Origin of the sequence: Caldimonas mangrovi, assembly GCF_023721835.1 — a bacterium.
Classification (GTDB): Bacteria; Pseudomonadota; Gammaproteobacteria; order Burkholderiales; family Burkholderiaceae_C; genus Caldimonas; species Caldimonas mangrovi.
The window spans coordinates 1-57,671 of sequence record NZ_JAMKFE010000008.1 but is presented as its reverse complement, the minus strand read 5'-3'; the positions used below and the strand labels follow the sequence as shown (position 1 = coordinate 57,671).

The following is a 57,671-nucleotide window of genomic DNA, read 5'->3' as shown; positions in this document are numbered from 1 at the left end:
TTTCACGGTGGCGTCGATGTTGATGCCGGTCAGCATGCCGTCGCGGCCGATGTCGGTGTAGATCACCGCCTCCACGCCGTAGTCCTCGAATTTTTTCGCCAGGTCGATCACTTCGTGCCCGGACAGCTTGGACCAGCCGTCGGTGGCGACCTTGCCGTCCTTCGCGTCGAGGCCGACGATGATGTGCCCGCCGAAAGCGCTGCAGGCGTCTTTCAGGAAGCCCGGGTTTTTGACCGCCGCAGTGCCGATGATGACGTAGCTCAAGCCGTCGTCGAGGTAGCGCTCGATGGTGTCGAGGTCGCGGATGCCGCCGCCCAGTTGCACCGGGATCTCGTCGCCGACCTCGGCGAGGATGGCCTTGATGGCCGGTTCGTTGATCGGCTTGCCGGCGAAGGCGCCGTTCAAGTCCACCAGATGCAGGCGGCGGGCACCGGCTTCGAGCCACCGACGCGCAATCGCGGCCGGATCCTCGCCGAAGGTGGTGGAGTCGTTCATGTCACCTTGTTTGAGGCGCACGCACTTGCCGTCTTTCAGGTCGATGGCAGGAATCAGCAACATAGCCGAGGCAATGGTGGTGGTGGGAAAGCGGGTGGGGTGGAGAAGAGGAACGACTGCGCAGCGCTCAGGGCTTCCAGGTCAGGAAGTTGCGGTACAGGGCCAAACCGTGGTCTGCGCTCTTCTCCGGGTGGAACTGGGTCGCAAAAATGTTATCCCGTGCCACCGCGCAGGTAAAGCGTGTGCCGTACTCGGTTTCCCCGGTGCTGTGGTGCGGATGCTGCGTTTGCGCGTAGTAGCTGTGCACGAAATAGAAGTACGCGCCGTCGGGAACACCTTCCCAGATCGCGTGCGGCCGCGCCTGGAACACCTGGTTCCAGCCCATCTGAGGCACTTTGTAGCGGCTGCCGTCGGCCTGCAACTGCCCGTCGAGCCGGAAACGCCGCACCTGCCCGGGGATCAGCCCCAAACCGTCGGTCGGCCCTTCTTCGCTGCGTTGGAGCAGCATCTGCATGCCGACGCACACGCCCATCAGCGGCTTGTGGGCGGCGGCGTGCAGCACGGCCTCCTGCAGCCCGGACTCGTGCAGCTCGCGCATGCAGTCGGGCATCGCGCCCTGGCCCGGCAGCACGATGCGCTCGGCGGCGTAGACCTCGTCGGGGCGCGACGTGACGATCACGTGGACACCCGAGCCCTGTGCCACGTGCATCACCGCCTGCGACACCGAGCGCAGGTTGCCCATGCCGTAGTCGACCACCGCGACAGTGCCCATGGTCAGAGCGTCCCCTTGGTGGAAGGGATCACGCCGGCCATGCGCGGGTCGAGTTCGAGCGCCATGCGCAGCGCCCGGGCATACGCCTTGAACACCGTCTCGCACTGGTGATGCGCGTTCTCGCCACGCAGGTTGTCGATGTGCAGCGTCACCAGCGCATGGTTCGCGAAGCCCTGGAAGAACTCGTAGGCCAGCTGGGTGTCGAACCCGCCGATCATTCCGGACTTGAACGGCACGTGCATGGTCAGGCCCGGGCGGCCGGAGAAGTCGACTACCACGCGCGACAGGGCCTCGTCCAGCGGCACGTAGGCATGGCCGTAGCGGCGCAGGCCCTTCTTGTCGCCCACGGCCTTGGCCACGGCCTGGCCCAGCGTGATGCCGACGTCTTCCACGGTGTGGTGCCCGTCGATGTGCAAGTCGCCCTTGGCGTCGATCTCCAGGTCGATCAGGCCGTGGCGGGCGATCTGGTCGAGCATGTGGTCGAAGAAGCCGATGCCGGTGGACAGCTGCGCCTGGCCGGTGCCGTCCAGGTTGACGCGCACGCGGATCTGCGTTTCGGTGGTGTTGCGTGTGACTTCTGCCACACGTTCGGATGAAGTTGCTGTATTCATCGGGCTCTTTATGACGCTTTCGGGGACACCGCATACGTGAGGCGACGCAACCCAGCGGCCACCGCGGAGCCGGCTTCGCCGGGCCGCCAGTGGCGCCCCCTCGAGGAGGCACGCAAAGCGCGTAGGGGGTGGGCCAATTCCATCACAGGCTCTCACGCAGCGCGGCGATCATCAGGTCGTTCTCTTCGGGCGAGCCTACCGTCAGGCGCACACAGTTGGCAAGCAGCGGCGACGTGCTGCGGCCGACGCTCTTGATCAGCACCTTGCGCTGCTTCATGCCCTCGAAGGTGCGCTGCGCGTCGGGCACCCGCACCAGGATCATGTTGGCCTCGCTCGGATACGGGTGGACGCCGGGCATGGTTCCCAGTGCATCGAACAGGCGCTGGCGTTCGGCACGCAAGACCCGGGCCTGCCGCGCAAACTCGTCCTCGTGCTCGAGCGCGAACAGCGCGGCCTCGCAGTTGAGCACGCTGACGTTGTACGGCGGGCGCACCTTTTCGATCTGCTCGATCAGCTCGCGGCGCCCCATCATGTAGCCCAGCCGCACGCCGGCCAGGCCGAACTTGCTCAGCGTGCGCATCAGCAGCACATGGTCGTGGCGTGCGTAGCGGTCGACGTAGCTCTTGCTCGCGAACGGCTGGTAGGCCTCGTCGATGACCACCAGGCCGGGCGCCGCGGCAATGATGCGCTCGATGATGGCGTCGTCGAACAGGTTGCCGGTCGGGTTGTTCGGGTAGGCGATGTAGATCAGCGCGGGCCGGTGCTGCTCGATCGCCGCCAGCATCGCCGGCTCGTCGAGTTCCAGCGTGCCGGGCTGCAGCGGCACGCCGACGAAGTTCATCGCCTGCAGCTCGGCCGACATCTCGTACATCACGAAGCCGGGAGTGGGTGCCAGGATCGCCGCGCCCGGCAGCTTGCAGGCCATGGCCAGCAGCGAGATCAGTTCGTCCGAGCCGTTGCCCAGCATCAACGCCTGGCCATCCGGCATGCGGCTGTGCTTCGCCAGCGCCGCGCGCAGCACCTCGATGCGCTCGCCGGGGTAGCGGTTGATCGCGACCGCGCCCAGGCGCTCGCCCAGTTCGCGCTGCAGCTCGAGCGGCAGGCGGAACGGGTTTTCCATCGCGTCGAGCTTGACCATGCCGGCGCTCGGCTGCACGGCATAGGGGCGCAGCTCGCGCACGTCCTCGCGAATGTATTGCTCGATGCGTTGCGTCAGATTGAGCATTTCAGGTCTCCACAGCACTGTTTGTCGCGCGCACCCTGGCGCACGAACCGACCCAAGCCAAGTGACGCCGTGGAACCGGCTCCGCCGGGCCACCGGCGTCGCCCGCTTGAGGGGCGCGCGAAGCGCGTAGGAGGTAGTCCCTCATTTCAGGCTCCCCGGGGTCGTGTCGTTCAAGCGGAACTCGGCCGCCTGCGCGTGCGCCTGCAGGCCCTCGCCGTAGGCCAGTTCCGCGGCGATCTTGCCGAGCACCTGCGCGCCCTGCTCGCTTACCTCGATCAGGCTGGAGCGCTTCTGGAAGTCGTACACGCCCAGCGGCGACGAGAAGCGCGCGGTGCCCGAGGTCGGCAGCACGTGATTGGGGCCGGCGCAGTAGTCGCCGAGCGATTCGCTGGTGTAGGCGCCGAGAAAGATCGCACCGGCGTGGCGCAGCAGCGGCTCCCAGCGCTGCGGGTCGCGCGAGCTCACTTCCAGGTGCTCGGGGGCGATGCGGTTGCTGATCTCGCAGGCCTCTTCCATGCTGCGCGTGTGGATCAGCGCGCCGCGGCCTTCGAGCGAGGCACGGATCACGTCGCGGCGCGGCATGCCGGGCAGCAGCCGGTCGATCGCGGCCTTCACCTGCGCGATGTAGCCGGCATCGGGGCACAGCAGAATGCTTTGAGCCAACTCGTCGTGCTCGGCCTGGCTGAACAGATCCATCGCGACCCAATCGGCCGGCGTTGTGCCGTCGGCCAGCACCAGGATCTCGCTGGGACCGGCGATCATGTCGATCCCGACGACACCGAAGACGTGCTTCTTCGCACTTGCGACATATGCGTTGCCGGGGCCGGTGATCTTGTCGACCTTTGGAATGGTGGCCGTGCCGTAGGCCAGCGCAGCGACAGCCTGCGCACCGCCCACCGTGAACACGCGGTCCACTCCGGCCACCGCTGCTGCGGCCAGCACCAGCGTGTTGCGCTCGCCCTTGCCGCCGGCCGCTCCAGTGCCGCCGGTCGCAATGCTGCCCTTCGCCGGCGTGGGCACCACCATGATGATCTCGCCCACACCCGCCACCTTGGCGGGGATTGCATTCATCAGCAGGCTCGACGGGTAGGCCGCCTTGCCGCCGGGCACGTAGATGCCCACGCGGTCGAGCGGCGTGACTTTCTGGCCGAGCAGCGTTCCGTCGACATCGCGGTAGGTCCAAGAGCGGCCGCAGGCATCGAGCTGGCGCTGGTGATAGTCGCGCACGCGGTCGGCGGCGGCTTGCAAGGCCTCGCGTTGCCTGGGCGTGATCGCCTCGAGCGCAGCCTGCAGTTCGCCGCGAGGGATCTCCAGCGCGGCCACCGTCTCGGAGGTCAACCCGTCGAAACGCCGTGTGTATTCCAGCACCGCCTCGTCACCACGGGCGCGCACGTCGGCCAGGATCTCGGCCACGCGCTGCTCGATCGCATGATCCGTCTCTGCCGCCCAATGCAGCACGCGCCGGAACTCGGTGTCGAAGTCCTGCGTGGTGGTGGCGAGTTGACGGATCTGCACGGTCATGGCGTTCACCCTTTTTCGATGGCGTTGGAAAAGATGTCGATGAGTTGACGGATCGGCTCGCGCTTGATCTTCAGCGCGGCCTGGTTGACGACGAGGCGCGAGGAGATCTCCATGATCTGCTCGACCTCGACGAGGTGGTTGGCCTTCAGCGTGCTGCCGGTCGACACCAGGTCGACGATGGCGTCGGCCAGGCCGGTGAGCGGCGCCAGCTCCATCGAGCCATAGAGCTTGATCAGGTCGACGTGCACGCCCTTGTCGGCGAAGTGGTCGCGGGCGACGGTGGTGTATTTGGTGGCGACGCGTACGCGCGACCCCTGCTTCACCGCCGCGGCATAGTCGAAGTCGGCCCGCGCGGCCACGCTCATGCGGCACTTCGCGATGCGCAGGTCCAGCGGCTGGTACAGCCCCTGGCCGCCGTGTTCGAGCAGCACGTCCCTGCCGGCCACGCCCAGGTCGGCACCGCCGTACTGCACGTAGGTCGGCACGTCGGTCGCGCGCACCAGCACGACGCGCACGTCGGGCCGGCTGGTCGCAAGAATCAGCTTGCGCGACGTCTCGGGGTCTTCGGCGACCTCGATGCCCGCCGCCTTCAGCAGCGGCAGCGTCTCGTCGAAGATCCGTCCCTTGGACAGAGCCAGTGTGATCATGGTTGAACTTTGGTTCATCTGAGCAATTCCCTCACCGGACGAAACGCGCCCGGCCGATCGCGGACCTCCATCCAGCGGACACCGCGGAGCCGGCTCCGCCGGGCCGCTGGTGTCGCCCCCTCGAAGGGGGCTGAGCCCGGACACGAACAGTCCCTGCGGACTGTGCGTGCCTGGCAAAGAGGCTGACCGTCCCTGGTCAGGCGCGGGCTGCAAGCCCGCGAAGCGCATAGGGGGTGGGCCATCACTTCACGCGCTCGATGTCGGCGCCGATGCCGCGAAGCTTCGCTTCCATCTGGTCATAGCCGCGGTCCAGGTGGTAGATGCGGTCGACGATGGTTTCGCCGTCGGCAACGAGCCCTGCGATCACCAGGCTCGCGGAGGCCCGCAGATCGGTTGCCATCACGGTTGCGCCGGACAGTTGCTCGACGCCTTGCACCATGGCGGTGTGCCCGTCCACCTCGATGCGGGCACCCAGGCGCACCAGCTCGTTCACGTGCATGAAGCGGTTCTCGAAGATCGTCTCGGTGACCCTGGAGGCGCCCTCGGCCACGCAGTTGAGCGCCATGAACTGCGCCTGCATGTCGGTCGGGAAGGCGGGGTATTCGCTGGTGCGGAAGGACACCGCCTTCAGGCGGGCGTCGGATGTCACGCGGATGTGGTTCTCGCCGGCCTCGATGGCCACCCCCGCTTCGCGCAGCTTCTCGATCACCGCTTCCAGGTGGCTGGCGCAGGCGTTCTTCAGCACCACGTCGCCGCCGGTGGCCGCGACCGCGCACAGAAAGGTGCCGGCCTCGATGCGGTCCGGGACGATACGGTGGCCCACGGGGCCTGCCAGCCCGTGCAGCCGCTCGACGCCCTGCACGCGGATCTTGCTGGTGCCATGGCCTTCGATCTTCGCACCCATCGCGATCAGCATCTCGGCCAGGTCCGGAATCTCGGGCTCCTGGGCGGCGTTCTCCAGCACCGTCTCGCCGTCGGCCAGCGTCGCCGCCATCAGCAGGTTCTCGGTGCCGGTGACGGTGACCATGTCGGTCGTGATGCGCACACCCTTGAGCTTCCTGGCCTTGGCGATGATGTAGCCGTGCTCGACGGTGATCTCGGCGCCCATCGCCTGCAGGCCCTTGATGTGCTGGTCCACCGGCCGCGAGCCGATTGCGCAGCCGCCGGGCAGCGACACGGTCGCCTCGCCGAAGCGCGCCAGCAGCGGGCCCAGCACCAGGATGGACGCACGCATGGTCTTCACCAGGTCGTACGGGGCTTCGGGCGAGGTGACGCTGCCGGCGTCGATCAGCACCTGGTCGGGCTGCGACTCGCTGCGCTCGGCACGTGCGCCCATGTTGCGCAGCAGCTTCAAGGTCGTGTTGACGTCCTGCAGGCGCGGCACGTTGGTCAGCGTGACCGGCTCGGCGGTCAGCAGCGCCGCGCACAGCTCGGGCAGCGCGGCGTTCTTGGCCCCGGAGATCGTGACGTCACCGTTGAGCCGGCGGCCACCGTGTATGAGGAGTTTGTCCATGGTGTGTGCTGTGTGGGGCACACCACCCGCGCCACGCTGCTTGGGGACCCACCATCGCGCACCAGGCACGGCACGCGCGTCGAGTCCGCAACCGCGCCGCCGGGCGGTTGCCGGTCAATGGTGGTGGTGGGTGGCCGAGCGGGTGGCCGATGTGTCGGCCCACTCGGCAGGGGTCAGCGTCTTCATCGACAGGGCGTGGATTTGCTCGCGCATTCTATCGCCCAGTGCCCGATAAACGCACTGGTGGCGCGCCACGCGGTTCTTGCCCTCGAATTCGGGCGACACGATGGTGGCAAAGAAATGACGGCCGTCGCCTTCCACCTCCAGGTGCTCGCAAGGGAGCCCCTGGGCGATGTAGTCGCGCACTTCCTGGGGGGTGGGGTCGGCCATAAGGCTCGGATTATGGCGCACGGCGGGAAAACCCGGGCGCGACGTTAGGGTCTGTTGACATATGAATCACCCCTGCGTGGCGCTCCACAGAGGGCGCAATCTAGGCGCAAAGCGGAACCGGGGTCGGGCCCCGGTGAGCATTTGCAACGACGAGTGCGCCCTCTGTGGAGCGCCACCCGAAGGGCCGGGGCTGCAAGGGTGATTCATATGTCAACAGACCCTGGTCAATGACGCAGCTTGTAGCCCGAACGCAGCAGTTGCAACGCGATGGCCGCCACGACGACGAAGCTGGTGCCGACCACGCCCAGGCTGACCCAGGGCGAGACGTCGCTGATGCCGAAGAAGCCGCGCCGGAAGCCGTCGATCATGTAGAAGAACGGGTTCAGGTGGCTCACCGCCTGCCAGAAGGCCGGCAGCGACTGCACCGAATAGAACACGCCAGACAGAAAGGTCATCGGCATGATGATGAAGTTCTGGAAGGCCGCCATCTGGTCGAACTTCTCGGCCCACAGCCCGGCGATCAGGCCCAGCGAGCCCAGCATGCCGGCGCCCAGCACCGCGAACACCACGATCCACCACGGCTCGGCGAAGCTGGGCGGCGCGAACCAGACGGTGACGAGGAACACCCCGCCGCCGACCGCCAGCCCGCGCACCATCGACGCGCCGACATAGGCCGCGAACCAGGCCCAGTGCGACAGCGGCGTGACCAGCAGGAACACCAAGTTGCCGGTGATCTTGCTCTGGATCAAGGAAGACGAGCTGTTCGCGAACGCGTTCTGCAGCACGCTCATCATCACCAGGCCGGGGATCAGGAAGCTGGTGTAGCCGACCGAGTCGAACACCTTGACATGGTCTTCGAGCACGTGGCCGAAGATCAGCAGGTAGAGCACGGCCGTCAATACTGGGGCCGCAACCGTCTGGAAGCTGACCTTCCAGAAGCGCAGCACCTCCTTGTAGAGCAGCGTGCGCACACCGGCGAAACGGTCGAGCACGGCGTTCATGCCACCTGCTCCAGCCCGGCCGGGCGGGTGACGAAAGCGCTGGGCGAGGTATCGGCCTGCATGATCTCGAGAAACACGTCCTCCAGGTCGGCGCGGCCGATTTCGAGGTCTTCGATCTTGCAGCCGGCGATGCGCAGCGTCGCCAGGATGTCCTCGACCTCTTGCGCGTCGTGCGCCGTGATCTGCACGATGCGGCCGGTGACGCGGGCATGGTCGAGCGAGGCCGGCAGTTCGCCGTCCATCTTGAAGCTGAGCATGGTGCTGGCGGTGCCGGCCAGCAGCGCCGACGTGCGGTCCAGCGCCACCACCTGCCCGGCTTTCAGCATCGCGATGCGGTGGCACAGCGCCTCGGCTTCCTCGAGGTAATGGGTGGTCAGCAGCACCGTGTGGCCCTGGCGGTTCAGCCGCGCGATGAACTGCCACAGCGTCTGGCGCAACTCGACGTCGACACCCGCCGTCGGCTCGTCGAGCACGATCACCGGTGGTCGGTGCACCAGTGCCTGTGCGACCAGCACGCGACGTTTCATGCCGCCCGAGAGCTGCCGCATGTTGGCATTCGCCTTGTCGGCCAGCCCCAGGTTGGCGAGGAGCTCGTCGATCCAGTCGTCGTTGCACTTGACGCCGAAATAGCCGGATTGGATGCGCAATGCTTCGCGCACCGTGAAGAACGGGTCGAACACCAGCTCCTGGGGCACGACGCCCAGCTGTCGGCGGGCTCGTGCGTAGTCCGAGACCACATCGTGACCATGCACCCGCACCTGGCCCTCGGTGGCCCGCGACAGGCCGGCCAGGATGCTGATCAAGGTGGTCTTGCCTGCGCCGTTCGGCCCCAGCAGCCCGAAGAACTCACCGGGCTCGATGTCGAAGCTGACGTCCTTGAGCGCCTGGAACGGGCCGCGCGGACCTTTGTAGGACTTGCTGACGTGTTGAAAGCTGACGGCGGACATGAGGCGCAAATTGTAGGCAGCGCTCACCAATCGTGCTGGCGGCGGGTTGATCGCGGTTCCTGGCGCTGCCGGTTTTTGCTAGATTGGGCCCGGCTGGAGACAAGCACCGATGCCACCACAACAGAAGAAGCCCCGCCGCACGGCAGAACGCATCCTCGAGGTCACGCTGGATCTCTTCAACCGCTTCGGCGAACCCAACGTCTCGACGACGCTGATCTCCGCCGAGCTCAACATCAGCCCCGGCAATCTCTACTACCACTACCCGGCCAAGGACGAGCTGATCAACTCGCTGTTCGACCGCTACGAACGCACGCTGAACGACCTGCTGCACGCCGCCGACAACGTGAAGAACGTCGAGGACGCCTGGCTGTTCTTCCACATGCTGTTCGAGCTGATCTGGCAGTACCGCTTCCTGTACCGTGACCTGAACGACCTGCTGAGCAAGAACCGCCGACTCGAGACCCACTTCCAGTTCGTGCTGAAGAACAAGTCGCGCGCCGTGCAGGCGGTGCTCGACGGGCTGACCCGGCACAGCGCGATCCGCATCGACGCGCGCGAGGCCGAGCCGGTCGCGACCTCGATGGTGGTGGTGCTCACCTACTGGCTGAGTTACGAATACGTGCGCGACCCGCGCCGCGCGCTGGAGCCCGAAAGCGCCGGGGCCGCGATGATGCGCGGTGCCTACCACGTGCTCAGCCTGCTGATGCCCTACCTCGAGCCCGCGCAGAAGGAACACCTGCACGGGCTGGTCGGCAGCTACAACAAACCCTGACCCCCGCCACCCGGAGACAAGCACCATGGCCAAGTGGACCGCGTTCCCGTACGACAACACCGACTACATGTATGACGCCGCCGCGCTGAAAAAACACTGGGCGCGGCTGCATGCCGGCGACGCCGAGCCCTACCCGAAGGACAAGATCGTGGCCGAAGCCTGGGCGCTGTTCCATGCGGGCGAATTCCAGAAGGCGACAGAGGCCGGCCTGAAGGCGGGCGGCGCCGGCGTCACGGTGGCCAACAAGGCGCAATGCATCTACGCGACATACCTGGAGAAAAACGAGAAGAAGAAGCTGGAATTGTTTCTCGAGGCGGCCGAGCGCGCCGAGGCCCAGCAGGCCGAGGAGCCGAAAAACGCCAACGCCTACTACTGGCAGGCCTATGCGATCGGCCGCTACGGGCAAGGCATCAGCGTCGCGAAAGCGCTGGCGCAGGGGCTGGGCACCAAGGTCAAGAACGCCCTGGAGACGACCATCAAGCTGGCGCCGAAACATGCCGATGCGCACGTCGCGCTCGGCGCCTTCCATGCCGAGGTGATCGACAAGGTCGGCTCGCTGCTCGGCAAGACGCAGGGAGCGAGCAAGGACACCGGCCTGAAGATGTTCAAGGAAGCGCTGAACATCAACCCGGCCTCCGCGATCGCGCGCGTCGAATATGCCAACGGACTGGTGATGCTGGAAGGCGAGAAGAAGATGAAGGAGGCCGAGGCGCTGTACCAGGAAGCGGCCGAGAGCGAACCGATGGACGCGATGGAGCGGCTGGACGTCGAGATGGCGCGCACCGAGCTGGAGGAATGAGCACGCCTTGACGCTCGCCAAGTGCCGACCTCGGGGGCCCGCATGGACTGCGGGCCTTTGCTTGTCCAGGACGAGCAGTCGCGATGTTCGAGTCCACCGTCGACCGCCATTCCTTCTTCGAGGATGCGCAGGCCCTGGTCACCGGCACCCTGTTCATCTCGCTCGGCGTGGCGATGTACAACACCGCCGGGCTGGCCTTTCTGCTGCACTACGCCAGCGGTATGAGCTTCGACAAGGCCTGGCGCTGTATCTGCAGGAGACCCGCGGATGGCGGGCCGGCAAGGTGCAGATGGTGGTGGACGGCCTGATCGTCGCGGGGGCGCTTTTTTTTCGTCGCGCCGATGCAAGTGATGTATTCGCTGCTCGGCGTCGTGACGCTGAATCTGATCCTGGCGGTGAACCACCGGCCCGGGCGGTATGTCGCCATGTGAGGCGCCGCCCGGGCACTCATTTTCGACTCAGCACGGGCTTCAACGCCACGCCCGTGTGCGATCCGGCCGCAACCACCCTCTCCGGCGTGCCGGCCACCACCACCTCGCCGCCGCGCACGCCGCCTTCGGGTCCGAGGTCGATCACCCAGTCCGCCTCGGCCACCACGTCGAGGTCGTGCTCGATGACCACCACGCTGTGGCCGCCATCCACCAATCGGTGCAGCACGCGGATCAGCTTTTCCACGTCCGCCATGTGCAGGCCCACCGTGGGCTCATCGAGCACGTACAGCGTGTGCGGCGCCTTCTGCCCGCGGCGCGCGACATCGTCGCGCACTTTGCTCAGCTCGGTCACCAGCTTGATGCGTTGAGCTTCGCCGCCGGACAAGGTCGGTGACGGCTGGCCCAGCGTCAGGTAGCCGAGGCCCACGTCCTTCAGCAACTGCAGCGGATGCGCGATGTTCGGCATCGACGCGAAGAACTCGACCGCCTCGTCGATCTCCATGCTCAGCACGTCGCCGATGCTCTTGCCGCGCCATGTCACGGCCAGCGTCTCGGCGTTGAAACGCTGGCCATGGCACACGTCGCACGGCACCTTCACGTCGGGCAGGAAGCTCATCTCGATGGTGCGCATGCCCTGCCCCTCGCAGGCATGGCAGCGGCCGTCGCCGGTGTTGAACGAGAACCGGGCCGGTGCATACCCGCGCGCCTTGGCCTCCAGCGTCTCGGCGAACAGCTTGCGGATCGTGTCCCAGAAACCGACGTAAGTGGCCGGGCACGAGCGCGGCGTCTTGCCGATCGGCGTCTGGTCGACCTCCAGCACCCGGTCGACGCGTTCCCAGCCTTCGATGCCGCGGCAGCCGCTCCAGGCCGGCAGGCCCTTGCCGCGGTTGGCGACGATGGCCTGCACGTTGGCGAGCAGCACGTCGCGCGCGAGCGTCGACTTGCCCGAGCCGCTGACGCCGGTCACGGCCACCAGCCGGTGCAGCGGCACCTGCACGTCGATGCCGTGCAGGTTGTGCAGCGTCGCGCTGCGCACCGTCAGCATCGGTGCGGCCTTGTCGACCGCGCGTCGCGGCTGCAGCGGGTGCACCAGCGGCTTGGCGAGGAAGCGGCCGGTCAGCGAGTCTTCGTGCACCGCCAGCTCGGCCGCCGAGCCCTGCGCGACCAGCCGGCCGCCGCGCTTGCCGGCGCCGGGGCCGATGTCGATGATGTGGTCTGCGCGCCGGATGGTGTCTTCGTCGTGCTCGACCACCACCAGCGTGTTGCCCTGCGCGCCCAGCTTGTGCAGCGCGTCGAGCAGGATGTGGTTGTCGCGCGGGTGCAGGCCGATGGTCGGTTCGTCGAGCACGTAGCACACGCCTTGCAGGCTGGAGCCGAGCTGTGCGGCCAGACGGATGCGCTGGGCCTCGCCACCGGACAGGGTCGGCGCCGCGCGGTCCAGCGTCAGGTAGCCCAGGCCGACTTCTTCCAGGAACTGCAGGCGGCTGCGGATCTCGGCAATCAGGTCGCGGGCGATGGCGCCTTCGCGGCCGTCGAGCCGCAAGCCTTCGATCCAGCCGCGCGCATCGCCGACCGAGCGCGCCGCGATCTGCGCGATCGATTCACCGCGGAAGCGGATCGCCAGCGACACCGGGTTCAGCCGTGCCCCATGACAGGTGCCGCACGGCTGGTCGGCGACGTCCTCGACGTCGGGCTCGGCGAAGGTCTGCTCGCGGCCTTTGTCGTCATCGCGCTGGGTGTCGTCGAACGCGCGGCGCTGCTCGCGCGTCAGTTGCACGCCGGTGCCGACGCAGTCGACGCACCAGCCGTGCTTGGAGTTGTACGAGAACATGCGCGGGTCCAGCTCGGGGTAGCTGGTGCCGCAGACCGGGCAGGCGCGCTTGGTCGAGAAGACCTTGACGACGCCGATGCCGTCGGTTGGCGTGCCGGCGACCATCGCGGCCTTCAGGCCGTCGAGCGGCGCCAGCAGGTGCATCACGCCCTTGCCGTGCTCCAGCGTCTTCGCCAGCAGCGCGCGCAGCTCGGACTCGTTGGCGGCGCTGACGGTGACGTCGCCGACCGGCAGCTCGATCGTGTGCTCCTTGAAGCGATCGAGCTTGGGCCACGGCGCCACCGGCACGAAGTGGCCGTCGACACGCAGGTGTGTGTGCCCCCTGCCCTTGGCCCATTTGGCCAGGTCGGTGTACAGGCCCTTGCGGTTGACCACCAGCGGTGCCAGCAGGCCCACGTGCTGGCCCTTGTGGTCGCGCAGGATCTGCGCGGCGATCGACTCGGGCGTCTGCGGGCGCACCTCGGCGCCGTCGTGCACGCAGTGCTGGATGCCGAGCTTCACGTACAGCAGGCGCAGGAAGTGGTAGGCCTCGGTGGTGGTCGCCACCGTGCTCTTGCGCCCGCCGCGAGACAAACGCTGCTCGATCGCCACCGTGGGCGGGATGCCGTACACGGCATCGACCTCGGGCCGGCCGGCGGGTTGCACGATGCTGCGCGCATACGCATTCAGCGACTCGAGATAGCGGCGCTGACCTTCGTTGAACAGGATGTCGAATGCCAGCGTCGACTTGCCCGAGCCGGACACGCCGGTCACCACGCTGAACTTGCCGCGCGGGATGTCGACGTTCATCGACTTGAGGTTGTGTTCCTTGGCGTTGACGATGCGGATCAGGTCGTCGGTGAGGCGCCGGGCCTCGTCGCGCCGCGCCTTGGCGACCGACTGCAGCGGGCGACCTTCCTCGACCTTGTGCCCGTCCAGGCCGAGCGCCACCTCGTACTCGCGCAGCGCCTGGCCGGTGTGCGAGGTGGGATGGGCCTTCACGTCTTCCGGCGTGCCGGCGCAGACCAGCTCGCCGCCGGCCTCGCCGCCTTCCGGGCCGAGGTCGACGATCCAGTCCGACGCGCGGATCACGTCGAGGTTGTGCTCGATCACGATCAGCGAATGGCCGGCGTCGAGCAGCTTGCGGAAGGCCCGCATCAGCTTCGCGATGTCGTCGAAGTGCAGGCCGGTGGTCGGCTCGTCGAACAGGAACAGCGAGCCCTTCTTGGCGACCGACTGGCGGCTCGCGGTGGCGCTCTTCGCGGCTTCGGCCAGGAAGCCGGCCAGTTTGAGCCGCTGCGCCTCGCCGCCCGACAGCGTGGGCACCGGTTGGCCCAGCTTCACGTATTCGAGGCCCACGTCGACCAGCGGCTGCAGCACGCGCAGCACCTCGCGGTCGTCCTTGAACAGCTGCGCGGCTTCGCTGACGGTGAGTTCGAGCACGTCGGCCACGCTCAGCACGCGCCAGCCCTCGGGGCCTTCGCGCTCGATGTGCACTTCCAGGATCTCGGGCCGGTAGCGGCGGCCGTCGCAGTCGGGGCAGCGCAGGTAGACGTCGGACAGGAACTGCATCTCGACGTGCTCGAAGCCCGAGCCGCCACAGGTCGGGCACCGGCCGTCACCGGCGTTGAAGCTGAAGGTGCCGGCGGTGTAGCCGCGCTGGCGCGCCAACGATGCCGCAGCGAACAGGGCCCGGATCTCGTCGAACGCGCCGACGTAGCTGGCCGGGTTGGAGCGCGCGGTCTTGCCGATCGGCGACTGATCCACGAACACCGCGTCGGTGACCCAGTCGGCGTTCAGCAGCCGGTCGTGCTCGCCCGGCGTTTCGGTGGCTTTGCCGAAATGGCGCGACAGCGCAGGGAACAGCACGTCCTGCATCAGCGTCGACTTGCCCGAGCCGCTGACACCGGTCACCGTGACCAGGCGCTGCAGCGGGAACTCGACCGTCACCTGCTTCAGGTTGTGCTCACGCACGCCTTCGAGGATCAGCCGCGGCGTGCTGTCGTTGACATGGCGCCGCATGCCGACGCCGATGCGCTTGCGCGCGCCGAGGTAGGCCCCCGTGAGCGTGTCGGCGCCGCGCAGCGCGTCGGGAGTGCCGTCGAACACCACGGAGCCGCCGCGCTCGCCGGGGCCGGGGCCCATGTCGAGCACGCGGTCGGCGGCCAGCATGACCGCCGGGTCATGCTCCACCACCACGAGCGTGTTGCCGGCATCGCGCAACCGCTGCATCGCCTGCACGATGCGGTTCATGTCGCGCGGATGCAGGCCGATGCTCGGCTCGTCCAGCACGAACAGCGTGTTGACCAGCGACGTGCCGAGCGCCGTGGTCAGGTTGATGCGCTGCACCTCGCCGCCGGAGAGCGTGCGGCTCTGCCGGTCCAATGTCAGGTAGCCGAGGCCGACGTCGCACAGGTATTTGAGCCGGGTGCGGATCTCGTCGAGCAGCAGCTTCAGCGCCTCGTCCAGCATCGAACTGGGCAGCGTGAGGTGGTCGAAGAAGCGGCGCAGGCGCTCGATCGACAGCATCATCAGGTCGTGCAGGCTGAGGCCCGGCAGCGCTTCGAGCTGCTCGCGCGACCAGCCGACACCGACCGGCATGAACCTCTTTCCGGGCGGCAGCACCGCATCCGCATTCGCGTGTGCATTCGCGCCGGTCTCGGCCCCCAGCCGCCACAGCAGCGACTCGGTCTTCAGACGGGCGCCGCCACAGGTCTCGCACGGCGTGTAGCTGCGGTACTTCGACAGCAGCACGCGGATGTGCATCTTGTAGGCCTTGCTCTCGAGGTACTCGAAGAAGCGCTTGATGCCGTACCACTGCTTGTTCCAGTTGCCGTTCCAGTGCGGCGACCCGTTGACGACCCAGTCGCGCTGGGCCTGGGACAACTGGTTCCACGCGGTGTCGCGCGGGATGCCGGCCTCGCCGGCGTACTTCAACAGGTCGTCCTGGCATTCCTTCCAGGCCGGTGTCTGCAGCGGCTTGATCACGCCGGAGCGCAGCGTCTTGCGATGGTCCGGCATCACCAGGCCCCAGTCGACGCCGATCACGCGGCCGAAGCCGCGGCACGCTTCGCAGGCGCCGAAGGCCGAGTTGAACGAGAACATCGCCGGCGTCGGCGCGCTGTAGCGCAGGTCGCTGTCGGGGCTGTGCAGGCCGGACGAAAAACGCCACAGGTCGGGCTCGCCTTCGTCCTTCAGCACGTACACGTTGACCCGGCCGCTGCCGCGCTTGAGCGCGAGCTCGATCGCCTCGGCCACCCGCACTTTTTCGGTGCCCTGCAACCGGAAGCGGTCGGCCACCACGTCGAGCACCTTGCGCGGCCCGGTCGGCGTGGCCACCTCGCGCTCGCCCTGCACGCGCGTGAAGCCACTGGCCGACAACCACTGCTCGATCTCCTGTGTCGTGGTGTTCGCCGGCAGCTCGACCGGGAAAGTCACCACCACCCGCGGATCGCCGTCACGGGTGCGCTCCAGCAACTCGGCGTAGATGGATTCCGGGTTGTCCTCGCGCACCGGCCGGGCGGTCTGCCGGTCGAACAGCCGCGCGGCGCGTGCGAACAGCAGCTTCAGGTGGTCGTTCAGCTCGGTCATGGTGCCGACCGTCGAACGCGACGTGCGCACCGGGTTGGTCTGGTCGATGGCGATGGCCGGCGGCACGCCTTCGACGTGATCGACCGCGGGACGGTCCATGCGGTCGAGGAACTGGCGCGCATAGGCACTGAACGTCTCGACGTAGCGGCGCTGCCCTTCCGCATACAAGGTGTCGAACACCAGGCTGGACTTGCCCGAGCCCGACGGCCCGGTCACCACCGTCAGCTCGCCGGTGTGGAAGTCGAGGTCCAGGTTCTTCAGGTTGTGCTGGCGGGCGCCGCGGATGCGGATGACACCGGAGGTCATGGAGGAAGTCTTTCTGAAGGGAGGCGAAGCATTCTAGGGAAGCCTTCCCGCCATCCTCCTGCCGTGGGCGTGATGCCCCTGCGACACACGATTTCTCGTAGATCGGGCCGGGAAACGCGCATCAGTTCACGGCCTGCACTCAGTGATTTCCCGACCGTGTGGTTTTCCACACCACACTGTCTGGCTCAGCACCGAAACTGAACACTCACTGAACGTCTGAAGGACGGAAAACATGAAACAGTTGTTGATGGGCCTCGCCGTGGCGGGGCTGATCGCGTGCGGCCCGGCCGCAGCGCAGATTCGCATCGGTCAGCCTTCAGGCTTCACGGGGCCCGTGGCCTCGGGCGTGAAGGAGAACACCGACGGCGCCCGGCTCTACATCGACGCCATCAATGCACGCGGCGGTGTTCACGGCCAGAAGATCGAGCTGATCTCGGTCGACGACAAGTTCGACCCCAAGCTGACGGCCGAACTGGGCCGCAAACTGATCGAGGAGCAGCAGGTCATCGCGCTGTTCCTGAACCGCGGCACGCCGCACTCGCAGGCCCTGATGCCTGTCATCAAGGAACACAAGGTGCCGCTGGTGGCGCCCAGCACCGGCGCGATGCTGCTGCACGACCCGGTCCACCCCTACATCTTCAACGTGCGGGCAACGTACCAGCGCGAGGCGGAACGGGCCATCCACCATCTGGCGACGATCGGCATCTCCCGCATCGGCATCATGCAGGTCGACGACACCTTCGGGGCCGACGTCGCCACCGGCGCGCTGAAGGGCTTCGCCGGCGGCAAGCTGACGCCGGTGTTCCACCAGAAGTTCGACCGCACCAAGCCCGACATCGCCCAGATCGCCGCCGTGGCGAAGCAGCACGAGCCACAGGCCATCCTGTTCATCGGCTCAGCCGGAGCCGTCTCGGACGGCACGAAGGCGATACGCGGGCAAGGGGTGCGTGCCCAGATCGTCACGGTCTCCAACAACGCATCCGGGGGCTTCATCAAGCAGCTCGGTGAACATGCGCGCGGCACCATCGTCTCGCAGATCTTTCCTTATGAGCGCTCGTTGTCGGCGCCGATCGTGAAGGAAGCTGCCGACTTCGCCAAGGCCAAGGGCGTCGAGGAAGTGACCCCGGCCATGCTCGAGGGCTATGCCGCGGCGAAGGTGCTGGTCGAAGGCCTGCGCCGTGCAGGGCCCAACCCCACCTCGGCGAAACTGATCCAGGGACTGGAGAGCATGCGCAAGGTCGACATCGGCGGGCTGGAGATCAGCTACAGCCCGACCGACCACTCCGGCCTGGACTACGCCGACCTGTCCATCATCGGGCCGAACGGCAAGTTCCGGCGGTGATGAGGCCACCCCTACGGCCTGCGGCCGCCCCTCAAGGGGCGACACCGATGGACCGGCGCAGCCGGATCCGCGGTGTCCGCGCGGATCGCCGGCGGTGCGGCTCCCCTGGGTGCGTCGTTGGCGGCCCTGAAACAACGTCCGCCAGTTCGGTTTGATAGGGCACGTCGAGGCTCGTACTGAACACCGAGGGCCCGGAAGGGCTGTATCAACGACCACCGCTCGGGTGCGGTCTCGCGGCAGCGCTGAGCCGGTCAGTCGGCGGCGGTGAAGAACCGTTCGACCAGGTCGATCTGGTCCGGCACATTGAGGGCCGGCGCATGCCCGCAGCCGGGGATGGTGACCACCACGGCGCGGGGGCCGCGGCGGCGCATCTCGTCGGCGGTCTCGGGCAGCAGCAGGTCGGAGGTTTCGCCGCGCAGGCACAGCACCGGGATGTCGAGACTGTCGTAGGCGTCCCAGAGGTCGTAGTCGTTCGGGTGGTGCGTGAACTGGCCGGCCATGGCCGGGTCGTAGTGTGTCGTCACCAGGCCGTTGGGCAGCCGGCGTGTCGATGTTTCCGTCATGCGGCGCCACTGTGCGTCCGACAGCCAGCCATACGGCTGGTAGACCGTGCGCAGGAACTGCTCCAGCTCGCTGACCCGCTCGAAAGCCGGCGGGTTGCCGGCGTACGTGCGGATGCGGTCCAGCGCCGCGTCGGCGAGCCGGGGACCGTTGTCGTTGAGGATCAGCCGGCGGATGCGCCCACGCAGCGTGGTGGCCGCGGCCAGCGTGCCGATCGCGCCGCCCATCGATGTGCCGAGCCAATGGAAGCGGTCGAGGTCGAGCTGGTCCGCCAATGCGGTCGCAAGCTTCACGTAGAACGACAACCGGTACTCGTTGACCGGGTCCGGGCTCCATTGCGACAGCCCGCGGCCGAGGGTGTCCGGGCAGATCACGCGGTAGCGCGACGCGAGGTGCTCGGCCACCTCGTCCATGTCGCGCCCGGTGCGTGCCAGTCCGTGCCAGGCGATGACCGTCTCGCCGTGCTGCGAACCCCACTCGGTGTAGTGGATCTCGCGGCCGGCACAGCTGACGTAGTTCGACGTGAAGCTCATGGAGCACCTTCCTGCTAATCGGGCACCTGGACGGTAGTGCCGCTCATCGTGATGCGGTCGCCGGCCGCCGGTGCCGCGGAGGGCGGCGGGACGTTCGCCGCCGTGATCGCCGGTGCGGCGCCCGGCGTGCCGCCTCGCGGCGTCGTGCGCACCACCTGGCTGGGCGGCAGCGCCGTACCGTCGCGCAGGTGGGCATAGACCGCGTCGAGCGCGCGATTCAGGTAGACGTGCAGCGGCACGTAGCGCGTGTCGTAGCCGGGCAGCACCGCCGGCAGGCCGATGAAGCCGTCGAAGTGCTGCGCGTTCTCGACTTCCAGATAGCTCAGCCGGCTCGCGTTGCCTTCCACCGTCTTGTTGAGCGCGTAGTACGGACGCGAGGTATGGTTCACCGGCAGCAGCGCGTCGTTGCGGCCATGCACGATCACGGCCGGTTTGCCGCGCAGGTTGCCGTTGCGCCGTGTCTCGTCGAGACCTGCCTGCAGTGCACGCGCTGCCGCGTCGGTGCCGGCAAGCAGGTTGCGCAGGCACAGCGCACCGTCGACGTTCCAGTCCATCGCGCTGGTCGACGGCGAGAACGACAGCAGGTCACGCACCGGGCCGGCCGGGTTCAGGTTGTTGATCAGTTGCACGTTGGGTGCGGCTTGCGGCGGCACGCCATTGCCGGTGGCGAACATCTGTGCCAGCTGGGTTGTGTCCATCGCCGTGACGGCGCCGGCACCGGTAGCCGCCGCGTAGCTGTAGCCGCACAGGTGGTCCTTCACGCTGGCGCGTGCCAAGGCATTGGCGAAGGTGATGCTGACGGCCGGCGCGATCTCGAACGCGATGTGCGAAGCCTGCAGCGCATCGGAGTCTGCCTCCCAACCGTAGTCGCGCAGCTTCTGCAACGCCTCGTCGGCCTGCGCCACGGTGGTGTCGGCGCTCAGCAGCCCCTTGGCCCTCAGCGAGGCGCAGCGGTTGCCGGCGACGAAGCCGAAGCCCGCCGCGTAAGCCGCCTGGAACGGCGTGCCGGCGAGCTGCGTCGACAACGCTGCACAGGGCTGGAACAGGTTGGCGTACGTCGTGAAGTCGATCAACGGCTTGCCGGCCGTCGGTACCACCGCGGCGCCGCGCTGCACCTGGACGCCCGGCGTGGTCGGCAGCTCCACCGCCGGCTCGGCCACCGCGACGCCGTCGATCAGGCCGCGTGTGTCCTGCTCGGCTGCAGCGATCGCGGCCCCGCCGCCGTTGGAGATGCTCGAGGCGATGACCAGCGTGTTGCTCGCCTTGAAACTGCGCTCGCGCCGGCCACGCTCGTCCACCTCACCGTGGCGTTCGTTGATCACGTACAGCGCGAACTCCACCGCCTGCAGCGTGTAACGGCCCCAGTCCTTCTCGGGGTTGCGCTGCGAGTGGGCATGCTTGAAGGCCAACCGGTTTGGCGTGGCGGTGTTGAACGCCGCGAGTTCCGCATCGCTGAGGCCGGCATTGAACGCCGCGTCGTCGCCGGCGTCGGCGGCGCTGGCGCGCGTGCCGTCGATCAGCGGCACGGTGTCGGCCGCCAGGTCGTGCGGCGCGCCGCCCGTGCCCTTGTCGGTGTAGGCAACGGCGCAGCCTCGCTTGAGCCCCCACTCGCCGGTCGAGATGGCGCCATAGATCCCCCGGGAGCCGGACGACGTGGCGGTCACGATGCAGGGATGCTCCGGGTCGAAGCTGGCCGGCAGTTGCACCATCAGCGTGACGTTCTCGCGCCCGGTGCCGTCGTCGCTGTAGGCGATGAACTCGCTGCCGGCGATCCGGCCCTCACCGCCGGTGTCGTTGCCCTGCGCATCGAGGCGGGGACCGTACAGGCTGCCGTAGCCGCCGGCTGCCGTCATGTCGAGCATCGCCCGATAGTTGTTGTAGATGGCGGCACGGCGCAGCTCGGCAGGCGTCGGGCTGGCGGGGTCCGCAGGGTCGGGCAGCACGCCGGCCAGGCCGCTCTGGCCGAGCCCGGCCGTCAACAAGTCGTCGGTCGTACCGTCGTACTCGGTGATGCCGACGTCGCCGACGTACGACGGCTTGGCGTTCAGGCCGTCGCCGTTGCTGCCGCCGCCGCAGCCTGCCGCCAGCACGGCAAGCGCTGCCGCCGTCGATGCGCCAACCAAGCGCAGGGGGTGTTTCATCGTTGTCTCCTGGTCCTCTGGATGGATCTTTGGTGTTGTGTTCCGGGCCCGTCCGCGCTGGCCGCGCCTCTCGTGCCTGTCTTCGATGGGACCTTCGGCTCAGCGCGCCAATGCGAGCGCCTTTTGCCTCAACCGGCCGACGATGCCGCTCGGGAAGTGATAGACACACAGCACGAACAGCACACCCAGCCAGAGCAGCCAGCGGTCGGGGGAGATGAGCTCCGAAGCCACCGGCACGCCCTCGACGGCGCCGGCGCCCAGACGCATCAGGTCCTGCAGGTAGTTCTGGGCCAGCACGAACAGCACGCTGCCGATGACCGCGCCGTAGATCGTTCCCATGCCGCCGATCACGACGATCAGCAGGATGTCGAGCATGATCTCGAAGGACAGCGAGGTGTCCGGTCCGTTGTATCGCAGCCAGACCGCCAGCAGGCAGCCGGCCAGCGTGGCGAACAGCGCCGACAGCACGTTGGACAGCGTGCGGTAGACCACCGTGCGGTAGCCGATCGCCTCGGCCCTGAAGTCGTTCTCGCGGATGGCCTGCAGCACGCGCCCGAACGGCGAGTTGACGATGCGCAGCATCAGCAGCACCAGCACCAACGCCACCACGAACAGCAGGTAGTAGCTGATGAGGCGGCCGTCGATCAGCACGCCGAAGAATTCGTTCTCGAACGGCTCGAAGCTCGGGCTCAGCCATTCCGGCACGCGGAACGTGAGGCCGTCTTCGCCGCCGGTGAACTCCGACAGCTGCGACGCCAGCGTCTGGAAGGCCGACGCCACGGCCAGCGTGATCATCGCGTAGAAGATCGCCTTGACCCGCAGGCTGAACAGCCCGATGACGAAGGACAGCACCAGCGACAGCAGCAGCGCGAGCACGACGCCGACGGCCAGCGCGGCCCAGCCCTCGCCCATGCGGGTCGATGCGACGGCGACGCCGTAGGCCCCGATGCCGAAGAACATCGTGTGCGCGAAGCTGACGATGCCGGTGTAGCCCAGCAGCAAGTCGTAGCTGGCCACCAGCACGACGAAGATCAGGATCTTCGCCGCGACGTTGAGCGACTTGCTGCCCGGGAAGATGAAGGGCACCAGCAGCAGGCAGGCGACGATGAGCACCAGCGCCACCGCCAGCGCACGGCTCTTGGGCAGGTCGTGCGAGAGCAGACGTTTCAGCATGGCATGCACCTCTTCAGCGACTGGTCACGGGGTACAGGCCCTGCGGGCGCCACAGCAGGATGGCGACCATCAACCCGATGTTGGAGAACAGCGCGACCTTGGGCGCCAGGAAGCCGGTGTAGTTGGCCATCAGCCCGACCAGCAGCGCGCCGACGAAGCAGCCCAGCGTCGAGCCCAGCCCGCCGATGATGATCACGATGAACAGCAGCACGTTGACCTGCGTGCCCATCTGGGGGATGACCATCTGCTGGTACAGGCCCCACAGCACGCCGCCCAGGCCCGCGAGGCCGGAGCCGACGACAAACACGCCGATGAACAGCCGCTTGATGCGGTAGCCCAGGCTCTCGACCATCTCTCGGTCCTGCACGCCGGCGCGGATCAGCAGGCCGATCTTGGTGCGGTTGAGCACGAACAGCATCGCCGCCAGCACCGCTGCGCCGATCACGACGGCCAGCACGCGGTACTTCTCGATGGCTGCGTCGGCGATGAAGAAAGAGCCGCGCAGCGCCTCCGGCAGCGGCAGCGGAATCTGCTGAGGCCCCCAGATCACCTTGATGATCTCTTCGCCGATGATCATGCCGCCCATCGTGATGAGAATCTGCTTCAGGTGCTGGCCGTAGACCGGCCGCACGACCACACGCTCGAACGCATAGCCGACCGCACCGGCCATCGCCATCGCAACCAGCATGGCCGAGAACACCGCGACGAGGTTGCGCGAGATCGAGGCCGTGGCCGTCCAGTCGCCCATCAGCCCGAACACGCTGGTGGCGACGAAGGCGCCGAGCGCGATGAACACGCCGTGGCCGAAATTGAGCACGTCCATCAGGCCGAACACCAGGGTCAGGCCCGACGCGATGATGAAGACAATCATGCCCATCGCCAGGCCCGCCATGGTCAGCGTCAGCCAGGTCGGCACCGAGCCGATCATCGGCAACGCCAGCGCGACGAGCCCGAGCACCAGCAGCAGCGGGACGACGTCGAACTTGGCACGCGGCACCTGGGCCGGCGTGGGCGCCGGCGGCGGCATGCCGGCGGCGGGCTCGGAAACGGCGGCAGTGGTCATGGGCCTACCCTCTTTCTTGCTCATTGATGCGCGGCGAGCGACAAGCCCAGCAGCCGCTGCTGCAGGTCCTCGTCCGCTGCCAGCTCGTCCATGCGGCCCCGGTGCACCACGCGGCCGTCGTCCATCACCGCCACCGAGTCGCCCAGCGCGCGGGCCATCGCGAAGTTCTGCTCCACCAGCAGGATGGTGGTCTGCGTGGTCTTCAGCTCGCGCAGGGCGCTGATGAGGTTCTGGATGATCGCGGGGGCCAGGCCCTTGCTCGGCTCGTCGATCAGCAGCAGCCGGCGCGGCTCGACGATGGCCCGCGCCACGGACAGCATCTGCTTCTGCCCGCCCGACAGCTTGCCGGCCGGGTAGAGCCAGAACTTCTTCAGCGCCGGAAACAGCCCGAAGATCCATTCGAGGCGTTGCGTGTCGAGGTCGTCGGCGGTGCGGGCACCGCGGGCGGCCAGCAGCAGGTTCTCCTTGACCGACAGGTCGGAGAAGATGCCCATGCTCTCGGGAACGTAGGCGATGCCCTTCTGCGCAATCTCGGGCGTGGCCAGGCGCCTGCCTTCACCGCCGATGGGCTGGCCATCGAAAGTGATGTGGCCCTGCGTGGCCTGCCACAAGCCCATGACGGTGCGCAGCGTGGTGGTCTTGCCGGCGCCGTTGCGGCCGAGGAGCATCGTCACCTCGCCCTGGGGGACGGTGAAGTCGACGCCATGGAGGATGTGATAGGCGCCGATGTGCGTGTGGACGCCTCGCAGTTCGAGAACAGGTGTGCTCATGGGGCACCTTCGGAAAGTTGCGTTTGCATGTGCGTGCGCCGCCACCCCTGCACGGCGATGCGGGCCCCGCCCTTCGCGTGAAGCACAATCGTCATGCCTCCTCCACTGCGGCCGTGCCCATGTAGGCGCTCTGCACCACCGGCAACCCCATCACCACGGAGGGTTCGCCGTCGGCCAGCAACTGCCCGTTGTGCAGGACGATGATCCGATCCGCCAGCTCGCGCACCACGTCCATCTTGTGCTCGACCAGCAGGATGGTCTTGTCGCGCCGCTGCTTCAGCTCGCGGATCAGGTCCAGCACCACCGGCACTTCGTCGACGCTCATCCCTGCCGTGGGCTCGTCGAACATGTAGACCTTCGGGTCGAGCGCCATCATCAGCGCCACCTCCAGCTTGCGCTGGTCGCCGTGCGGCAGGCTGGACGCCGGCGCCTGCGCCTTGTCGCCCAGGTGCACGGCCTCCAGCACCGCGTGCGCTTCCTCGATCCATCGCTTGTGGTCCAGCCACACGCTGAACAGCTGCAGGGCGCCTCCGTGGCGCGCCTGCACCGCCAGGCGCACGTTCTCGAGCACGGAAAGATTCGGGAACAGCTGGGTCAGCTGGAACGCTCGCCCGAGCCCGCGTCGGGTGCGCAACGGCGCAGGCAAGCCGGTGACGTCTTCCCCCTCGAGGCGCACGCTGCCGCTTGTCGCCTTGAGCTGCCCCGAAATGAGGTTGAAGTACGTGGTCTTGCCTGCGCCGTTGGGCCCGACGATGGCCGTCAGCGTGCCGGCAGAAAAGGCACAGCTGACGCGGTCCACGGCCACGTGCCCGCCGAAGCGGATCGTGAGGTCCAGGGTTTCAAGCACAGGGGGCATCGCTGTTCACCGCATCTTTCTCGAGGAGGCCGGCGACGACGTCACGGGCAGGTGCCGATGACGTAGTGGTTCGGCCCCGTCTGTTTCAAGGTCGTCGTCACGAAGACGTTCCACAGGCCCATGTTCTGGTGGGACCCGTTCGCATGGGCATATCCGCCGCTCTGGTACGCGCGGCCTGCAGTGGTGTGGGCGTAGTTGCTCGACGTGTGACAGGTCGCGGTGGGCGGCGGCGAGCCGGTCGTGGTGCCGGTGGCCGGCGATGACGGTGGGCTCTCGGCGCCGTTGCCGTCGACGCTGCGCACGGTCCAGCTGTACGTCGTGCCGGCCGCGAGTCCGGTGTCGGTATAGCTCGTGCCGGCCACCAGCTGCGCATTCACCTTGCTGCCGCCGCGGTAGACGTTGTAGCCCGCGGCACCCTGCACGCCGGCCCAGCTGACGACCATGCTGCTGCTCGTGGCACCCGAAGTGCTGACGCCGGTCGGCGGCGGCAGCGACGCACCCGGCGCGCCGCCGGCAACGTGGTCCACCATCGCCTTGATCGCGGTGATCTGGCTGCCGGCCTTCTGCGCGAAGTTGCCGCCGTACCAGCCCACCCAGTCCCAGCATGCATTGGGGTTGGGCAGCGAGCCGCTGGCAGCGGTGCTGCGGTTGGTGCTGTCGACCTTGGCCTGCGGGAACAGCACGATGATGCTGTTGGTGTCGGCCCAGCGGGTGTAGCCGGTGTTCCTGACGAAGCGGTCGCCGATGTGCGTGAGGCTTTGCGCGCAGCCATGCAATGCCACGTGAAGCCTGCATTGCGCGCCCGCGGCACAGTTGGCCGGCACGTAGACCCAGCCGGTCGACGCCATGCCGGGGTTGCTGGTGAAGGCGCCCTGGTTGAACTGCAGGTAGTTGCCCGCCGCCGGTGCGTTGTTGCGCGCGTTGAGCGTGCCGTAGATTTTCGTCAGCACGGCCTTGGCGCCGTCGTAGCCGCAGTTGCTGATGTACGGCGACGCGGTGCTGCCGCACGCGTTGTTGCCGCTGCTGTCGAAGTCGGTCGGGAAGGTGTGTGCGGTGCCGCTGCGCTTGACGTATTCGAGGTTGCCGGCGGGCACGCCGTTGTTCGCGTATTGCGCGTTCAGCGCGTCCATCGGGTTGGGCCCGACGGTGTAGTCGCTGGTGCCGACGAACAGGAAGATCTTCTGGGCAGCCACGTTGGCCTTCGCGTCGATCGAGCTGCCGCTCCAGTTGTTGATGTTGGCCTGCATGCCGCTTTGCATGCTGCTGCTGACCGGCGCGTTGTACATGCACGACGTGTAGTTGCTCTGTCGCGCGCAGGTGTAGGGCCCGCCGGCGAACACGCCGACGCCCATGAAGGTGGACGAATGCGCCCAGCCGAGCTGGTTGGCCATGAAGCCGCCTGCCGACAAGCCCGACACGCTGATCCGGCTCTTGTCGACATTGAGCTGGGGGAGCGCCTGGGCCTGCGCGGAGCAGGCCGCCATCAGGGCCGCCGCGGCAGCCACGCGTCGCATCGTATGCATCATCGATCTGTCTCCTCTTTTGGTGGTGAAGGGAAAAAGCGACCCTCGCCCCCATGTGCCCGGGGGTTGCTCGATGTGAAGAGGAAGGGGCTGCGGAGCCTGTCTCGTGCGTCGCAGCCCGGACGGATCAGCGCTTGTTGCGGATCGGCACCTGCATCTCGATGGGGCGGATCTCGCGCACCAGCTCAGGCACGCCCCAGGCGAAGGCCGGGTCGTTCTTGATCTTGAAGTGGTACATCGACTGCATGGCCTGGTGGTCCTCGGCGCGGAAAGTCATCTCGCCCTTCGGCGTCTGGAAGCGCATGCCCTCCATCGTCTTGATGAGCTTGTTGGTGCCGGTGTCGCCGTTGGTCTTCGTAAGGGCTTCGACCACGGCCATGCCCGCCGCCATGCCGCCGGCGGTGAAGAAGTCCGGCGGCGTCTGGAACTTCTTGTAGTGGTTGGCCACCAGCCACTCGTTGACCGGGTTCTTCGGGATGCCGAAGTAGTAGTAGGTCGCGCCTTCCATGCCGGGGAACTGCTTGTAGTTCACCATCGCCGGCAGGATGTTGCCGCCGGTGGCGATCTCGATGCCGTAGCGCTTGGGGTCGAGGTCGGCGATCTTGAACGGGTTGCCGGCACCGGCCCAGATGATGAAGATGACCTTGCGCCCAGGCTGGTCCTTCAGCGCGTCGAACAGCCGTTGCGCGCCGGCGGTGAAGTCGGTCGTGTTGGTCGGCAGGTATTCCTCGTGCACCAGCTTGGCCTTGCGCAGGGCCCCCTTGAACGCGGCCACGCCGTCGCGCCCGAAGGCGTAGTCCTGCGCCAGCGTGGCGACCACGGTGCCTTCCTTGTCGAGCGCCACTGCGTTCGAGATCGCATCCTGCGAGCTGTTGCGGCCGGTGCGGAAGATGTATTTGTTCCACTTGTCGCCGGTGATGGAGTCGGCCACGGCCGGCTCGACCAGCAGGATCTTCTTGTATTCCTCGGCCACCGGCAGCATCGCCAGCGCAACGCCGGACGAGGTCGGACCCACCGCCAGATCGACCTTGTCGTCGCCATACGCAGCGGCGAGCAGCGACTTGCCCACGTCGGGCTTGCCCTGGTCGTCGCGCTCCAGAACCACCAGCTTCTTGCCGGCGACCGTCATCGTGCCCTGCGTCGCGTATTCGAGGCCCATCATGAAACCGGTGGCGGTCTGCTTGCCATACGCTTCGAGCGGGCCGGTCTTGCTGTAGATGTGAGCGATGCGGATCTCATTGCCCTGCGCAGTGGCGAGACCGGCGGCAGCAGCAAGAGCGGTGGCGGCGAGCCCGAGTACGGCTCGGCGTGCAAAAAGGGCGGTCATGGTGTCTCCTTGTCCTGGGCGGCTGAATCGCCGTGGTGCGACCGCCCCTCTCGGCGGCCGCACCCCGGGAATGCAAGACCGGGACCACCACAGGGCCCAAACCGCAAGCATTTGAAATCAAACGGTTTTCTGAACCGGACACGGGTTAACCCGCACGTCTCGGAAACGAGCGGGTGTCCGGAAAGTTTTCAGCGTTTTCCCGCGCCATGTGTCCTGAATACGGACACATGCCCAGTCATTGGACAGTGCGCTTGCTGCCTTCGACGATCACCGCATGGTGGGTGCGGTTCTCGAGCTCGACCTGCTCGAGCCCGTCGATCCCACTGTCGAAGGGCTGCCGCGGCGCGGCGTCGAAGCCGATCTCGCCGAGGATCTCGACCAGCCGCCCGGTGTCGTACATGCACTTGTGCGGGAATTGCACGAAGGGCGCCAGCTTGCGCTTGAGCGGGCTGCCGCCGGGAATGTAGAGCACGCCGAGCTGCTCGACGAAGTCGTCGGCCTTCACCCGGCCCTCCAGATAATCGTTGACCGCCTCGCGCAAGTCGGGCACGACGATACGCACCAAGCCGCCTGCGCGCAGTACGCGATGGCACTCGCGCAGGAAGCGCCGGCCGTCTTCACGCGACAGGTGCTCCAGCGTGTGCGAGCTGTAGATGGCGTCGGCGCTGTCGGACGGCCACGGGAAGGGCTTGGTCAGGTCGTGCAGGTAGATCCGGTCGTCCCAGTCGAACTTGAACATTTTCAGTCGACTGTTCAGCGGCCTGAACAACGGCAGCTTCGCCATGCGCGCACCGAGCGCGTAGTCGACGTTGACCCACCCGTCGCCGAGCTGCGAGCCGCAGCCGAGGTTCAGCACCAATCCCATTGCACGCTCCTTCGGCGCGAAGCGCCGCTTGTTGCACGAAAGATTCACTCGAATCCAAGGCGAGGGGTGGACGTGCCCAGACTGCCGGCCTTCCCGCCGATCGCGCTCACGTTCGAACCTGCACTGCTGCCGCGCAGCTTATGGGGGGCCAGACGGCGCGTCCATTGCACACCCCCTTCAACTGAGGGAGATCGCGCGCAGCCGGAAGGTTCGTCGATTGCTCCGTTTCGGGGGCGACCGGCGCCTGGTCCCCCTTGGACGGCCGGCTGCACTCGACACAAGGAGATTCAAAATGGAAAGCCGTGCCAAGCTGCTGGGCCACCCGGCCCACCAGATGCTGATCGTGTTCCCGCTGGGCCTGCTGGCGACCGCCGTGATCTTCGACGTGGTCTTCCTCGCTTCCGGCATGCCGGAGATGTCGATCGTCGCCTATTGGCTCATCGCGGCCGGCTTGATCGGCGCGCTGGTGGCCGCGCCGTTCGGCACGATCGACTGGACCAACATTCCGCCCGGCACGCGGGCCAAGCGCATCGGCGCGATGCACGGTGTCGGCAATGTCATCGTGTCGCTGCTGTTCCTGGCGAGCTGGATGCTGCGCCCCGATCCGCCGGCTGAGCCGGGCGCGCTGGCGCTGGTGCTGTCGTTCGCCGGCGCTGGCTTGGCGATGGTGACCGGCTGGCTCGGCGGCGAGCTGGTGGACCGGCTGGGCGTGGGCGTGCACGAGGGAGCGAACCTCGACGCGCCCAACTCGTTGCTCGAACCTGAAGTGCGCCCCGACACGCGCCGCCCGGTGCGCGCGCCGCGCTGATCCGGCGTGTCGACCAGGAGCCGCAGCGCCTGCGTCGGCACTGCGGCGCCCGTCGCCCCTGGGATCAACGGCGGCGGAAGATCATCCCCCCGTGGTGGAGCGTGTTCTGGTCGACGAACACCCCGTCGGCCGTGAAGCCGGTGTCGTCCCAGTACTCGACGCGATTTCCCTGCACTTCATAGCGGCCTTGGTAGGCACTCTGCCGGCTGCCGCGTGCCTCGTCGTACCGGCCGTTGGGCAGCAGCTCGTGTCGGATCTGGCCGTCGTCGGTCACCCACATGCCGGTGTAAGGGTGGGGGTTCATCTGTGCATCTCCGCGGGTGGGGGCTGGCACGCGCCGGATGACGTCGTCGTACGGTGCCAGGTCGAGAAAAGCGATCACCTCCGTCGCACGCAGGTTGTTCATCCTGAAAATCCACACGTAACTGTTGCGATAAGGCATGCCATCGGCCGCGACCCCGGCGCCGTCCCAATGCACGATGACGTCGCTGCCCTCGGCCCACAGGTCTCTGACGGTGGGGCGTATGGGGGTGGACAGGCGTGACGCGAAGGGCACCACCGCGCGTTTCATGAAGTCATCGAAACCTTGGTAGGTGCCGGCGGCGGGGCTGGTGCCTTTGACGGTCCAGCGCACGTCGGGCGCGAGCACGTCCCGGAAGAACGTCGTTCCTCCGGCCGCCCACTTCTCGAAGGCCTGCCGGATGAACTGCCGGTTGCGCTCGGTGGGCGCATCACCGGCCCGCGCCAGCGCCTGGCCGCTCATGGGCGTGGCGAGCGCCAGGGGTGCCGCAGCAATGAAATGTCGTCGCAAGGTCATGTTGTCTCTCCGGTTCAATGGCGCGGCAGGAGAACCTGCGGCGCCGGAGTGGATGAGGTCGGCGCGGTGTGGCACGTGTGCCGTCATCGCGGCCGTGCGGCTCACACGCGCCGCTGCACCTGGGCTCCGCCAAAGATCAGCGTCTGCACCATCGGGCGCGACACGAAGCGGGCCGGGAAGATCGGCGCCGGCGCGCTGGCATCGTTCAAGCGGACCACGTGTTCGTCGGCGAGCTGGATGTCGAGGGCGCCCAGGTTGTCCTGCACCTGCGCCAACGTGCGTGCGCCGATGACGGGCGCGGCAACCGCGGGGTTCAACAGCGTCCATGCCAGCGCCACCTGCGAAGGCGTGGCGCCGATCGCGCGAGCCACGTCGCCGACGACGCCGGCGATCTCCAGCGATTGCTCGGTCATGTGCCCCGACGACGCGATGACGCCTTTGCGCGTGGACGACACGCCGGCCTCGCTGGCCTGCCGCAGGTCATCACGGCTGTACTTGCCGGTCAGGATGCCGCCGGCCAGCGGCGACCACGGCATCACGCCCAGGCCCATCTCGCGGGCCATCGGCATCAGCTCGTGCTCGACGCTGCGCTCGACCAGGCTGTATTCGATCTGCAGTGCCACCAGCGGCGACCATCCGCGCAGCTCGGCGAGGGTCTGCAGTTGCGCCACCTTCCAGGCCGGCGTGTTGCAGATGCCGAGGTACAGCACCTTGCCGGAGCGCACGAGGTCGTCCAGCGCGCGCATCACCTCGTCGGCCGAGGTCGTGAAGTCCCACGCATGCACGTGCAGCAGCTCGATGCGGTCGGTGCCGAGCTGCTTCAGGCTCGCCTCCACCGAACGCACCAGGTTCATCCGGTGGTTGCCGCCGGAGTTGGGGTCGCCCGGGTCGCGCGACATCGTGAACTTGGTGGAGATGACCACCCGGTCGCGCTTGCCCTTGAGCAACTGACCGAGGATGCGCTCGGAGGCGCCGTTGGTGTAGTTGATGGCCGTGTCGATGATGTTGCCGCCGCGGTCGACGTAGGCATCGAAGATGCGGCGCGCCTCGGCATCGTCGGCACCCCAGCCCCAGTCAGAGCCGAAGGTCATCGTGCCCAGGGCGAGCGGCGAAACGCGCATGCCTGATCGTCCAAGCAACCTGTATTGATCGAGTGAAGAAGGGAATGGCATCATGAGTTCCTGACGAAGTTGATCTGCAGGAGAAAGTTTGTCCCCACCTCCGCAGATCGCTGTAGAAGCATCGTCCGGAGTTCTTGCACGATCATCCCGGCGAGTGGCCGCAGCGCTGCTCACCTGTCTTTTCGGAGCCCTGATGGAATCACTCGAACGACTCGCCGGCCTGCTGCGTCGCCACGCCACGGTCGAGGGCCTGCAACGCACCGCGATCCCGGGCGTCAGCGTGGTGCGCTCGGGCGCGCTCACGATGCCGATGCCGGTGGTGTACGAGCCCACGCTGTGCCTCATCGCGCAAGGCCGCAAGCAGGTGATGCTCGGCACCACGGCGTACGTCTATCACCCCGCGAAGTACCTGATCGCTTCGGTGGACCTGCCGGTGACGGGATCAGTCATCGAAGCGAGCGAAGAGGCCCCCTACCTGAGCCTGGTGCTCGACCTGGACATGGCCGAGCTGAGCGACCTCGCATTGAGGCATCCGCTGGCTGACGAAGCCGATGCCGCGCCGTCCTCCGGCATCGTGCTCAACGACACCACGCCCGCACTGCTGGATGCCGCGGTGCGGCTCGTCGGGCTGCTCGACACGCCCGACGACATCGAGGCCCTGTCGCCGCTGGTGGTGCGCGAGATCCTCTACCGGCTGCTGACCTGCCCCGGCAACGGCCTGGTGCGGCAGATGGCGAAGGCGAACAGCCGACTGAACCAGATCGCCCGGGCCATCGCCTGGCTGCGCGAGCACTACAACGAGCCCTTCCGCATCGACGACCTGGCCGACATCGCCGGGATGGGGCGCTCCACGTTCCATGCCCATTTCAAGGCCGTCACGTCGATGAGCCCGCTGGAATTTCGCACCCAGCTGAGGCTGCAGGAGGCGCGCCGCCTGATGGTGGCCGAAGCGATGGATGCGGCGGGCGCGGGCTACCGCGTGGGTTATGAAAGCCCTTCGCAGTTCAGCCGCGACTACGCGCGCATGTTCGGCATGCCGCCGGCCAAGGATGCGGGTCGCCTGCGCGGCTCGGCCGAGACGGCCGCACGATGATCCGGCGGCCCGCTGCGCTCAGAGCAGCGGGCCGTACTGAGCGAGCTTTTCGTAGAGCGTGGCGCGCGAGATCTTCAGCAGGCGCGCTGCGGCCTGCTTGTTTCCGCCCGTTGCGGCGAGGGCCGCCTGGATCGACCGACGCTCCAGTTCGGCGACCGCTTCATTGAGCGGCCGCACGGCGGCCGGATCGGGCACCGCCGGGGCGAGCGACGAGCCCGCTTCACGGGTGCCCGGCACATCTGCCTGCGAGCCCACATGCGGCGGCACCGACGGCAGCGCATGCCTGAAATGCCGCGCCTCCAGCCGCAGGTCGTCGGTCAGCATCGTCACCTGCTCGAGCACGTTGCGCAGCTCGCGGATGTTGCCGCGCCACGGGTAGGCACGCAGCACCGCGAAGGCATCGGGTGCCACTTCGCGGTGCGGCATGCCGCTGCGGCGCGAGATGTCGTCTTCCAGCGACTCGACCAGCGCTTCCAGGTCGCTCAGCCGCTCGCGCAACGACGGCAGCCGGATCGGCACGACGTTGAGGCGGTAGTACAGGTCTTCGCGGAAACCGCCCTCGGCCACCAGTTGCGACAGGTCGCGGCTGGTCGCAGCGATCACGCGCACGTCCACCTTCTGCACGTCGTTGGAGCCGAGCGGCTCGATCTCCTGCTCTTGCAGCGCCCGCAGCAGCTTGGCCTGCAGCGAGGCCGGCATGTCGCCGATCTCGTCGAGGAACAGCGTGCCGCCGTCGGCCAGCTTGAACTTGCCTTCGCGCCCCTTGCGGTCGGCGCCGGTGTATGCGCCGGGCGCGACACCGAAGAACTCGGCCTCGAGCAGCGTCTCCGGCACCGCGGCGATGTTGACGCCGATGAAGGGCCGGCTCGCGCGCGACGACGCAGCGTGGATCGCATGCGCCAGCAGCTCCTTGCCGGTGCCGGTTTCGCCGAGCAGCAGCACCGTGCTGTCGGTCTGGGCAACGCGGCGTGCCTGCCGCTTGACCTCGATGACCGGCGGGCTGGAGCCGATGAAGCTGGCGAAGGTGTACTTGGGACGCCGCTGCTCGGCCAATTGCTTGCGCGCGTCGTCGAGCTCGCGCTGCAGCCGCGAGAATTTCTTCATCAACGGCTGCATCGTGCTCTCGGGGTGCGCCATCAGCACCAGGCCGAGCGCGCCGATCACGTCGCCGCGTTCGTCGCGCAGCGGGATGCGGCTGACGAGGAAGGTACCGGCCTTGTTGGTCAGCAGGTCCACCAGGATCGGCCGTCCGGTGGCGATCACCTCGCGCATCAGCGTGTTCGGCACCACCTCGTCGACCGAATGGCCGACGAAGTCAGACTCGTGCTTGAGGCCGAGCGCCGGCAGGAACTGCTTGTAGCCCTCGCTGATCCAGACCACCCGGCCTTTGCGGTCGACCAGCATCATGCCCTCGGCCGTCTCGGCGAAGAGCTGGAACATCGAGTGGGCCGCCAGTTCGAGGACGCTGCGCGCGTCGCGGGGCAGGTCGGTCGCGTGGACGAGGTCGTCCATCGTGGACAACGTGGTGGAATTCACCGCGCGATGGTACTGCCGCGGGCCCCGACACCGACTACGCACTTCCCTGGGGGCGCCCGATTCTTGCTGCAACGCGACGGTGAGCGCACACCCACGACGAGGTGCCCGGCAAGCCGACGGCCGCCCGCCCCGCGTTCCGTGCCCGTCCTGGCTTGTAAGCGCTGGAAACCGTGCCTGAAATATTCACGTTCACGGCCGGCACGCCTCCAGCCGGCCGTCCCGCCGCGCCCGCGCCCCCGTATAGTCGCGCGACCCGGAACCCGGCGGCGCACGCGCACACCGTGCCGCACCGCCGCTGCGTCACATGCACCAGCCCGTCTCCCTGTCACGGCCCCTCCTGCAGCGTCTGGCCACACTGGCCGCCCTGCTGGCGTTCGCATGGCTGGCCGGGGGCTGCACCACCACGCTGGTGCTGATGTACGTGCACGAGAAGATCACCGAAGGCATGCCCCCCGCCTGCCACAAGCTCGACACCGTCGAGCGGGCGCTGAGCCCCCGATGCGGCAACTTCGTCCCCGGCAGCCTCGACCCGCAGCACGTCGCTCACTCCCGCTTGCCGCTGTGCCCGGTCACCGAAGCCACCCGCGACCCGCGCTTGTGGCCGGTGCTGCCCGAACTGCTCGCCAAGGGCGCGACGCTCGACGGCTGCGCCGTGCCGCCGCTGGTCGCGCTTGCGCAGGCCGCCCCCTGCCCCGACTTCACACAGGCGTCTGCCGAGGTACTGGTCGCGCTGCGCCGCGTCGCCGAAGACCGGCAGTCGGTGCACCACGACGCGATGCGGGTGCTGAGCTGCCCGCACGCCCGCACCGCCGGGCTGCACACCGCGCTCGACCGTTGGTTGACCGCGGGCTGGCTGCCGCCGCGCACGCTGCCTTTCGGCCCCTTGAGCGCCTTGCACCCGGAGCATCTGCAGTCGCCCTTCGCCCGGGCGCTCGAAGCGCAGGGCCACACGGCACGCGCGGGCCTCGGCGGCTACCAGGGCCACCTGAACACCGGCTTCGAGGAAGCCTTGCGCACCGGCCACTGGGCCGCGCTCGACTGGTGGCTGACCCGCGTGCCCGAACTGGCCAACAAGGTGCCGCCGCGCGACGGCCGGCAACTGCCCTGGGTGCCGCTGGCCCGTGTGGTCGGGCCGCGCTTCATCGACGACCCCTCTCAACAGGAAGCCGCTGTGCGTTTCCTGCTGGCTCGCGGCGCGCGGCCTGCGCAGAAGCTGCCGCACGACCCGGGCCTGACCGTGGCCGCCTATGCCAGACGCCTGCAGAGCCCGCTGGCGGCACTGCTCGAAGGCGATGAAGCGGTGAAGGTCGCCGGGCGGCATCCCGAAGCAGAGGCGATGCTCGCGCCTGCCGTCAAGTAGCAGCGTTCGCTGCCTTTCCCGGCGGTACCCTGGCCGCCGCCACGCCGACGCTGCAGCGCACGCAGTCGGTTACCAACTCGCGCCGATCGACGACAAGCTGTCACAGGCCGTGGATACAACTCCCGCTGAGCGCCACCGCGCGCTTGCCTCAAACACAGGGAGCTATTCATGAGACCGTGGACCCTTGCCATCGCGCTGCTCGCGCTGGCGCTCGGGCGGGCCGACGCCGCCGGCCTGGCGCTGCGCTACATCGGCCAGCACAGCATCGCCACCGGCACCCTTTTCGAAGGTGTCGAGTTCGGCGGCATTTCCGGCATCGACCGCGCGCCGGACGGCAGCTACTACGCCCTGGCGGACGACCGCGGCGGCGAACGCGGCACCCCGCGCTTCTACAAGCTCGGGCTCGACTACGACGCGTCCGGCTTCCACGGCATCACCCTCCAGCAGCAGACGCTGCTGCAGCGGCCGGACGGCACGGCCTTTCCGGCCGATGCGCGCACGGTGGACCCCGAGGGTTTGCGCGTGGCGCCCAACGGCCACCTGTACTGGTCGAGCGAAGGCAACTGGAACGCCGACCCGGCCTTGCGCTACCAGCCTTTCGTGCGCGAAATGCGGTCCGACGGCAGCTTCGTGCGCGAGTTCAAGACACCGGCGATGTTCGACTACGCCGACCACCCCGGCACCGGGGGACGCAACAACAAGGTCTTCGAAGCGCTGGCCGTGACCCCCAACGGCACGGTGGTCACCGCAAACGAGGACGCCCTGGTGCAGGACGGCCCGATCACCACGCTGGAACAAGGCAGCGTCGTCCGCGTCACGACACTCGACCCGGCCACCGGCGACACGCTGGCGCAATATGCCTACGAGCTGCCGCCGATCCCCAAGGCGCCGACCGAAGCGCCGGGCTTCCAGGACAACGGGCTGCCCGAGCTGCTCGCGCTGTCGGACAGCGAGTTCATCGCGCTGGAGCGTGGCTACGCCTCCGGCCCCGGCAACACCATCCGGCTGGTGCTCACCAGCTTCGAGGGCGCCAGCAACGTGCTGGGCCTGCCCGGCCTGCTGGATGCCGGCTACACACCGATGAGCCGCGAGCTGCTGCTCGACTTTGACGCGTTGAAGGCCGCCCACGGACTCGTGCTCGACAACAGCGAAGGGCTGTCGTGGGGGCAGACGCTGGCCAATGGCCATCGCACGCTGGTGGTCGTGTCCGACAACAACTTCTCCGGCACGCAAACCACGCAGTTCCTGGCCTTCGAAGTGGTGCCGGTGCCCGAGCCGCAGACCTGGGCGCTGATGTTGGCAGGCCTCGGTGCGATGATCGGATTCGCGCGGCACCGACGACCGCGCTGACCCGCTGTCGCGCCGACGCGACGAGAGCACATGGCGCGCCTGCCTCCCCCTGCATTTCGGGGAGGGCCTGCAACCCGCGCGGCAGGCGAGCAGCGCACAAACCGGTCACATGCGCTTGCATATCGGCCTCCGCGCGCGCGCCGGCCGAAGGATTCTTCCGCGTAGCGGGCACCAGCCCATCACCAGCGGAGGAGACACCGTGCATACCACCATCCGACACACCCGGCCCCAGCGGACGCGCATCGCGCTGGCCTGCGCGGCGGTCCTTGCCTGCTTGCCGGCACACGCCGTCGACTACACCTGGACCGGCGGTGCTGGCAGCGGTGCATCGTTCTGGGATGTAACCGCCAACTGGTCTCCGGGACTGCCGACCGGCACCGACGCGAGCCTGCTGCTCGGCAGCTACGGCACCACGTTGCGCAGCGGCCTGTTCGATGTCGGCACGTTGAACGGCACCGGCGCGCTCGCTGTCACCGGCGGCGAATTGCGGTTGAACGGCGCCGCCTCGTCGGTCGGCAGCCTGCGCATGAGCGGCGGGCGCATCGCGGCGGCCGGCACAGTCACCATGCGCGACTTCCACTGGGACGCCGGCGAGTTCTCGTCCGATCCCTTCAGCGACCCGCCGTCGCACCTCGTCGTCACCGGCAACGCGACCTTCGGCAACGGCGGCGGCAAGTACATGGGCTACCAGTCGACACTGGAGCTGCGGGGCCGCGCACGGTGGCTCGACGGTGCCTCACAGCTGACACTCGACGGCAATCTGCATGTCGGGCCGACCGGCCGATTCGAGGACACCGCGCAAAGCGCGAACCACACCCTGCACCTGGGCGGCGCCTTCCGCAACGAGGGCACCTATCTCAAGACCGGGCAGGGCGTCACCAATTTCTCGATGCCTTATGGCGGCGCGGCCTTCGACAACACCGGCAGCTTCCAGGTGCAGCAGGGCACCGTGAACATCGACGGCGCACCGTCGGGCACCTGGCGCAACGCCGGCACCATCGTCGTGTCGCGCGGCGCCGCGCTGAACGTCAACGTGTTCCGCTACCCCGCCATCGAGCAGAGCGGCGCCGTACGAGTGGACGGCCGGGCGAGCTTCTCGGTGGTCTGGTCCGGCATGCACAGCACCGGGCAATGGGTGGTCGGCCAAAGCGGCACGGTGATCTTCGAAAACGACGGTTTCGACGAGCGTTCGGCGCCTGTCGTGTTCTCCGGCGGCAGCCTGCAAAACGACGGCCGGCTGATCTTCGCCGGTGGCACCACCACGCTGCAGGACGGCGCGGCCATCACCGGCTACGGGGTGATCGAGACGCGCGACGCGGCCGTGCTGACATCCGGCACGACGATCGCAGGCCGCTTGCTGCGTGCCGACGGGCTCCATCAGTTCCCCGACGGCCCGGGCACCTGGGGCGCAGTGAAGGCGCCCGAAGTCCGGGTGGCCCAGCTCGACTGGGGCACGTCGGACCTGCAGGTGCCCCGCATCCGGGTGGGCGGCGATGCGCGGCTGCATGGCGGCCCGGTGTACTTCACCGGCGACGGCACCGGCCCCGACCAGCCGGGGTATCGCAAGGTGATCGACGGCTGGCTTTCCATCGGCGGGAACACGACCTGGACCGGCGAGACCGACATCGTCGGCAGCGGCCGCATCAGCACGGCCGCACGCCGCCTGTTCATCGACGAGACGGCCGGCGAGCTGCCCACCGGCATGGGCGATACACGTCCGGTATTGCTGGGCGTGGCCCGCTTCGACAACCAGGGCACCTACGTCAAGCGCGGCGCCGGCGCCGTCGAGGCGACCGGCGCCTTCTACAACGCCGGCGCCGTGCGCACGGAAGGCAGCGGCCGGATGATCTTCTCCGGCACGCTCGACAATCGCGGCACACTGGAAGCGCGCGGTGCACGCATCGACGTGCGCGGTGCGCTGTCGCAATGGTCGGCGGCCGACCGCCGTCTCACGGGGGGCGGCTACATCGCCAACGGGAATGCGATCGCGATCGACCTGGGCAGCACGGCCGGCATTGCGCGCAACTCGGCACGCATCGAGCTGCGCGGTGCGGCCGCACGGCTGCTCAACAGCCACGGCGGCGTCGACCGGAATGCGTTGGCGGCCCTGTCGGTCAACCAGGGCAGTCTTCGGCTGCTGTCCGGCGCCACGCTGACGACGACCACCGGGCTGGCGAACTACGGCACCGTGCAGGTGGGGGCGGGCAGCACGCTCGACGTCGGTGGCCTGTACCGGCAAAGCATCAACGGGCAGACGTGGATCGACGGCGTGCTGCGGGCCGGCCGCTTCGAGGTCGCCGGCAGCCTGTGGGGCGCCGGCCAGAACGGCACCGTGGGGCACGCGACGCTGGACGCCGACCAGGTGCGGCTGACGGCCGGCCGGCTCGATGTGGACATCGTCTCTGCGGGCCTGTACGACGTGGTGTCGATCGACGGCATGGCTCAGCTCGGCGGCACGTTGTACGCCGACTTCGGCCAGACCGGCCCCACCGAAGGGCTGTACCGGGTGCTCACCGCGTCGGGTGGCCTGAGCGGCAGCTTCTCGGTGCTGAGCAATCTCGATCCGACGCAGTACAGCGTCGCGGCGATCTACGGCACCGGCTACGTGGACCTGCAGGTCGCGCGCATCTCCGCGCTGATGGAAACCGCCGCGGCCTTGCCGATGGCGCCAGTGCCCGAGCCCGAGACCTATGCGCTGATGCTCACCGGCCTGGGCCTGGTGCTGTGGCAGCGCAAGCGACGCCGCAACGCCTCGCACCCGCAGGCGTGAGGTGAGGCCGGCGCGCGGCGGGTTGTCCGCCCGCGCCCGGCCGCTCACCGTTCCGTTCAGATCCCCAGCCCCGGCCGCAGCGATCGCGGCCTGACACCCGATGTAGGGCTCCGGCGCAGCGCTTCGTCGCCCGCGTCCAAAGAATCCCTACATGCCCTCGACACACCCTGACATCGCGTGCCGACGCACGCCGATGGCGCGCGGCCGTGTCCGTCTTCAGAATACCGTCATCGCATGGGGTGTTCCACGCACAGACTCGCGTCTGTCACCACCCCACAGGTCCGGCTGAGCATTCGCTCGATCGCCCGCCTCGCGCACCCCCCTTTGCGCTTTCCGCCACGACGCATCGCTGCTTCAACCAGCGGCCCTGCCTGTGCGGCGGATCCCTGACGACCTTTTTTCGACTGCGATCCATGCGTTCTCTTTTCAAATCCTGGGTGCCGGTATCCGTTGCAGCCTCGTGCGCCCTGCTCCTCGCCGCGTGTGGCGGCGGGGGCAGCAGCAGCGACGAGCCGGCGGCCACGCCGGACACCGCCAGCGCAACCCAGCCGGGCGATCTGCCGCCGCTGGCCGGCGTTGCATCCGACAGCCTCGTGCCGGGCGCCGACGCCCGGCTCGAACTCGCCGCCACGACCAGCACCACCACGCTGGCGCTGCCCGCCGCGGGCGGAAGTTCGGTGCAGAGCACCGTGCTCGCCACGTCGTCGATGGACGGCAGCTTCGCCTCGACCGCGCCGGGCTGGCGCATCAACTACTGGGGCTCGCCCTCGCCGCGCTGGTACGTCGCCCGCGAGACGCGCAGCGGGTACGTCCATGCCGGCGCCGCCTCGCAGCAGTTCCGGATGTCGTCCAAGGGCGGCGGCGACGTGCACCTGACCTACCCCTACGCCTTCGCACAGGGCAAGACCTACCGCACCACGCTGTACCTGCGTTCCGACGTTCCGGCGGTCGTCACGGTGCAGATGCGCCGCGACGCCGCGCCGTGGGACTCCTTCGGCACCAAGACCGTGGACGTCGACACCGCGTGGCAGAAGATCGAGATCGCCGGCACCTACCCGGGCACCGTGCCCGGCACCGTGCGCATCGCGTCCGACACCCCGGGGGCCAACCTGTGGATCGACGAATTCAAGCTCGAGGAACTGAAGTTCAACGAGCTGGCGCCCTTCAGCACCGAGCCGATCCCCGACACGCTGTTCGGCATGCACGTCAACAAGCTGGGCTGGCACCAGACCTACCCGCACGTCGGGCAGCACATGATCCGGCTGTGGAACACCGGCACCACCTGGCGCGAGCTGGAGCCCGTCAACGACGTCTGGGACTGGAATGCGACGCACGGCAAGCGCCTCGACATGTACGTCGACTACATCCTGCGCAACAACCCGAACGCGTCCATCCTCTACACGCTCGGGCAGACGCCCCAGTGGGCCTCGTCGACGCCGGACGTCGACGGCCTGTACGGCCCCGGTGCCTCCGGTGCCCCGGTCAACATGGCCGACTGGCGCGACTACGTGCGCACGCTGGCGCGTCGCTATGCCGGCCGCATCCGCTACTGGGAACTGTGGAACGAGCCCGACTACCAGCCGCACTACAACGGCAGCATCGCGCAAATGGTCGAGATGGCCCGCATCGCCCGCGAAGAACTGCTGGCCGCCGACCCCGGCAACCGGCTGGTGTCGCCCGGCGTCACGGTTGGCCAGGGCATGCACTTCCTGAACCTCTTCCTGGCAGCCGGCGGCGGTGCGCAGGTCGACATCGTCGGCTTCCACTGGTACTTCAACACGTCACCCGAGAAGATCGGCCCAGTCATCGGCAACGTGCGTCAGCTGATGGAGAACTACGGCATCGGCCACAAGCCGCTGTGGAACACCGAGGGCGCGCCCGGCTGCGATTCGCTGGTCTACGAGTGCAGCGAGTTCGTGCCGACACCCCAGCAGGTGCGCTCGACCACCGCGCGCGCGTTGATGATGATGTGGGCCAAGGGGGTCAGCAACTTCAACTACTACTTCTGGGAGCGCTCCGAGCCGCTGGCCCGGCTGGTCGAGTCGGATTTCCGCACACCGACCGAAGCGGCGAAGGCCTACGCGACGATGGAGCGCTGGATGCGCGGCGCCCGCCTGGTCGACGCCTATGCGCTGAACCAGCAGGTCTACGTGTTCAAGCTCAACCGCGGCACCGAGAACCGCTATGTGCTGTGGTCGACGGTCGAAGGCCAGCCGGCGTCACTGCCGGCCGGCTGGGCCGTCACGCGCCGGACGACGCTGCAGGAAGCGACCACCACACTGCCCGCGTCGCGCGAGATCACGCTGGGCTTGGAGCCGGTGCTGCTAGAGCCGTGACCCGGCGGTCGCACGAGGACGCTGCGCTTCAACCACAGGCGCCGGTATACCCGCACGCAGTGCAGAAGTCGCAGCCGTCCTTGTGGATCACCGTCGCGTTGCCGCACTCCGGGCACGGCTTGCCTGCCATCGGCGCGGCGGCCTCGGCCGCCGGGGCGCCGCGCTCGGGAGCCTGCAGGATGCCCATCTCGCGCACCGGGTAGCCCTCGTCGTTCAGCACGCCGAGCATGGCGTAGCGGTGGATCACCAGCCGCGCCAGGTAGGCCACCGTCGAGGGCCAGGTCTGCTGGCGGCGCTCGCCGTGTGGCAGGCCGGGCACGAAGGCCATGAAGTGGCCCAGCGGCTCGGCGTAGTTCAGCAGCTTGCGCAGCTTCATGCCGATCCAGGCCGGGTCGACCACCCGCATGTCGAGCGACAACAGCCGTGCCAGGCCGTCGAGCGCGCGCGGGTAGTTGCCCGACAACCCCATCGCGCAGGGTCGCGTCACCGGCTGGCCCTCGGGGCCGGGCAGGGTGATCTCCTTCAACGTCAGCGTGAAGGCCTCGCCGGTGGCCGGGTTGTCGACGTCGACCGCCCACGCGAGCGTGCCCGACGGCCCGGTGCGCGGCTCGTCGCGGCTGAACATCGCGTCGAGCACCGGCGTGGGCGCTTGCGCATCGGCATCGCGCCACACGCCGAGCTGCTCGCAGCGCCACCGGATCACCGCAGCCGTGGCCGCCACCACGCCGGCAAAGCGGCGCCGTTCGCCGTGCGGCGGGAACGGCATGTCGAAGGCGCGTTCCTCGGCCACCGTCGCCAGCGCGTCGAGCTTGAGCTTCAACCACGCGACGTCGTTGGTGCGCAGGTCCATCGACAGCGTCTTTGCCATCGCACCCAGGCCGCGGGGCTGCTCGGCGCCGTTGACCCACACCTCGAAAGGCAGCGAACACCCGGCCTGCCCGCCATCGCCGGGCAGTTCGCCGACGAACAGCACGAAGTCGCCGAAAGGGTGCGTGATCATGTAGCTCCACGCCGCATTGCCGGCCGGCAGCTCCGGCCGGCCCGGCCAGCGCAATGAAGCCAGCACCGGCTTCGGCAGACGCTCGAGCGCCAGGCGCCGGTTCGCGTCGACCGGCTCCAGCGGCTGCGGCGCGGCGGCCGAGCCCACGCTCAGCACCGAGCCGAGCACCGCGTCGGGCCGGTAGGTCGCCAGCCCTTTCAGGCCGGACTTCCAGGCGCTCAGGTACAAGTCCTGGAAGTCCTCGTACGGGTAGTCGGCCGGCACGTTGACGGTCTTGGAGATCGCCGTGTCGATGTAGGGCGCCACCGCCGCCACCATCTCCTGGTGCGCCTGCGCGCTCATCTCCAGCGCCGTGACGAAGGCGGCGGGCAGCGGCGCGTCGGCGCCGTGCAGGTGCCGGTACAGCCGCCACGCATGGTCCTCGACGGTGTATTCCTTGAAGGTGCCTTCGGGCGTGCGCTTCTTGCGCGTGTAGGTCCAGCTGAACGCCGGCTCGATGCCGTTGCTCGCGTTGTCGGCGAAGGCCAGGCTGATGGTGCCGGTCGGCGCGATCGACAGCAGGTGCGAATTGCGCAGGCCGTGCTGTCGGATGCGTTCCTTCAGCGGCGCGGGCAGGCACGACGCGAAGGTGCCGCGGCTCAGGTACAGGTCGGCATTGAACAGCGGAAACGCGCCGCGCTCCTGCGCGAGTTCGAGCGAGGCCTCGTAGGCCGCGTCGCGCATCACTTCTGAGATGCGGCGCGCCATCTCGCGCGCCTCGGGCGTGTCGTAGCGCAGGTTCAGCATCACCAGCGCGTCGCCCAGCCCGGTGTAGCCCAGGCCGACACGCCGCTTGCTGCGTGCCTCGGCCTGCTGTTCAGGCAGCGGCCAGTAGGTCACGTCGAGCACGTTGTCGAGCATGCGCACCGCCACCTTCGCCAGCGCCGCGAAACCGGTTTCGTCGAAACGGGCGCCGGGCTCGAAGGGCTGCCGCACGAAACGGGTCAGGTCGATCGAGCCGAGGCAGCAACAGCCATAGGGCGGCAGCGGCTGCTCGGCGCACGGGTTGGTGCTGGCGATCGTCTCGCAGTAGTTGAGGTTGTTGTCGGCGTTGATGCGATCCAGGAACAGCACGCCCGGCTCGGCGTGGTCGTAGGTCGACCGCATGATCTGGTCCCACAGCTCGCGCGCCGGCAGCTTGCGGTAGACCCACAGGCCGTCGCCGCGCTGGTAGGCGCCGGCCGCCTTCTGCGCGACACCGGGCTCGGCTCGGTGCACCAGCTCGACCTGACCGCCGAGCTCCACCGCCTGCATGAACGCGTCCGTGACGCCGACCGAGAGGTTGAAGTTGCGCAGGTCGCCCGTGTCCTTGGCGTGGATGAACTCCTCGACGTCCGGGTGGTCGCAGCGCAGCACGCCCATCTGGGCGCCGCGCCGGCTGCCGGCCGATTCGACCGTTTCGCAGGAGCGGTCGAACACGCGCATGTAGCTGACCGGGCCGCTGGCGCTGGACTGCGTGCTGCCGACCCAGGCGCCGCGCGGGCGGATGCGCGAGTAGTCGTAGCCGACCCCGCCGCCGCGGCGCATGGTCTCGGCCGCCTCGGTCAGCGCGGTGTAGATACCGGGGTGCCCTTCGTCGGCGTGCGAGATCGAGTCGCCGACCGGCTGCACGAAGCAGTTGATCAGCGTGGCGGTGAGTTCGGTGCCGGCGGCGGAGTTGATGCGGCCTGCCGGCACGAAGCCGTGCTGCTGTGCCTCCAGGAAGCGCTGTTCCCAGACGGCACGCTGGTCCGGCGCCTCGACGGCGGCCAGCGCGCGCGCCACGCGCCGCCGCACGTCGTCGAGCGTGCGCTCGTCGCCCTTGGCGTATTTCTCGATCAGCACTTCTTCGCTGATGGCCTGCGCAGGCAAGTTGACGTCGATGACGGTGTCCGGTGTGTCGTGCATGGAAGAGACCTCGGTAACGGTTGGCGCGCAAGTCGCGCCCCGCGCCCCGGTGCGCAGTCGACCTGGGTCATGGAGCATCTCATCACGCCCGGGCCGCGGCGCAGCCCTGCGTTGGATCAAAACCCTGCGCCGAACGCATGTTTCGTGCGGCGCGTGGCTGCTGCCTACCGCGGCGAGCGGCGCGACGCGATGCGGCCGGGCCGCTGCGGCGGCGGATGCAGCCACCGCTCCAACGTGCGCACCAGCACCTGCGTCTCGACCGGCTTGGAGATGTGGTCGTCCATGCCGGCCGCCAGCGAAGCGCTGCGGTCTTCGCCGAACGCGCTGGCGGTCATCGCGAGGATGGGCGTGGAAGCATGGGAAGGCAGCCGCCGTATCGCCCGCGTCGCCTCGAGCCCGTCCATCTCCGGCATGTGCAGGTCCATCAGGATCAGGTCATAGCGCTGCCGGCGAGCGCAGTCGAGCGCCTTGGCGCCGTTCTCCGCCACATCGACCTCCAGGCCCAGCGAGCGCAACTGGTCGACGGCCACCATCTGGTTCACCGGGTTGTCCTCTGCCACCAACACGCGCCGGTGCTCGAACGGCCGCCGGGCACCATGGTCGTCTGCCTCGTCGTCCGCCGCGGCCTGCCCGTCGGGCCCGCTCCGCTTCGCCTGCAGCGCCCGGATGGCGTTCTCCAGCACCCGCAGCGTCAGCGGCTTTTCGAGCACTTGTGCCCGGCTCAGCCCGCGCAACGCGGGCCGCCATGCGTCGGCGTTCCGGATCGTCGTGAAGACGACTGCGGGCTGGTCATGCTGCAATTTGCGCAGTGCCGGGGGCAGCGGCGCCAGGTCGGCATCCCACACCAGCAGCTCGTACGGCCGACCGCGCCGCTGAGCCTGCAGCAGCAGGTGCGCCGCCTCGTCGAGGCGGGTCGCCTGGTCCGCCTGCACGCCGAGTCGTTCCAGCATGGACGCCACCGCCTGCGCCGTCGCCGGCAGGTCGTCGAGCATCAGACAGCGTACCGCGACGCCTGTGCTGCTCGGCTCGTCGACCCGTGGCGCCGGGGCAAAGCGGGCGGTGAACCAGAAGGTGCTGCCACGCCCTTCGCGGCTGCGGGCGCCGGCGTGTCCGCCCATCAGGTCGGCGAGCTGGCGGGTGATCGCAAGGCCGAGCCCGGAGCCTCCGTAGCGACGTGTCGTCGAGGTATCGGCCTGCTCGAACGGCCGGAACAACTTGTCGATCACCGCCGGTGAAATACCGACACCGCTGTCTGTGACCTCGAAGCGCAGCATCTGTTCGCCTTGCGTGCCATCGGCGAGCAGACACCGCAACACGACAAAACCCGCAGGCGTGAACTTCACCGCGTTGCTCAGCAGGTTGAGCAGCGCCTGGCCCAGCCGGATGGGGTCGCCCACCAACCGGCGTGGCACGTCGTCGATATCGATCACCACCTCCAGGCCCTTGCGCCGCGCGTCCTCGATCACCAGCGCGCAGGTGTTCTCCAGCACGTCGCTCAGTTCGAACTCGACCTGCTCCAGCACCAGCCGGCCGGCCTCGATCTTGGACAGGTCCAGCACGTTGTTGATGATCGCCAGCAGGTGGCGCGACGCATCGGACATCTTGTCGAGCCGGTCGCGCAGCACGGGATCCTTGACGTCGCGCCGCATCATCTCGGTCAGTCCGACGATCGCGTTCATCGGGGTGCGGATCTCGTGGCTCATGTTGGCGAGGAACTCGCTCTTCGCTCGCGTGGCCGCTTCGGCCTGGGCACTGCGTTCGGTCAGTGCGCGGTTCACGTCGAGGAGTTCCTGCTGCAGCCGCGCGCGGTCCGACAGGTCGGTCGCGACGCCAATGAATCCCAGCGTCTCGCCGCTTCCCTCGCGCAACGCGCTCAGCGTCAGCAACACCGGCAGCCGCGTTCCGTCCCGACGAACGTAGGTCCACTCGCTGCGGACGATGTCGCCGTCACGCGCAGGGCCAGTCATGAGTTCGGCGGCATCGACCGGGCGGCCGAGCTTTCTCGCCAGGACCTCGCCGCGTTGCCGCAATTCCTCCGGGTCGTGGAACACCAGCGCGCTCACCTTGCCGACAACCTCGTCAGCGCGGCACCCGAGCATCGCCTCGGCCGCCGGGTTGAACATCGTGACGATGCCGTCGTTGTCGACCGCGATGATGGCGCTGCCTGCACTCGTCAAGATGGCCCGTTCGCGCGCCGCCATCTGCCTCAGCTCCGCGGTGCGCTGCGCCACCTGCTGCTCCAGCGTCGCGTTGAGCTGCAGGATCTCGGCCTCGGCGCTCTTGCGGTCGCTGATGTCACGCAGGGTCTTCGCGACACCGATGATCTCGCCGCTGTCCAGGCGGATCGGCGCCACCGAGACCGACACGTCCAGCATGCGGCCGTCGCGCCGGCGCCGCACCGTATCGAAGCCGGCCACGCTCTGCCCGCGCCCGACGCGCTCGAGCATTGCGGTTTCTTCGTCGGCCCGGTCGTCGGGCACGATCAGGTGGCGCACGGTGCGGCCGACCGCCTCGGCCACGGTGTAGCCGAACATCCGCTGCGCGGCGGGGTTCCATTCGCGCACGGTACCGTCGAGGGTCTGCCCGACGATCGCGTCCGTCGAGTTCTCCACGATCGCCGCCATGCGGGCGCGCTGCAAGCCGGCCACCCGCGCGCGGCCCGCACCGAGCTGATAGACATGGGTCAACACCGCCAGCAGCAGCGCGGTCGCCGCAACCGTGCCGGTCAGCGCAAGCGGGTTGCGCAGATTGAGGCCGAGGAAGAACGGCGGCAACGCCTGCACCTGCACGGTCCAGATGCGTCCGAAAACCGACGCGCCGACTTCTTTCACCAGCGCTCCCGGCGGTGCCGGCGACCAGCCCAGCGAAGAGAAAAATCTTTCCGGCACGCCGCCCGGCGCGCGGTCGTAGAGCGCCAGCGTGAACTGGCCGTCGGCGTAGTCGAAGTCCTGCAGCACCTCGTCGGTCACCAGCGGGGTATAGGCCCAGCCGAACACTTCGTTCCGACGTTCGGCGACCGTCAAAGGCGTCTCGACGCCGCCGTACACCGCCAGCAGCAACAGGAAGGACCGCTGCTTCTTCCCGCTCGCCTGCACCAGGGTAATGGGACCTGTCAATGTCGGCTCGCCAGTGCGTGACGCAAGTTCGGCCGCTTCGCGTCGATTGGTCTCCGAAGCGATGTCAAGCCCGATCGCCTCCTGGTTGAGTTCCACCGGCTCGACATACTGGATGACATAACGTTCACCCTGGTGCGGCGCCAGTTGGCGGATCGTGAAATCGGGCCAGCCGTCGGCTCGTGCCCTGGCCAGGAAGGCGGCCTCCTGCTCGACCGACACGCGACGCACGAAGCCGAAACCGCGGGCCCCGGGAAACTCGCTCTGAATGTCGCGAGACCTGGCATAGCGCTGGAAGCTTTCTCGCGTGATCGCCTCGCCGCCCGCGGCGATGACGGCCCCGCGCGCGGCACGCAGTCCGTACTCGTAGAGTTGCAGCCGATCCTGCACCTGCTCGGCCGTCTGCACCACCAGCCGTTCGAAGCGCCCGCTGACGACTTCGTCGTTGACACGCTTTTGCCACAGGCCGGCGGCCAGCGCCAGCGCCCCTCCGGCGGCCAGCACGAGCCACGAGAGCAGCTTCGGAGAACGCCATGCATCCATCGCTTGGGGGTCCTGGGGTCCTTCCCGCCCGATGCGCCGGCATCCGGACCGGGCAGCGCAACAGCGGCCCGATAGGCAGAGCAATCCTCGCGCCTTCGGCCGGGCATCGTCTGGAAGACTCCCCCATGCGAACCACCCTGCGCCCTGCGACGGTCCCTCTCGTCTATGCCTGCTCGGGTCGCTCCAGCGCCGCTCACGTGCACCGTCAACAGCGCCACTCGAGACCCGCCCCGACGTCGGTCGACAAGGCGTCGTCGCACAGGTGCGGCAGAACAACGCCTCGTGCCTCGTCCTGAACTGCGTCGGCGCGGATCGAAGGGGCTTGCGTCCGGACACCGCCGAAGATGGTCGCAAATGCGACGTCTGCCGCGTCGCGGCCGGTGCCGAACCGAACGAAGCCCATGGGGACGGCAGTCCCCGACGGATCGAAGATGTACCAGCGGTCGCCCAGGTACACCTCGACATAGGCATGGAAGTCCGGTGGCCCGAGTGCCGGGTCCGATCCGTAGTCGGTGCCGGTCGTGAAGCGCGCGGGGATGTTCACCGCTCGGCACAGGGCGATCATCAAATGTGCAAAATCTCGGCATACGCCGACCCGGTCGACCAGCGTGTCGAGCGCCGACGTGCTGGAAGTCGACGTATTCGACGCGAAGGTGACATGGGTGCGGACCCAGTCGAGGATCGCCTGCACCCGGCTGTGTCCTTGCAGGTGCCCGCCGAACTCGGCGGTCGCGAAGCGGATCATCCGGTCGGAAGGACAGTAGCGGCTCGGATAGACGTATCCCAGCACGTCCGGCGGAAGCCGGCTCACCGGCACCTCCTGCAACGCCCCGGTGGACGCGAAGTGATGTTCCATCTCGACGGTGCCGGTGTACGAGACGCTCAGCGTGCCCGGCATCGCACGCAGGCGCAGGTAACGGTTGCGTGTGAGCGGATCGGTGAACGTCTGGGGCACGATCGGTTGGCTCACGCGCATGGCTTCGTCAATGATCGCCTGGCACGGCGTATGCGCAGGTTGAATGTTGAAGACGAGGTCCGCCCCGTGCTCGTCGATGTCGTATTCCAGCCGGACATCCAGTTCCATCCGCACCATGTCGGCTTCGCCCCTGTCTGCGTCAATGCGGGGAGCGCCCGGACGCGACTTGCGCCATCTGCTGGGCAAGATTCATCAGCGCGAACGGCTTGCGCATGAAACCGTTCATGCCCGCTTGCAGGCAGGCTGTGCGGGTTTCCTCGTCGAACTGCGTCGTCGCCGCCACAATCGTCAGCGGCTCGCATTGGTCGTGCGCTTCCATCCGGCGCAGGCGTTGCGTGGCCTCGATGCCGCCCATCTCGGCCATGTTGACGTCCATCAGCACGGCCGCCGGCCGAAACCGCTGGCAGAACTCGACCGCTTGCAGGCCGCTGCCTGCGGTGTCGACGCCATAGCCGAGCACGCGCAGCATCTCACTCGCCAAGATCAGGTTCACCGGTTCGTCGTCGACCACCAGCACGCGCGCACGCCTGCCCGCGTCGAGTGGCGCCGGGCTGGTTTCGCCGCTCTGGTTGATCTCCCATTGCAGCGCCTCTTCCTGAATCTCCCGCAAGTCGGCCGGGCTGAACGGAATTTCCCGCACCTCCAAACGCCCCATCGACCGGCCGGCCAGTTCGACCGCGGCCTCGGCACCCGCCACGCCCAGCACGACGCGGGTCGCCGCGGGGAGCGAGCCCGCCCATTCGCGCAACGTGTCGATGTCCACGCCCGGCCCTGCGCGCGCGAACAGCAGCGCGGGAGCCGGCGGTGTACGGGAGCCCGCCTCGAGAAAACCGCGCGCGGCGCCGACCTGGCCGAACAGCCGCACTAGCCAGCCATCGCGCTGCAGGCGACTGGCCAATGCTTCGTTTTCCCCGGCAGCGCGCCCCACCAGCCATGCTTGCGGGATGCCGAGCAGAGCCGCCTCGGCGTCGTCGTGGCCGTCTTCGGCCGCCAGCGTCACAGCCAGCTGCAAGGCCCTGGCGACACCCACCGAGCGCGATTCGGCATACCAGGGCTGCAGTCCCTCGACCAGGTGGGCCACCGCTTCGGGCAGCGCAGCTTCGCGCGCATTGCATTCGTCGACCCTGCAGTCCGCGGTATAGGCCGACATGCTGGCAAAGCTGGGCTCACCGCCGGGGTCCGGAAAAGCGATTTGTATCAGCGCGCGGCACTCTCCGTCGGCGGGTGCCGACACATGGACCGTCAGGAACAGGCAGCCGGCGCTTTCGGCACCCGACCGCAGGGCGTCCGACAGCAGCTGCGACGCGGCCCGCTCGACGCGCTCGGCATGGCGGCTGAAGCAGGCCTCGGGCCCGCGGTAATCGAAAAAGAGCCTTCCGCCGGCACGCTCGGTCTGCGCAGAAGTCTGCCGGGCCAGCTCCGTCAACCTCTCGGCGAAGCTGGGGACGGCAGCGGACGAAGAGCGAAGCGACGGCATGGAAAAGGCACTTTCGCAGGGTGATGCTAATGTGCAGCAACTGCCGTTCCCTCGCAGCCGCCTGCGATGCCTGTCGGGCGCGCGTCGGTGCGGCGCATCGGCACCGCATTTGTGCCCGCACTCGCGTCGTGCCGGGCCGTCCGGAGCCGGAACGCATGGAAACACCTCGCGCGGCACGACGCAGCCATCATCGCCAACGCTGTCAACAGGGAGATGCACGAGTGAGCAAGCCAGGCACCATCGAACCGGTGTTGCTGACGTCGACGCGGGTCACGACCTTCCAGGGGCCCCGCTTGCTGACCGGCGCCAGTGGCTTCTTCTTCGAACGAGACACCCGGCTCTATCTGGTCACGAGCGGGCACGTGCTGCTCGATGCGAAGAACGGGCACCACCCCGATCGGCTTGAGATCGAACTTCACACCAACACCTTCAATCTCACTCTCACCACCGCGTTCTCCATCCTGTTGTACCGCGACGGCAAGAGCATCTGGCGCCAGGGCAGCGACACCGGCGGCGCGGTGGATGTGGCGGTGATCGAACTCGAGCGCGGCGCGTTGCCAGAGCGCTGCGCACTGCACGCCTTCACGCCGGGCCACCTGCAGGCGTCATTGGCCGACATCGAGATCGGCAGCCCGCTGCTGGTGGTGGGCTTCCCTCTCGGCTTTCACGACACGCTGCATCACCTGCCGGTGGTGCGGCTGGCCTGCGTCGCCTCGTCGTTCGGTGTGCGCTTTCAGGGCCAGGGCTACTTCCTGACCGACGCCCGCACGCACCGCGGCACCAGCGGTGCGCCGGTGCTGATGCGCGACCCCACGCCCGGCTCTGCACGGGCCGCGCTGCCCTGGAAGCTGCTGGGCATCCATTCGTCACGCGTGGACATGGGCGACCGCGATCGGGCCCAGGATGAAGCGCTGGGGCTGAATTGCGCCTGGTATGCCGACATCCTGATGACGCTCACCGAAGCGTGAGCCGCCACCCAGCGCGACGAGTCGGCGGCGTTGATTGCGTCCTTCGCTTCCTGCCTCATGCCCAGCCCGATGGTGCGTTTCATCAGGCCGGCGTGACGGCGCAGGTCGACCGACGACAGCGTTCCGACGCCGCCACGCCGCCGGCGAGACGGTGGGCAGACGCGCCCCCCTGCCGCCCTGCACGATGGGCAGCAGCTCGCGCCCGCCGAGACGGCCGAGCACAATACCGGCACCCGAGATGGAGACCGGTATGACGCTGAAAACCAAGCCCGCCGAATTTCTTGTGCTGTCGCGCGGCAAGTGGGACGCCGACAAGTCCCCCGAGCGCATCCAGCAGGCGATCGACGACTTCTACGTCTGGCACGACCGCCTGGTCGAGCAGGGCAAGATGAAAGCCGGCCAGCGCCTCGCGACCGCCGCGAAGCTGGTGTCGCGAAGCGGCGTGATGGACGGCCCCTACACCGAGGCCAAGGAAGTCGTCGGCGGCTACTGGTTTTTCCTGGCCGACAGCCTCGAAGAAGCCGCCGAACTGGCCGCGCAAAACCCTTGCCTGGCCTGCGGCCTGAGCTTCGAGGTGCGGCCGATCGAACCGGAGCGCGCCAGCGCGTACATCACCAGCAACGAGACGCCGGCCGCACCGCGCTGACGCGTCGACCGGCCGCGTTGAACGCGGCGCCGGCCCTGCCCGGCACCGCGGTCCGCCGGCCGCACTCCTCGGGGGCGGTGCGAGCGGGTGCTATTTGGTGACCTGGCCGCTGATCAGGCCGCCGGTGGGGTCCATGCCTTCCAATGCGGCCTTGCCGGGATCCAGGGCGACCTTGGACGGGTCGATCGCATGCTGCACCGCGTTGTCGGTGATGCCGGACAACGCACCGGTGGGATCGACGATACCGACGAACGCCCCGGCAGCACCGCCGGCCGATTCACGACCCGCTTCGTCCAGCGCTTCCTTCTTGTCCTTGCCCTGCAGGTCCTTGCCCACGATATCGGCGCCCGCCTTGCTGTAGTTCGAGATCGTGCCGAACAGCGCCTCGGCCGGCGCCGACAGCAGCTTGCCGATGCCGGGAATGCGGCCCAGCGTGTTGCTGACCAGGCTCGCCAACCCGCCGAACACCGTGGAAATGCCCTTGAGGAAGAACTGGCCGATTTCGCGGCCGATCACCTCCGAGGTGTCGCGGTTGGTGCCGTTCTTGCGCACGTACTTGGCGTCCCTGTCGTTGTTGGTCCCCGGCAGGTTGGGCTTGCTCAGCAGGTTGTTCGTGTTGTGGTCCTGCCCCTTCCCGTCGGTCTTGAGGGAATCCTTCAGCACGGCCATCTCGGTGCCGGAACGGATGTCGCCGTCCTTGGTGCAGCCTTCCATCTTGCCGTTCTTGACCACGTCGCCCCGGTCGCCGCCCTCGACGTCCTTCATGTTCTTGATGGTGCCGACATGGCGAGCGGCGTTGTAGGCCGACTGCTTGCGCTCGGCCTCGCTGCGCTTGGGATCGTCCCAATCGCCGTAGCGCGCCTTGAGCTTGTCTTTCATGCCCTCCTGGTTGCCCATGTTCTTGAGCAGGCCGTTGTTCGCATTGAGGTAGTCGTCCACCGACTTGCTCGGGTCGGTCGGCTTGTCGTTGCGCTGCGGCACCGTGCCGGGGTCGCCCGGCACGCCGGAAGGCGCGCCGGCCTTCGGCGCGCCGTTGGAGGCCTGCGGCGCCTGGTTTTGCACCCGCCCCGCGCTCTGCGGTCCCTGGGCCGGGGCCAGCTGGTGGGCGGGAGCCAGCGGCGGCTGCTGCGGCTGGAAGTTCATGTTGAGGCCGGGCATAGGCAGCCCCGGCTGCCCCATCGGCATGAAGGGGGCCATGCCGCCGAGACCCGGCATGCCGCCGAAGGGTGAGGCGCCACCCTGCAGGGCGGCCATCGACTGCTGATGGGCCATCTTGACGAGGCTGGCCGCCGCCATCATCACAGCGGTCATCGCGGTCTGGAGCGCCGCCTGCACCTGCGGCGACATCTGGTTCGGCTGCATGCCGCAGGGGCCCATCATCTGGGCAGAAGAGAAGGGGCTGGCCTGCCCCGCTTGAATGCCGATGCTCATAGGTCGCTTTCTGCTTCGAGTCGCTCTGGGAGCGGTTGGACGGCACACCATGGCCGATCGTCCCGATCGTTGGAGACGATGGCGCATGGCTCTGGATGTCCTGTTCCGTTGACTGTGACCTTGCGATGCCCTTTCTCGGTCCGTGATGCGAAGCAAGCGACGGAGAAGTGAAGTGCAGGGGTCGCAGCCAGCGAGGCGAACGGCAGCGACAGCGGCCCCGTTCAAGCGGGCGGTGCCCAAGGATGGAGACCGTCGTGAAGGCTCAGTCGGGCGCGACTGCGCTGTCCAACCTCAACCGCTCTCGCCGATGCGCCAGCAACCCGGACCAGGCATGATCGAGCGCACGGTCGACGGTCTGGCGCAGGTTCGGCGGCAGGCTCTCGAAGTACTGCGCATAGTTGCTGATGAAGGCCGCCGGCTCCTGCCGCCGCTGCCAATCCAGTCCCAGCGCTTCGGACCGCTGGTTCACCGTCCACAGGGCCTCGTGCAGCGAATGGCCGCCGTCGAGGATGAGCCACTTCACGTGGTCCAGAAAGGCGGCTTGCAGATCGAACTGGTGACGGCCGGTGCGCGCGAATTCCGCGGCGAGCGACGCGTCAGGGTGGCGGTGCAGCTCGACAAACAGCTCCAGCCCCAGGCCGGCGGTGCCCGACACGCCGCTGCCGATCGGTCGGCCGGTCTGGAGCGCATTCACGTGTGTGGCCGCCGGCTGGCTGAAATCGAACACTCGCTGTACAGACTCGCGCCGGCTCCGCTGATGGGACGGCACTGCCGGGGCATGGTGTCGCAGCGTGATGCCGCCGCCATAGGTGAGGTCCGGCGGGTGGTCGTAGTACTTCTCGACGCCTTGCGCCGGGCGGATGTTGTCTTCATGGTTCTGCGTGGCCCTGCGAGCCCAGGCCACCGACTCGGAGAAGTGCCCGAGTGCGCTGCCCACCATGGCGACGAGCTGCTGGATGCGCAGCGAGTCGTCGCCGGTGATCACCCTTGCACGCAGCGCACCGCACAGGTCCTCCACGCTGGCGAAGGGTTGGTTCACCAGCCTCGATATGGCGTCGTCGGGTGTCGTCCAGTTGCGCGGGTATTGCTCTGTCAGCCGTCTCAGCGCGTCCATGCACACCCCGTCCGCCTCGTGAGGCGGCAGCCGCTCAAGGGTATCGGCGAGGGCAAGCCCGGCATCGGCGGCACTGCGCAGCATGGCTGCGTCCGGCTGCTGGTTCAAGCCTTCGGCAAACTTGGTTTCGAGCACCCGACCGTAGACATTGTCGTGCTGTCGCGTGATGAGCCTGGCCCGGCCGCCTTCGGCGGTCAACTCCTGCGCCAAGGTGCGCGCCACCGCCGCCAGCCTCTGCAGCCCCGCATCGTTGAGCCTTTGCTCGGCTTGGAGGCAGAGATCGGCGGTATTGCCGATCATCAGCCCCTCGGCCAGCCACTGGTACTTGGCCTTTCTGTCCAAATCCGCCAGCACCTGGCGTTGCTCGGGCGTGGCCGCGGTGCGGGCTCTGTCCATCTCATCGAGCAGCACCGTGACGGCTTCGGTGGCGGTGTGCTCGGGCACTTGCGGCGCTGGAGCCGTATGGCCGAGCAAGGTAGCGCCGGTGGCAGCACGGGCCGACTCGACAGCGCCCTGGTTGACTTCGTGTGCAGTGAGCGGTTCGACGCCGTCTTCGATGCGGGCCGACAAAACCCTCATGCGCTCCTCGAGGTCTTCGGTCCGGCGTACCGACAGCATCTCCCCTTGTGCCGTCCGCAGCATGCCGGCCACCGTGCGGCGAGCGAGTGTCGACTCGGCGTCGCTGGGCATACTGAGCCGGCTTTGCAGGGTCACCTGCCCCCCGGCTCCCGCCGTTGCCGCGAGAAAGCTGCGGGGCGGCAGCGCGGACAGCATGCGCAACAGCGGCTGCATGCCCTGATCCGCCTGCGGCTCCAGCGTCGGCGGCGTCACCTCGTAGTGGTGCAATTGTGCCTCGACCCGTTGCACGATGCCCATCAGTTCGTCCGCCCGCAGGCCGCGGCTCATCGGGTCTGTGAACTGACGCGTCGATTGCTGGGGAAACACCATGCGCAGCGTCTCGTCGTCGGCACCGGGAAACGCCTCGATGCTGGCGTTGATCGTGTCCTTCACGTGGCGGCGGGCGAGCCAGCTGTCTCGCGGCGTCACTTCGTCTTCGTGCCGCACCCAATGGAGTTGAAGCTCGCCCGCTTCGTTTTCGCGAGCCACCAGTTTGTCGGATGCCGCGGCAGGCGCCCCGTGGCGCACCAGCATCTCGCGCAACGCACGCAAGGGGCCGGGGCCGAGCGGGATCTCCTGCAGCGCCTGGTCGAGCTGCGCTTGTGCTGTCGGCGCGGTCGACAACTGGCCGAGGGCCTGGGTCGCGCTCACGGAACTGCGGGCGACGTGGTGTCGTTCATGCGTCTCAGCGTTGGCGCTGGCGGGTGCAAGCCCTGTCGCTGCGGTGGACAGCATGAGCCCGGACCGGCGTGCTGGCCCGCTGCCCATGGTGGCGGACGACCGCCTGCGCGGGCGCACCGGCGTGTCATACGAGGCCTGCGCGGCGCCGCCTGGTTCCGCCGCAGCAGCACCCGTTGCGCGGCTGGCGCCGGTGGCGCTGCTTTCGCCGCCGATCGGTCCGCTCGGCGGGTCGGAAGCCTGAGGGGATGGCGTCGAGTGGGGTCGGGTGGTTCGCATGTCAGGGGCCTCGGCTTGCCCGCAGACAGAAAAAGCGACCAGCGCACGGGCGATGCAGTTTGTGCCGGGTACCGGATCCGACCGCGCCCGCAGCGAAGCGACGCGTGCGACAACGAAGGAGGTGCGCCGAGGAAGGCGGGCGGCAGGCCTGCTTCAAGACCCGACAGGGTCGCCTCTTCCGGCGCAACGGATGTCGCTCACTCCAGGACGATCTGCCTCTCGATCGGCCCCAGGTCGGTGATCGTCACAAGCACGTCGAGCGGACTGTCCCAGTCGACGTGGAGATGGAACTCCACGCCGCCGAAGCCGCCTTCGGGGTCGTGAGGCCCGACGTTGGTCACGTAGACATTGGCCTCCCCCAGGTGCGGCCTCCCCGGAGGGGAATCGAACGGGTCGGTGCCCGGCTTCCACTCTGCCGCCGTGATCACCACGGCGGACATCTCGGTGAGGCCCTCCCAGTTGAAGTTGCGGCGGGCCCGGCCTCGCACGTTCTTGTAAAGAAGTCGAATGGATCGTGCCATGGTGGGCCTCCTGCAAGTGATGGGGCAGTGCAGCACGGGCTGCCGCATGAAGCCCGAGCCGCTGAGCACAACACTAGGTGTGAACTGTCAAGAGGTTGTATCGAGGCCCGGGTAGGCGAGAGGCAGGAGGGACGCGGCCGATGCCGTGATGCGGGCGGTGCCAGTTGTAGTGGTGCTGCCAGCTCAGCAAGGCGTGTTGGCGCTG

44 protein-coding genes (1 of these 44 running past the window's edge) are annotated in these 57,671 nt (G+C 68.1%); 13 read left to right on the top strand and 31 right to left on the bottom strand.

What is annotated here, in order from left to right; genetic code table 11:
• The 10 genes from hisA to M8A51_RS14275 all read right to left on the bottom strand — a co-directional run.
• On the bottom strand, positions 1-558 hold the 5' portion of the coding sequence (hisA, locus tag M8A51_RS14320; RefSeq protein ID WP_251779151.1) for a 1-(5-phosphoribosyl)-5-[(5-phosphoribosylamino)methylideneamino]imidazole-4-carboxamide isomerase. Its footprint begins 192 nt before the window's first position; the window shows 558 of its 750 coding nt (coding positions 1-558); it begins with the start codon at positions 556-558; its stop codon lies off the left edge, out of view.
• Between the two features lie 64 nt (positions 559-622).
• Complete coding sequence (gene hisH, locus M8A51_RS14315; RefSeq protein WP_251779150.1) at positions 623-1,267, bottom strand: imidazole glycerol phosphate synthase subunit HisH; 645 nt, start codon at positions 1,265-1,267, stop codon at positions 623-625.
• A gap of 2 nt (positions 1,268-1,269) precedes the next feature.
• Positions 1,270-1,878, bottom strand: a complete 609-nt coding sequence (gene hisB, locus M8A51_RS14310; RefSeq protein ID WP_251779149.1) for an imidazoleglycerol-phosphate dehydratase HisB — start codon at positions 1,876-1,878, stop codon at positions 1,270-1,272.
• A gap of 142 nt (positions 1,879-2,020) precedes the next feature.
• Entirely contained in the window at positions 2,021-3,103 is a 1,083-nt protein-coding gene (gene hisC / locus M8A51_RS14305; RefSeq protein WP_251779148.1) for a histidinol-phosphate transaminase, read from the bottom strand.
• Between the two features lie 141 nt (positions 3,104-3,244).
• A complete protein-coding gene (gene hisD / locus M8A51_RS14300; RefSeq protein WP_251779147.1) occupies positions 3,245-4,624 on the bottom strand; it encodes a histidinol dehydrogenase in 1,380 nt (459 codons plus the stop codon).
• Between the two features lie 5 nt (positions 4,625-4,629).
• Positions 4,630-5,271, bottom strand: coding sequence for an ATP phosphoribosyltransferase (gene hisG, locus M8A51_RS14295; RefSeq protein WP_251779146.1), 642 nt, complete (start codon positions 5,269-5,271; stop codon positions 4,630-4,632).
• A gap of 241 nt (positions 5,272-5,512) precedes the next feature.
• A complete protein-coding gene (murA, locus tag M8A51_RS14290; RefSeq protein ID WP_251779145.1) occupies positions 5,513-6,784 on the bottom strand; it encodes a UDP-N-acetylglucosamine 1-carboxyvinyltransferase in 1,272 nt (423 codons plus the stop codon).
• A gap of 114 nt (positions 6,785-6,898) precedes the next feature.
• Complete coding sequence (locus M8A51_RS14285; RefSeq protein ID WP_251779144.1) at positions 6,899-7,174, bottom strand: BolA family protein; 276 nt, start codon at positions 7,172-7,174, stop codon at positions 6,899-6,901.
• A 224-nt stretch (positions 7,175-7,398) separates the two neighbouring features.
• On the bottom strand, positions 7,399-8,175 hold the full coding sequence (locus tag M8A51_RS14280) for an ABC transporter permease (protein ID WP_251779143.1): 777 nt from the start codon (positions 8,173-8,175) through the stop codon (positions 7,399-7,401).
• Positions 8,172-9,122: an ABC transporter ATP-binding protein gene (locus M8A51_RS14275; RefSeq protein ID WP_251779142.1), complete on the bottom strand. Its 951-nt coding sequence runs from the start codon at positions 9,120-9,122 to the stop codon at positions 8,172-8,174. The genes M8A51_RS14280 and M8A51_RS14275 overlap by 4 nt, the downstream gene beginning before the upstream one ends.
• A gap of 109 nt (positions 9,123-9,231) precedes the next feature.
• Here M8A51_RS14275 and M8A51_RS14270 point away from each other — a divergent pair, with 109 nt between their 5' ends.
• The 3 genes from M8A51_RS14270 (at position 9,232) to M8A51_RS26705 (ending at position 11,001) form a co-directional block, all read left to right on the top strand.
• Positions 9,232-9,894 (top strand): TetR/AcrR family transcriptional regulator, encoded by a 663-nt coding sequence (locus M8A51_RS14270; RefSeq protein WP_251779141.1) that lies wholly within the window; start codon positions 9,232-9,234, stop codon positions 9,892-9,894.
• A 25-nt stretch (positions 9,895-9,919) separates the two neighbouring features.
• On the top strand, positions 9,920-10,693 hold the full coding sequence (locus M8A51_RS14265; protein ID WP_251779140.1) for a hypothetical protein: 774 nt from the start codon (positions 9,920-9,922) through the stop codon (positions 10,691-10,693).
• Positions 10,694-10,776: 83 nt separating this feature from the next.
• Positions 10,777-11,001 carry a hypothetical protein gene (locus M8A51_RS26705; protein WP_407062235.1) on the top strand — a complete coding sequence of 75 codons (225 nt, stop codon included), beginning with the start codon at positions 10,777-10,779 and terminating at the stop codon, positions 10,999-11,001.
• Between the two features lie 139 nt (positions 11,002-11,140).
• Here M8A51_RS26705 and uvrA read toward each other — a convergent pair whose 3' ends face one another.
• Entirely contained in the window at positions 11,141-16,831 is a 5,691-nt protein-coding gene (gene uvrA / locus M8A51_RS14255; protein WP_251779139.1) for an excinuclease ABC subunit UvrA, read from the bottom strand.
• A gap of 232 nt (positions 16,832-17,063) precedes the next feature.
• On the opposite strand from uvrA, the gene M8A51_RS14250 reads away from it, so the two are divergent.
• Positions 17,064-18,173, top strand: a complete 1,110-nt coding sequence (locus M8A51_RS14250; protein WP_251779138.1) for an ABC transporter substrate-binding protein — start codon at positions 17,064-17,066, stop codon at positions 18,171-18,173.
• A gap of 251 nt (positions 18,174-18,424) precedes the next feature.
• On the opposite strand, the gene M8A51_RS14245 is transcribed toward M8A51_RS14250, so the two are convergent.
• The 9 genes from M8A51_RS14245 to M8A51_RS14205 form a co-directional block, all read right to left on the bottom strand.
• Positions 18,425-19,267 (bottom strand): alpha/beta fold hydrolase, encoded by an 843-nt coding sequence (locus tag M8A51_RS14245; RefSeq protein WP_251779137.1) that lies wholly within the window; start codon positions 19,265-19,267, stop codon positions 18,425-18,427.
• Between the two features lie 14 nt (positions 19,268-19,281).
• Positions 19,282-21,408: a D-(-)-3-hydroxybutyrate oligomer hydrolase gene (locus M8A51_RS14240; protein WP_251779136.1), complete on the bottom strand. Its 2,127-nt coding sequence runs from the start codon at positions 21,406-21,408 to the stop codon at positions 19,282-19,284.
• 99 nt (positions 21,409-21,507) lie between these two features.
• Positions 21,508-22,581 carry a branched-chain amino acid ABC transporter permease gene (locus tag M8A51_RS14235; protein WP_251779135.1) on the bottom strand — a complete coding sequence of 358 codons (1,074 nt, stop codon included), beginning with the start codon at positions 22,579-22,581 and terminating at the stop codon, positions 21,508-21,510.
• A 13-nt stretch (positions 22,582-22,594) separates the two neighbouring features.
• Positions 22,595-23,608 carry a branched-chain amino acid ABC transporter permease gene (locus M8A51_RS14230; protein ID WP_251779333.1) on the bottom strand — a complete coding sequence of 338 codons (1,014 nt, stop codon included), beginning with the start codon at positions 23,606-23,608 and terminating at the stop codon, positions 22,595-22,597.
• Between the two features lie 56 nt (positions 23,609-23,664).
• Positions 23,665-24,414: an ABC transporter ATP-binding protein gene (locus M8A51_RS14225; RefSeq protein ID WP_251779134.1), complete on the bottom strand. Its 750-nt coding sequence runs from the start codon at positions 24,412-24,414 to the stop codon at positions 23,665-23,667.
• 91 nt (positions 24,415-24,505) lie between these two features.
• Complete coding sequence (locus M8A51_RS14220) at positions 24,506-25,270, bottom strand: ABC transporter ATP-binding protein (RefSeq protein ID WP_251779133.1); 765 nt, start codon at positions 25,268-25,270, stop codon at positions 24,506-24,508.
• Between the two features lie 41 nt (positions 25,271-25,311).
• The gene (locus M8A51_RS14215) at positions 25,312-26,796 is read right to left on the bottom strand and encodes an extracellular catalytic domain type 2 short-chain-length polyhydroxyalkanoate depolymerase (RefSeq protein ID WP_407062234.1); all 1,485 of its coding nucleotides are present in this window, start codon (positions 26,794-26,796) and stop codon (positions 25,312-25,314) included.
• Positions 26,797-26,920: 124 nt separating this feature from the next.
• Positions 26,921-28,120, bottom strand: coding sequence for a substrate-binding domain-containing protein (locus tag M8A51_RS14210; RefSeq protein WP_251779132.1), 1,200 nt, complete (start codon positions 28,118-28,120; stop codon positions 26,921-26,923).
• A 235-nt stretch (positions 28,121-28,355) separates the two neighbouring features.
• Positions 28,356-28,985 carry a class I SAM-dependent methyltransferase gene (locus tag M8A51_RS14205; protein WP_251779131.1) on the bottom strand — a complete coding sequence of 210 codons (630 nt, stop codon included), beginning with the start codon at positions 28,983-28,985 and terminating at the stop codon, positions 28,356-28,358.
• Between the two features lie 292 nt (positions 28,986-29,277).
• On the opposite strand from M8A51_RS14205, the gene M8A51_RS14200 reads away from it, so the two are divergent.
• A complete protein-coding gene (locus tag M8A51_RS14200; RefSeq protein ID WP_251779130.1) occupies positions 29,278-29,793 on the top strand; it encodes a DUF2231 domain-containing protein in 516 nt (171 codons plus the stop codon).
• 64 nt (positions 29,794-29,857) lie between these two features.
• Here M8A51_RS14200 and M8A51_RS14195 read toward each other — a convergent pair whose 3' ends face one another.
• The gene (locus M8A51_RS14195) at positions 29,858-30,610 is read right to left on the bottom strand and encodes an Atu4866 domain-containing protein (RefSeq protein WP_251779129.1); all 753 of its coding nucleotides are present in this window, start codon (positions 30,608-30,610) and stop codon (positions 29,858-29,860) included.
• Positions 30,611-30,711: 101 nt separating this feature from the next.
• Positions 30,712-31,731, bottom strand: coding sequence for an aldo/keto reductase (locus tag M8A51_RS14190; protein ID WP_251779128.1), 1,020 nt, complete (start codon positions 31,729-31,731; stop codon positions 30,712-30,714).
• Between the two features lie 193 nt (positions 31,732-31,924).
• Here M8A51_RS14190 and M8A51_RS14185 point away from each other — a divergent pair, with 193 nt between their 5' ends.
• Entirely contained in the window at positions 31,925-32,824 is a 900-nt protein-coding gene (locus tag M8A51_RS14185) for an AraC family transcriptional regulator (protein ID WP_251779127.1), read from the top strand.
• Between the two features lie 18 nt (positions 32,825-32,842).
• Here M8A51_RS14185 and M8A51_RS14180 read toward each other — a convergent pair whose 3' ends face one another.
• Positions 32,843-34,336 carry a sigma-54 interaction domain-containing protein gene (locus M8A51_RS14180; protein WP_251779126.1) on the bottom strand — a complete coding sequence of 498 codons (1,494 nt, stop codon included), beginning with the start codon at positions 34,334-34,336 and terminating at the stop codon, positions 32,843-32,845.
• A 328-nt stretch (positions 34,337-34,664) separates the two neighbouring features.
• Here M8A51_RS14180 and M8A51_RS14175 point away from each other — a divergent pair, with 328 nt between their 5' ends.
• The 4 genes from M8A51_RS14175 (at position 34,665) to M8A51_RS14160 (ending at position 42,176) form a co-directional block, all read left to right on the top strand.
• Positions 34,665-35,720 (top strand): hypothetical protein, encoded by a 1,056-nt coding sequence (locus M8A51_RS14175; protein ID WP_251779125.1) that lies wholly within the window; start codon positions 34,665-34,667, stop codon positions 35,718-35,720.
• 168 nt (positions 35,721-35,888) lie between these two features.
• Entirely contained in the window at positions 35,889-37,070 is a 1,182-nt protein-coding gene (locus M8A51_RS14170) for an esterase-like activity of phytase family protein (protein ID WP_251779124.1), read from the top strand.
• A 199-nt stretch (positions 37,071-37,269) separates the two neighbouring features.
• Positions 37,270-39,840 carry a PEP-CTERM sorting domain-containing protein gene (locus M8A51_RS26560; protein WP_251779123.1) on the top strand — a complete coding sequence of 857 codons (2,571 nt, stop codon included), beginning with the start codon at positions 37,270-37,272 and terminating at the stop codon, positions 39,838-39,840.
• Between the two features lie 413 nt (positions 39,841-40,253).
• Positions 40,254-42,176 carry a glycosyl hydrolase gene (locus M8A51_RS14160; protein WP_251779122.1) on the top strand — a complete coding sequence of 641 codons (1,923 nt, stop codon included), beginning with the start codon at positions 40,254-40,256 and terminating at the stop codon, positions 42,174-42,176.
• A 28-nt stretch (positions 42,177-42,204) separates the two neighbouring features.
• Here M8A51_RS14160 and M8A51_RS14155 read toward each other — a convergent pair whose 3' ends face one another.
• The 4 genes from M8A51_RS14155 to M8A51_RS14140 form a co-directional block, all read right to left on the bottom strand.
• Positions 42,205-45,102, bottom strand: coding sequence for an adenosylcobalamin-dependent ribonucleoside-diphosphate reductase (locus M8A51_RS14155; RefSeq protein ID WP_251779121.1), 2,898 nt, complete (start codon positions 45,100-45,102; stop codon positions 42,205-42,207).
• Between the two features lie 164 nt (positions 45,103-45,266).
• Positions 45,267-48,758: a CHASE domain-containing protein gene (locus M8A51_RS14150; protein ID WP_251779120.1), complete on the bottom strand. Its 3,492-nt coding sequence runs from the start codon at positions 48,756-48,758 to the stop codon at positions 45,267-45,269.
• 205 nt (positions 48,759-48,963) lie between these two features.
• Positions 48,964-49,851, bottom strand: coding sequence for a transglutaminase-like domain-containing protein (locus M8A51_RS14145; RefSeq protein WP_251779119.1), 888 nt, complete (start codon positions 49,849-49,851; stop codon positions 48,964-48,966).
• 22 nt (positions 49,852-49,873) lie between these two features.
• Positions 49,874-51,211: a response regulator gene (locus M8A51_RS14140; protein ID WP_251779118.1), complete on the bottom strand. Its 1,338-nt coding sequence runs from the start codon at positions 51,209-51,211 to the stop codon at positions 49,874-49,876.
• Positions 51,212-51,432: 221 nt separating this feature from the next.
• Between M8A51_RS14140 and M8A51_RS14135 the strand changes: the two genes are divergently transcribed.
• Both M8A51_RS14135 and M8A51_RS14130 read left to right on the top strand, forming a co-directional pair.
• Positions 51,433-52,179 (top strand): trypsin-like peptidase domain-containing protein, encoded by a 747-nt coding sequence (locus M8A51_RS14135; protein WP_251779117.1) that lies wholly within the window; start codon positions 51,433-51,435, stop codon positions 52,177-52,179.
• A gap of 250 nt (positions 52,180-52,429) precedes the next feature.
• Positions 52,430-52,825, top strand: coding sequence for a YciI family protein (locus M8A51_RS14130; protein WP_251779116.1), 396 nt, complete (start codon positions 52,430-52,432; stop codon positions 52,823-52,825).
• 90 nt (positions 52,826-52,915) lie between these two features.
• Here M8A51_RS14130 and M8A51_RS14125 read toward each other — a convergent pair whose 3' ends face one another.
• Positions 52,916-54,256: an HrpF/NolX family T3SS translocon protein gene (locus M8A51_RS14125; RefSeq protein WP_251779115.1), complete on the bottom strand. Its 1,341-nt coding sequence runs from the start codon at positions 54,254-54,256 to the stop codon at positions 52,916-52,918.
• Positions 54,257-54,518: 262 nt separating this feature from the next.
• Positions 54,519-56,639, bottom strand: coding sequence for a hypothetical protein (locus M8A51_RS14120; RefSeq protein WP_251779114.1), 2,121 nt, complete (start codon positions 56,637-56,639; stop codon positions 54,519-54,521).
• Positions 56,640-56,721: 82 nt separating this feature from the next.
• Here M8A51_RS14120 and M8A51_RS14115 point away from each other — a divergent pair, with 82 nt between their 5' ends.
• The gene (locus M8A51_RS14115; protein ID WP_251779113.1) at positions 56,722-56,910 is read left to right on the top strand and encodes a hypothetical protein; all 189 of its coding nucleotides are present in this window, start codon (positions 56,722-56,724) and stop codon (positions 56,908-56,910) included.
• A 232-nt stretch (positions 56,911-57,142) separates the two neighbouring features.
• Here the strand turns inward: M8A51_RS14115 and M8A51_RS14110 are convergent, their stop codons facing one another.
• The gene (locus M8A51_RS14110) at positions 57,143-57,466 is read right to left on the bottom strand and encodes a hypothetical protein (RefSeq protein ID WP_251779112.1); all 324 of its coding nucleotides are present in this window, start codon (positions 57,464-57,466) and stop codon (positions 57,143-57,145) included.
• Positions 57,467-57,539: 73 nt separating this feature from the next.
• Positions 57,540-57,671, bottom strand: a 132-nt coding sequence (locus M8A51_RS14105; RefSeq protein ID WP_407062238.1) for an integrase core domain-containing protein, incomplete at its 5' end; no start/stop codon positions are given.

Excerpts from the sequence above, each read along its gene's own strand:
- M8A51_RS26705 (WP_407062235.1), top strand. The coding sequence starts at position 10,777 with ATGTTCGAGTCCACCGTCGACCGCCATTCCTTCTTCGAGGATGCGCAG.
- M8A51_RS14160 (WP_251779122.1), top strand. The coding sequence starts at position 40,254 with ATGCGTTCTCTTTTCAAATCCTGGGTGCCGGTATCCGTTGCAGCCTCG.
- M8A51_RS14195 (WP_251779129.1), bottom strand. The coding sequence starts at position 30,610 with ATGACCTTGCGACGACATTTCATTGCTGCGGCACCCCTGGCGCTCGCC.
- M8A51_RS14270 (WP_251779141.1), top strand. The coding sequence starts at position 9,232 with ATGCCACCACAACAGAAGAAGCCCCGCCGCACGGCAGAACGCATCCTC.
- M8A51_RS14235 (WP_251779135.1), bottom strand. The coding sequence starts at position 22,581 with ATGCTGAAACGTCTGCTCTCGCACGACCTGCCCAAGAGCCGTGCGCTG.
- M8A51_RS14175 (WP_251779125.1), top strand. The coding sequence starts at position 34,665 with ATGCACCAGCCCGTCTCCCTGTCACGGCCCCTCCTGCAGCGTCTGGCC.
- M8A51_RS14110 (WP_251779112.1), bottom strand. The coding sequence starts at position 57,466 with ATGGCACGATCCATTCGACTTCTTTACAAGAACGTGCGAGGCCGGGCC.
- M8A51_RS14125 (WP_251779115.1), bottom strand. The coding sequence starts at position 54,256 with ATGAGCATCGGCATTCAAGCGGGGCAGGCCAGCCCCTTCTCTTCTGCC.
- hisB (WP_251779149.1), bottom strand. The coding sequence starts at position 1,878 with ATGAATACAGCAACTTCATCCGAACGTGTGGCAGAAGTCACACGCAAC.
- M8A51_RS14245 (WP_251779137.1), bottom strand. The coding sequence starts at position 19,267 with ATGAGCTTCACGTCGAACTACGTCAGCTGTGCCGGCCGCGAGATCCAC.
- uvrA (WP_251779139.1), bottom strand. The coding sequence starts at position 16,831 with ATGACCTCCGGTGTCATCCGCATCCGCGGCGCCCGCCAGCACAACCTG.
- M8A51_RS14265 (WP_251779140.1), top strand. The coding sequence starts at position 9,920 with ATGGCCAAGTGGACCGCGTTCCCGTACGACAACACCGACTACATGTAT.
- M8A51_RS14220 (WP_251779133.1), bottom strand. The coding sequence starts at position 25,270 with ATGCCCCCTGTGCTTGAAACCCTGGACCTCACGATCCGCTTCGGCGGG.
- M8A51_RS14155 (WP_251779121.1), bottom strand. The coding sequence starts at position 45,102 with ATGCACGACACACCGGACACCGTCATCGACGTCAACTTGCCTGCGCAG.
- M8A51_RS14210 (WP_251779132.1), bottom strand. The coding sequence starts at position 28,120 with ATGACCGCCCTTTTTGCACGCCGAGCCGTACTCGGGCTCGCCGCCACC.
- hisH (WP_251779150.1), bottom strand. The coding sequence starts at position 1,267 with ATGGGCACTGTCGCGGTGGTCGACTACGGCATGGGCAACCTGCGCTCG.
- M8A51_RS14250 (WP_251779138.1), top strand. The coding sequence starts at position 17,064 with ATGAAACAGTTGTTGATGGGCCTCGCCGTGGCGGGGCTGATCGCGTGC.
- M8A51_RS14205 (WP_251779131.1), bottom strand. The coding sequence starts at position 28,985 with ATGGGATTGGTGCTGAACCTCGGCTGCGGCTCGCAGCTCGGCGACGGG.
- M8A51_RS14285 (WP_251779144.1), bottom strand. The coding sequence starts at position 7,174 with ATGGCCGACCCCACCCCCCAGGAAGTGCGCGACTACATCGCCCAGGGG.
- M8A51_RS14130 (WP_251779116.1), top strand. The coding sequence starts at position 52,430 with ATGACGCTGAAAACCAAGCCCGCCGAATTTCTTGTGCTGTCGCGCGGC.
- M8A51_RS14185 (WP_251779127.1), top strand. The coding sequence starts at position 31,925 with ATGGAATCACTCGAACGACTCGCCGGCCTGCTGCGTCGCCACGCCACG.
- M8A51_RS14200 (WP_251779130.1), top strand. The coding sequence starts at position 29,278 with ATGGAAAGCCGTGCCAAGCTGCTGGGCCACCCGGCCCACCAGATGCTG.
- M8A51_RS14225 (WP_251779134.1), bottom strand. The coding sequence starts at position 24,414 with ATGAGCACACCTGTTCTCGAACTGCGAGGCGTCCACACGCACATCGGC.
- M8A51_RS14280 (WP_251779143.1), bottom strand. The coding sequence starts at position 8,175 with ATGAACGCCGTGCTCGACCGTTTCGCCGGTGTGCGCACGCTGCTCTAC.
- M8A51_RS14240 (WP_251779136.1), bottom strand. The coding sequence starts at position 21,408 with ATGAAACACCCCCTGCGCTTGGTTGGCGCATCGACGGCGGCAGCGCTT.
- M8A51_RS14215 (WP_407062234.1), bottom strand. The coding sequence starts at position 26,796 with ATGATGCATACGATGCGACGCGTGGCTGCCGCGGCGGCCCTGATGGCG.
- murA (WP_251779145.1), bottom strand. The coding sequence starts at position 6,784 with ATGGACAAACTCCTCATACACGGTGGCCGCCGGCTCAACGGTGACGTC.
- M8A51_RS14190 (WP_251779128.1), bottom strand. The coding sequence starts at position 31,731 with ATGCGCGTTTCGCCGCTCGCCCTGGGCACGATGACCTTCGGCTCTGAC.
- hisC (WP_251779148.1), bottom strand. The coding sequence starts at position 3,103 with ATGCTCAATCTGACGCAACGCATCGAGCAATACATTCGCGAGGACGTG.
- M8A51_RS14115 (WP_251779113.1), top strand. The coding sequence starts at position 56,722 with ATGAGCCCGGACCGGCGTGCTGGCCCGCTGCCCATGGTGGCGGACGAC.
- M8A51_RS14150 (WP_251779120.1), bottom strand. The coding sequence starts at position 48,758 with ATGGATGCATGGCGTTCTCCGAAGCTGCTCTCGTGGCTCGTGCTGGCC.
- M8A51_RS14140 (WP_251779118.1), bottom strand. The coding sequence starts at position 51,211 with ATGCCGTCGCTTCGCTCTTCGTCCGCTGCCGTCCCCAGCTTCGCCGAG.
- hisD (WP_251779147.1), bottom strand. The coding sequence starts at position 4,624 with ATGACCGTGCAGATCCGTCAACTCGCCACCACCACGCAGGACTTCGAC.
- hisG (WP_251779146.1), bottom strand. The coding sequence starts at position 5,271 with ATGATCACACTGGCTCTGTCCAAGGGACGGATCTTCGACGAGACGCTG.
- M8A51_RS14145 (WP_251779119.1), bottom strand. The coding sequence starts at position 49,851 with ATGGTGCGGATGGAACTGGATGTCCGGCTGGAATACGACATCGACGAG.
- M8A51_RS14180 (WP_251779126.1), bottom strand. The coding sequence starts at position 34,336 with ATGGACGACCTCGTCCACGCGACCGACCTGCCCCGCGACGCGCGCAGC.
- M8A51_RS14275 (WP_251779142.1), bottom strand. The coding sequence starts at position 9,122 with ATGTCCGCCGTCAGCTTTCAACACGTCAGCAAGTCCTACAAAGGTCCG.
- M8A51_RS14170 (WP_251779124.1), top strand. The coding sequence starts at position 35,889 with ATGAGACCGTGGACCCTTGCCATCGCGCTGCTCGCGCTGGCGCTCGGG.
- M8A51_RS14230 (WP_251779333.1), bottom strand. The coding sequence starts at position 23,608 with ATGCCGCCGCCGGCGCCCACGCCGGCCCAGGTGCCGCGTGCCAAGTTC.